Annotated in this window: 49 protein-coding genes and 2 tRNA genes (1 of these 51 running past the window's edge); 24 read left to right on the top strand and 27 right to left on the bottom strand. The window is 64.4% G+C overall.

Annotated features, from left to right (window positions below; translation table 11 throughout):
* Positions 1 to 85: 85 nt before the first annotated feature.
* From RBB18_RS05305 to RBB18_RS05315, 3 genes are all read right to left on the bottom strand, one after another.
* The gene (locus RBB18_RS05305; RefSeq protein WP_306110771.1) at positions 86 to 901 is read right to left on the bottom strand and encodes an IclR family transcriptional regulator; all 816 of its coding nucleotides are present in this window, start codon (positions 899 to 901) and stop codon (positions 86 to 88) included.
* Entirely contained in the window at positions 898 to 3,111 is a 2,214-nt protein-coding gene (locus RBB18_RS05310; RefSeq protein ID WP_306110772.1) for a TRAP transporter fused permease subunit, read from the bottom strand. The genes RBB18_RS05305 and RBB18_RS05310 overlap by 4 nt, the downstream gene beginning before the upstream one ends.
* A gap of 111 nt (positions 3,112 to 3,222) precedes the next feature.
* Positions 3,223 to 4,224 (bottom strand): TAXI family TRAP transporter solute-binding subunit, encoded by a 1,002-nt coding sequence (locus RBB18_RS05315; RefSeq protein WP_274594773.1) that lies wholly within the window; start codon positions 4,222 to 4,224, stop codon positions 3,223 to 3,225.
* Between the two features lie 716 nt (positions 4,225 to 4,940).
* Between RBB18_RS05315 and RBB18_RS05320 the strand changes: the two genes are divergently transcribed.
* Positions 4,941 to 6,677, top strand: coding sequence for an ATP-binding protein (locus tag RBB18_RS05320; RefSeq protein WP_306110773.1), 1,737 nt, complete (start codon positions 4,941 to 4,943; stop codon positions 6,675 to 6,677).
* Positions 6,652 to 7,071 (top strand): hypothetical protein, encoded by a 420-nt coding sequence (locus tag RBB18_RS05325; RefSeq protein WP_146050060.1) that lies wholly within the window; start codon positions 6,652 to 6,654, stop codon positions 7,069 to 7,071. Before RBB18_RS05320 ends, RBB18_RS05325 begins: the two co-directional genes overlap by 26 nt.
* 53 nt (positions 7,072 to 7,124) lie before the next feature.
* Here the strand turns inward: RBB18_RS05325 and RBB18_RS05330 are convergent.
* A tRNA-Leu gene (locus tag RBB18_RS05330) sits at positions 7,125 to 7,210 on the bottom strand.
* A 128-nt stretch (positions 7,211 to 7,338) separates the two neighbouring features.
* Between RBB18_RS05330 and RBB18_RS05335 the strand changes: the two genes are divergently transcribed.
* Positions 7,339 to 7,953: an exopolysaccharide biosynthesis protein gene (locus RBB18_RS05335; RefSeq protein WP_306110774.1), complete on the top strand. Its 615-nt coding sequence runs from the start codon at positions 7,339 to 7,341 to the stop codon at positions 7,951 to 7,953.
* Positions 7,954 to 8,027: 74 nt separating this feature from the next.
* Positions 8,028 to 8,504: a disulfide bond formation protein B gene (locus tag RBB18_RS05340; protein WP_306110775.1), complete on the top strand. Its 477-nt coding sequence runs from the start codon at positions 8,028 to 8,030 to the stop codon at positions 8,502 to 8,504.
* Here the strand turns inward: RBB18_RS05340 and RBB18_RS05345 are convergent.
* Positions 8,501 to 8,929: an Lrp/AsnC family transcriptional regulator gene (locus RBB18_RS05345; protein ID WP_103764261.1), complete on the bottom strand. Its 429-nt coding sequence runs from the start codon at positions 8,927 to 8,929 to the stop codon at positions 8,501 to 8,503. The two genes, RBB18_RS05340 and RBB18_RS05345, sit on opposite strands and share 4 nt — an antisense overlap.
* A gap of 115 nt (positions 8,930 to 9,044) precedes the next feature.
* Here RBB18_RS05345 and rocF point away from each other — a divergent pair, with 115 nt between their 5' ends.
* From rocF to RBB18_RS05360, 3 genes are all read left to right on the top strand, one after another.
* Positions 9,045 to 9,974, top strand: coding sequence for an arginase (gene rocF, locus RBB18_RS05350; RefSeq protein ID WP_306110776.1), 930 nt, complete (start codon positions 9,045 to 9,047; stop codon positions 9,972 to 9,974).
* A 17-nt stretch (positions 9,975 to 9,991) separates the two neighbouring features.
* A complete protein-coding gene (locus RBB18_RS05355) occupies positions 9,992 to 11,044 on the top strand; it encodes an ornithine cyclodeaminase (protein WP_245890527.1) in 1,053 nt (350 codons plus the stop codon).
* Positions 11,045 to 11,126: 82 nt separating this feature from the next.
* The gene (locus RBB18_RS05360) at positions 11,127 to 11,783 is read left to right on the top strand and encodes an FkbM family methyltransferase (protein WP_306110777.1); all 657 of its coding nucleotides are present in this window, start codon (positions 11,127 to 11,129) and stop codon (positions 11,781 to 11,783) included.
* Positions 11,784 to 12,056: 273 nt separating this feature from the next.
* Here the strand turns inward: RBB18_RS05360 and RBB18_RS05365 are convergent, their stop codons facing one another.
* From RBB18_RS05365 to pdxH, 6 genes are all read right to left on the bottom strand, one after another.
* Positions 12,057 to 12,590 carry an ImmA/IrrE family metallo-endopeptidase gene (locus tag RBB18_RS05365; protein ID WP_306110778.1) on the bottom strand — a complete coding sequence of 178 codons (534 nt, stop codon included), beginning with the start codon at positions 12,588 to 12,590 and terminating at the stop codon, positions 12,057 to 12,059.
* Positions 12,591 to 12,604: 14 nt separating this feature from the next.
* Entirely contained in the window at positions 12,605 to 16,273 is a 3,669-nt protein-coding gene (locus RBB18_RS05370) for a vitamin B12-dependent ribonucleotide reductase (RefSeq protein ID WP_306110779.1), read from the bottom strand.
* 588 nt (positions 16,274 to 16,861) lie between these two features.
* A tRNA-Pro gene (locus RBB18_RS05375) sits at positions 16,862 to 16,938 on the bottom strand.
* 98 nt (positions 16,939 to 17,036) lie between these two features.
* Positions 17,037 to 17,528 carry a DUF192 domain-containing protein gene (locus RBB18_RS05380; RefSeq protein ID WP_170067247.1) on the bottom strand — a complete coding sequence of 164 codons (492 nt, stop codon included), beginning with the start codon at positions 17,526 to 17,528 and terminating at the stop codon, positions 17,037 to 17,039.
* Positions 17,492 to 18,031 carry a cold-shock protein gene (locus RBB18_RS05385; RefSeq protein WP_103764290.1) on the bottom strand — a complete coding sequence of 180 codons (540 nt, stop codon included), beginning with the start codon at positions 18,029 to 18,031 and terminating at the stop codon, positions 17,492 to 17,494. The genes RBB18_RS05380 and RBB18_RS05385 overlap by 37 nt, the downstream gene beginning before the upstream one ends.
* A 119-nt stretch (positions 18,032 to 18,150) precedes the next feature.
* Positions 18,151 to 18,756 (bottom strand): pyridoxamine 5'-phosphate oxidase, encoded by a 606-nt coding sequence (gene pdxH, locus RBB18_RS05390; protein ID WP_103764258.1) that lies wholly within the window; start codon positions 18,754 to 18,756, stop codon positions 18,151 to 18,153.
* Between the two features lie 179 nt (positions 18,757 to 18,935).
* Between pdxH and fabI the strand changes: the two genes are divergently transcribed.
* Entirely contained in the window at positions 18,936 to 19,742 is an 807-nt protein-coding gene (gene fabI / locus RBB18_RS05395; protein WP_103764257.1) for an enoyl-ACP reductase FabI, read from the top strand.
* Positions 19,743 to 19,745: 3 nt separating this feature from the next.
* On the opposite strand, the gene RBB18_RS05400 is transcribed toward fabI, so the two are convergent.
* Positions 19,746 to 20,213, bottom strand: coding sequence for a hypothetical protein (locus RBB18_RS05400; protein ID WP_306110780.1), 468 nt, complete (start codon positions 20,211 to 20,213; stop codon positions 19,746 to 19,748).
* A gap of 113 nt (positions 20,214 to 20,326) precedes the next feature.
* On the opposite strand from RBB18_RS05400, the gene gpt reads away from it, so the two are divergent.
* Genes gpt through RBB18_RS05425 form a run of 5 tightly spaced genes read left to right on the top strand, consistent with a single transcriptional unit; the run spans position 20,327 to position 26,033 of the window.
* Positions 20,327 to 20,827, top strand: coding sequence for a xanthine phosphoribosyltransferase (gene gpt / locus RBB18_RS05405; protein ID WP_103764255.1), 501 nt, complete (start codon positions 20,327 to 20,329; stop codon positions 20,825 to 20,827).
* Between the two features lie 9 nt (positions 20,828 to 20,836).
* Entirely contained in the window at positions 20,837 to 22,024 is a 1,188-nt protein-coding gene (locus RBB18_RS05410; RefSeq protein ID WP_306110781.1) for an aminotransferase, read from the top strand.
* A gap of 50 nt (positions 22,025 to 22,074) precedes the next feature.
* Positions 22,075 to 23,916, top strand: a complete 1,842-nt coding sequence (locus tag RBB18_RS05415) for a peptidyl-prolyl cis-trans isomerase (RefSeq protein ID WP_306110782.1) — start codon at positions 22,075 to 22,077, stop codon at positions 23,914 to 23,916.
* An 11-nt stretch (positions 23,917 to 23,927) separates the two neighbouring features.
* Complete coding sequence (gene trpE, locus RBB18_RS05420) at positions 23,928 to 25,439, top strand: anthranilate synthase component I (RefSeq protein ID WP_306110783.1); 1,512 nt, start codon at positions 23,928 to 23,930, stop codon at positions 25,437 to 25,439.
* Between the two features lie 54 nt (positions 25,440 to 25,493).
* Positions 25,494 to 26,033 carry a pseudouridine synthase gene (locus tag RBB18_RS05425; RefSeq protein ID WP_103764251.1) on the top strand — a complete coding sequence of 180 codons (540 nt, stop codon included), beginning with the start codon at positions 25,494 to 25,496 and terminating at the stop codon, positions 26,031 to 26,033.
* Between the two features lie 56 nt (positions 26,034 to 26,089).
* On the opposite strand, the gene RBB18_RS05430 is transcribed toward RBB18_RS05425, so the two are convergent.
* Both RBB18_RS05430 and RBB18_RS05435 read right to left on the bottom strand, forming a co-directional pair.
* Positions 26,090 to 27,184: a histidine kinase dimerization/phosphoacceptor domain -containing protein gene (locus tag RBB18_RS05430; RefSeq protein WP_306110784.1), complete on the bottom strand. Its 1,095-nt coding sequence runs from the start codon at positions 27,182 to 27,184 to the stop codon at positions 26,090 to 26,092.
* A gap of 158 nt (positions 27,185 to 27,342) precedes the next feature.
* On the bottom strand, positions 27,343 to 28,887 hold the full coding sequence (locus RBB18_RS05435) for a divergent polysaccharide deacetylase family protein (protein ID WP_306110785.1): 1,545 nt from the start codon (positions 28,885 to 28,887) through the stop codon (positions 27,343 to 27,345).
* Between the two features lie 136 nt (positions 28,888 to 29,023).
* On the opposite strand from RBB18_RS05435, the gene RBB18_RS05440 reads away from it, so the two are divergent.
* The 6 genes from RBB18_RS05440 (at position 29,024) to lexA (ending at position 33,881) form a co-directional block, all read left to right on the top strand.
* Entirely contained in the window at positions 29,024 to 29,605 is a 582-nt protein-coding gene (locus RBB18_RS05440; protein ID WP_306110786.1) for an aminodeoxychorismate/anthranilate synthase component II, read from the top strand.
* Positions 29,602 to 30,624, top strand: a complete 1,023-nt coding sequence (trpD, locus tag RBB18_RS05445; RefSeq protein WP_103764248.1) for an anthranilate phosphoribosyltransferase — start codon at positions 29,602 to 29,604, stop codon at positions 30,622 to 30,624. The genes RBB18_RS05440 and trpD overlap by 4 nt, the downstream gene beginning before the upstream one ends.
* Entirely contained in the window at positions 30,621 to 31,436 is an 816-nt protein-coding gene (gene trpC, locus RBB18_RS05450) for an indole-3-glycerol phosphate synthase TrpC (RefSeq protein WP_103764247.1), read from the top strand. The genes trpD and trpC overlap by 4 nt, the downstream gene beginning before the upstream one ends.
* Complete coding sequence (moaC, locus tag RBB18_RS05455; RefSeq protein ID WP_274594315.1) at positions 31,436 to 31,912, top strand: cyclic pyranopterin monophosphate synthase MoaC; 477 nt, start codon at positions 31,436 to 31,438, stop codon at positions 31,910 to 31,912. The genes trpC and moaC overlap by 1 nt, the downstream gene beginning before the upstream one ends.
* Complete coding sequence (glp, locus tag RBB18_RS05460; protein ID WP_274594314.1) at positions 31,909 to 33,081, top strand: gephyrin-like molybdotransferase Glp; 1,173 nt, start codon at positions 31,909 to 31,911, stop codon at positions 33,079 to 33,081. Before moaC ends, glp begins: the two co-directional genes overlap by 4 nt.
* Positions 33,082 to 33,164: 83 nt before the next feature.
* Positions 33,165 to 33,881, top strand: coding sequence for a transcriptional repressor LexA (gene lexA / locus RBB18_RS05465; protein ID WP_103764244.1), 717 nt, complete (start codon positions 33,165 to 33,167; stop codon positions 33,879 to 33,881).
* A gap of 110 nt (positions 33,882 to 33,991) precedes the next feature.
* Here lexA and RBB18_RS05470 read toward each other — a convergent pair whose 3' ends face one another.
* Positions 33,992 to 36,022 (bottom strand): ComEC/Rec2 family competence protein, encoded by a 2,031-nt coding sequence (locus RBB18_RS05470; RefSeq protein WP_371931598.1) that lies wholly within the window; start codon positions 36,020 to 36,022, stop codon positions 33,992 to 33,994.
* 86 nt (positions 36,023 to 36,108) lie between these two features.
* Here RBB18_RS05470 and gltX point away from each other — a divergent pair, with 86 nt between their 5' ends.
* Positions 36,109 to 37,518: a glutamate--tRNA ligase gene (gene gltX / locus RBB18_RS05475; protein WP_274594312.1), complete on the top strand. Its 1,410-nt coding sequence runs from the start codon at positions 36,109 to 36,111 to the stop codon at positions 37,516 to 37,518.
* A gap of 72 nt (positions 37,519 to 37,590) precedes the next feature.
* Positions 37,591 to 38,886, top strand: coding sequence for a citrate synthase (gene gltA / locus RBB18_RS05480; protein ID WP_103764287.1), 1,296 nt, complete (start codon positions 37,591 to 37,593; stop codon positions 38,884 to 38,886).
* A gap of 483 nt (positions 38,887 to 39,369) precedes the next feature.
* Here the strand turns inward: gltA and RBB18_RS05485 are convergent, their stop codons facing one another.
* From RBB18_RS05485 to RBB18_RS05530, 10 genes are all read right to left on the bottom strand, one after another.
* Positions 39,370 to 40,149, bottom strand: coding sequence for an enoyl-CoA hydratase-related protein (locus tag RBB18_RS05485; protein ID WP_103764286.1), 780 nt, complete (start codon positions 40,147 to 40,149; stop codon positions 39,370 to 39,372).
* 73 nt (positions 40,150 to 40,222) lie between these two features.
* A complete protein-coding gene (locus RBB18_RS05490; RefSeq protein ID WP_103764242.1) occupies positions 40,223 to 40,675 on the bottom strand; it encodes a cytochrome c-type biogenesis protein in 453 nt (150 codons plus the stop codon).
* Positions 40,672 to 42,639, bottom strand: a complete 1,968-nt coding sequence (locus RBB18_RS05495; RefSeq protein WP_274594310.1) for a heme lyase CcmF/NrfE family subunit — start codon at positions 42,637 to 42,639, stop codon at positions 40,672 to 40,674. Before RBB18_RS05495 ends, RBB18_RS05490 begins: the two co-directional genes overlap by 4 nt.
* Before the next feature lie 256 nt (positions 42,640 to 42,895).
* Positions 42,896 to 43,483 carry a holin family protein gene (locus RBB18_RS05500; RefSeq protein ID WP_306110788.1) on the bottom strand — a complete coding sequence of 196 codons (588 nt, stop codon included), beginning with the start codon at positions 43,481 to 43,483 and terminating at the stop codon, positions 42,896 to 42,898.
* Positions 43,474 to 44,085, bottom strand: a complete 612-nt coding sequence (locus RBB18_RS05505) for a holin-associated N-acetylmuramidase (RefSeq protein ID WP_103764240.1) — start codon at positions 44,083 to 44,085, stop codon at positions 43,474 to 43,476. The genes RBB18_RS05500 and RBB18_RS05505 overlap by 10 nt, the downstream gene beginning before the upstream one ends.
* 67 nt (positions 44,086 to 44,152) lie before the next feature.
* Complete coding sequence (gene ccmE, locus RBB18_RS05510; protein ID WP_274594307.1) at positions 44,153 to 44,599, bottom strand: cytochrome c maturation protein CcmE; 447 nt, start codon at positions 44,597 to 44,599, stop codon at positions 44,153 to 44,155.
* Between the two features lie 27 nt (positions 44,600 to 44,626).
* Positions 44,627 to 45,655, bottom strand: coding sequence for an N-acetyl-gamma-glutamyl-phosphate reductase (gene argC / locus RBB18_RS05515; RefSeq protein WP_306110789.1), 1,029 nt, complete (start codon positions 45,653 to 45,655; stop codon positions 44,627 to 44,629).
* A gap of 71 nt (positions 45,656 to 45,726) precedes the next feature.
* A complete protein-coding gene (locus RBB18_RS05520; RefSeq protein WP_103764237.1) occupies positions 45,727 to 46,542 on the bottom strand; it encodes a glutamate racemase in 816 nt (271 codons plus the stop codon).
* Between the two features lie 22 nt (positions 46,543 to 46,564).
* Positions 46,565 to 47,428, bottom strand: coding sequence for a lysophospholipid acyltransferase family protein (locus tag RBB18_RS05525; RefSeq protein WP_306110790.1), 864 nt, complete (start codon positions 47,426 to 47,428; stop codon positions 46,565 to 46,567).
* Between the two features lie 91 nt (positions 47,429 to 47,519).
* Positions 47,520 to 50,939: an indolepyruvate ferredoxin oxidoreductase family protein gene (locus tag RBB18_RS05530; RefSeq protein WP_306110791.1), complete on the bottom strand. Its 3,420-nt coding sequence runs from the start codon at positions 50,937 to 50,939 to the stop codon at positions 47,520 to 47,522.
* 178 nt (positions 50,940 to 51,117) lie between these two features.
* Between RBB18_RS05530 and RBB18_RS05535 the strand changes: the two genes are divergently transcribed.
* Positions 51,118 to 52,011: a LysR family transcriptional regulator gene (locus RBB18_RS05535; RefSeq protein WP_306110792.1), complete on the top strand. Its 894-nt coding sequence runs from the start codon at positions 51,118 to 51,120 to the stop codon at positions 52,009 to 52,011.
* 494 nt (positions 52,012 to 52,505) lie between these two features.
* Here the strand turns inward: RBB18_RS05535 and RBB18_RS05540 are convergent, their stop codons facing one another.
* Together RBB18_RS05540 and RBB18_RS05545 are read right to left on the bottom strand one after the other, a co-directional pair.
* Entirely contained in the window at positions 52,506 to 53,636 is a 1,131-nt protein-coding gene (locus RBB18_RS05540) for a Xaa-Pro peptidase family protein (protein ID WP_306110793.1), read from the bottom strand.
* Entirely contained in the window at positions 53,633 to 54,664 is a 1,032-nt protein-coding gene (locus RBB18_RS05545; protein WP_306110794.1) for a pyridoxal-phosphate dependent enzyme, read from the bottom strand. Before RBB18_RS05545 ends, RBB18_RS05540 begins: the two co-directional genes overlap by 4 nt.
* A 146-nt stretch (positions 54,665 to 54,810) precedes the next feature.
* On the opposite strand from RBB18_RS05545, the gene purL reads away from it, so the two are divergent.
* Both purL and RBB18_RS05555 read left to right on the top strand, forming a co-directional pair.
* Positions 54,811 to 56,976, top strand: a complete 2,166-nt coding sequence (gene purL / locus RBB18_RS05550; protein ID WP_306110795.1) for a phosphoribosylformylglycinamidine synthase subunit PurL — start codon at positions 54,811 to 54,813, stop codon at positions 56,974 to 56,976.
* A 160-nt stretch (positions 56,977 to 57,136) separates the two neighbouring features.
* Positions 57,137 to 57,149 carry the start of a BolA/IbaG family iron-sulfur metabolism protein gene (locus RBB18_RS05555; RefSeq protein ID WP_057793905.1) on the top strand. 230 nt of this gene lie beyond the right edge of the window, so the window shows 13 of its 243 coding nt (coding positions 1–13); it begins with the start codon at positions 57,137 to 57,139; the stop codon falls past the right edge of the window.

Genomic DNA, 57,149 nt, shown 5'->3' on the forward strand with positions numbered 1-57,149 from the left:
TCCGCCAGAAGCATCCCGCAAAACGGCCCAGCCGCGATCTGGCAAATCTCGACCACGCGAACGCCGGCCAGCGGAAGTGTACTTGTCATGAATTGTCCTTTCGTCCTTGCAACGCAACCGAAGCGTCCTCGGCTGCTGCCATCACCAGCGGAGCGAGCTCCGCGATTCTGTCGTCGGGCATGCGTTCGGCCGGGCCGGCAATGGACAGCGCCATGCGCACACGTCCGTTCCAGCTGCGGATCGGCGCACCGATGGCACGAACGCCACCGCCCCACTCACCCCGATTGATCGAATGACCCCGGTCGCGGGTGGCCTTCATGTCGGCGACAAAGGCCTTGTGATCGGTGATCGTTTCCGCCCCGAACGCATCCAGTGTCAATGTGCTCCAGCGCTCTTCACCAGCGGGGTCAAAGGCGAGGACGGCCTTGCCGGTGGCCACGCAATGTGCCGGCGCCCTGTCCCCCACGCGCGTGAAGGTCCGCACCGCTTCCGGGCTGTCGAGCCGGTGCAGGTACAGGATCTCGTCCCCGTCGATCAGGCCAAGGATCACGGTTTCCCGGCTGAGATCGCGCAGCCGCTGCATCGCCGGCAGACAGGGCGAGACGCGGTCCGGTTGCTCGGACCGCACCATCGCCACCTCCCAGATCCGCATTGTCGCGGCGTAGCGCGATGTTTCCGCGTCCTGATCGACGTAACCTTCTTCCGACAATGTTTGCAGCAGCCGGTGGGCCGTGGCCTTGCCGATCCCTGTCTCGCGGGACAGATCACCAAGGCTCATTGCGCCCCGCATCGAAAGTGCTTCGACAAGGCGCAGTCCGTTGCGCAGCGTGGAATCACGTCGCGGCGCCGGATCGCTTGTCGTCGTCGCGGTCTGTTTCGACGAAGTCTTTTCTCCGGTCATGTCTCGATCCTCTGGCCTATTGGGTGTCGCGGACGCGTCCCCCAGGCAGTCACAAGGATCAGGACAGCACCGCCAAGGTTCGCCCAGATATGGCAAGGCATGAAGGCCCCTATCGCGCCAACCAACAGCCCGGCATAGGCCCACCAGGTCAGTGGCCCTTCCGCATGGCGCTGCAAGAGGGCGGTGACCGCGTAGATCCCGAAACTGGCAAAGACCGCGACCCGCAGGGCCTCTGCCCCGTCCCCCGATATCAGTGGGGTATAGGCAAAAAGCAGGGGCATGATGTAAAGCCCCTTGGCGATCTTCCAGGAGGTCAGCCCGGTTGCCATCGGCTTCGATCCCGCGATCCCGGCCGCGGTATAGGCGGCAAGGCAGACCGGCGGTGTCACGTTGCTATCCTGGCTCAGCCAGAAGATGATCAGGTGCGCGACAAGAAGGAAGGTCGACAACTGGCCCTGGTCCACAAGCGACGAGCGCAACACCGCGGACACTTCCATGGGCAGGCTGCTTACGACTTCGGCCGCGCGCTCTGCGCCGAGCCCGCTGGGCAAATCCGCCTGTAGCGACGGATCGAATAGGGCGAGCGTCCCACTCACGGCCGCATCATTGACGCCCGCCGCCAGCGCGTCGATGACGATCCGGTCGGCCAGCAGCCCCGACAGCGCCGGCGCGAGCAGGATTGCGAGGATCACGTAGGCGGCCGTCACCGGCAGCCCCATGCCAAGGATCAGCGAGGCAAGGGCCACCAACGCGATTGCGATGATCAGCGACCCCTGGGACCACTGGATGATCATGAGGCTGAAGGCCCCGCCGACGCCGGAGGTCGTGATCGCATTGTTCACCAGGCCAATGGCAGTCAACAGCACGGCCGTCATGACCGCGGTCCGCATCCCGAAGATCAGGGCCTGCGCGATACGCTTCGGGGTCATCTTGGTGGGTGTTGCCCAACTGACGACCACCAGCACCGCGATGGCGACCGAGGCCGCGTAGTTCGGCGTACGTCCGGTCATCAAAAGCCAGATCATGACCCCGAGTGGCAGCACGAAGTTCAACGCACCGGCCGCCAGTTTCTTGCGGTCCACGGGGCGCGGCGTTGCGGCCGGGATACCCGATCGCAGGACCTCGATCCGCACGAAACAGGCGACCGACAGAAAATAAAGGATGGCCGGCAGGACCGAAACCGCGACGATCGTGCTGTATGGCAGGCCGGTGTAACTCGCCATGACAAAGGCGCCGGCCCCCATGATCGGCGGCACCAGCTGACCGCCGGTCGACGAGGCTGCCTCGACCCCGGCGGCAAAGGTCGGCTTGAAACCGTTGGACGTCATCGTCGGGATCGTGATGACCCCGGTGGAGGCCGTATTGGCGACCGCGGAGCCGCTGATCGTGCCAGTCAGTGCCGAAGAGATCACGGCGACGTAGGCGCCACCGCCGCGCAGGCGCGCGGCGACGATCCGGCTCAACTCGATCACGAAATCCGACGCGCCGGAGTAGATCAGGAAACCGCCGAAGATCATGAACAAGGTGATATTGGCCGACGAGATCGTAGTGATGCCGCCGAACATGCCTTCGTCATTGTAGAGCGACCGGAACAGAACGTCCGACAGCGGCAGGGACGCGGACCGGAACACGCCCGGCAACCAGGCCCCGAGGAAAAGGATATAGGCCAAGGATATCAGGATCAGCGTAGGTATGATCCAGCCCGTAAGCCGCCGGGTCAGGTCCACGGCGGCAAAGATCACCAGCCCGCCGGCGATCCAGTCCATCGGACTGAAGATCCAGCCGGACCCACGCTGGGCCATGGAGTTCACGTACACGCCATCCTCGGCGTAGGCGACCCAGATGGCCGCCCCGAAAATGGCAAACCCGTAGATCACGTCGAGGACTAGTGCCCAGCGACTGTCGCGCAACCGCTGCATGGGGGCCGTCGACAGGGCCGCGATCAGCCCGAAACCGCCGAAGTGCAACGCGTTCTGCCAGATCCCGGCTTCGTTGATGAAAAGGTTCGTGGCGATGTGCCAGAGCGCAAAGGCAATAACCGCCCAACGCATGACATGCGCGGTCCAAGGCCCGTGCCCCAGGCTTTCCGGGTCAAGCCAGCGCCGACGTTTTTCAGACACCTCGCCAGCATCCGAGGGCATAGCGGTCGTCACGGTCGCTGATACCGGGTCGTCGGACGCGGCTTTGATCGGGTCTTTCGGGGCGGGCATGGGCTTCGCTCCTGTTTTGCGATGGCGCGGAGGCAAGGCGACCGGAAATCATCCCGGTCCGCTCTCGCAATGCGCCGGAGGCGGCCAACCGCCCTCGGTCGCGTCCTGCGATCAGTCCTGCATTTCCGGGGGGAGCAGCCGCTCGGGAATATCAAGACCAACCTCCCGGTAATAGCGCACAGCACCCGGGTGCAGCGGCGTCGGCAGGCCGGCAATCGCCACCTCCAGTGACATCGCCTTTGTTGCCGGGTGGATCGACTGCAAGAACGGCAGGTTTTCGTAAAGCGCCTTGGTCAGCTTGTAGACGTGGTCTTCCGACACGTCGTCATTCACCGCAAGAAAGTTCGGCTGGGCGATGGTCTGGATCGCCTCGTCCTGTCCGGGATAGCTGTTGGGCGGGATGGTATAGGCCGTCCAGAGTTCACGCCCGCCATCCATCGCTTCCGCCTCTTCCGGCGTTACGTTCAGGATCGTCACGTCATCGCCGTTGGTGGCAAGTATCTGGGTGATCGCGCCTGCAGGCACGCCGGCCGGGATCGACGCAAAATCGATCTGTCCGTTGGCCATGGCATCAAGTGTCGGGCCATAACCGGAATAGATCATCTGAAAGTCTTCTTCCGCATTCAGCCCCAGACCTTCCATCAAGAGCGTCCCGGAGCCCAGGCTGCCCGAGTTGCGCGCGCCCATGCCTGCGCCGGCGCCCTTGGCGGCGACGATATCCGCGGCCGTGCCGGTATCGACCAGGTCGTTGCGCAGGATGAAGTGCTCGACATTCTGCCACAGCATGGAAACCGAACGGATATCCTCCATCGGTGTGCTCAAAGGCCCGGTGCCGCGCGCCGCGTAATAGCCGAAAAGCCCCTGCAGGATCGAAAAGTCGGCCGTTCCGGACGCCATGGCCTGCAGGTTCGCGCCCGACCCCGCCGAGTTCACCGCCGTCAGCGAGAAATTCTCCGAAGGCAGCAGCTTGACCTTGCTCAAAGTAGAGATGGCGACCCCCACGGGGTGAAACGTGCCACCCGTCGACGCGGTCTGCATGACATAGTCTTCGGCCTTCGCCGCACCGGTCATCATCACCCCTGCCATCATCAGGGTACAAATTGTTTTTCTCATCAGGACCTCCCTTGTTTCCAATGATGAACGACCTCCTATCGTTCAGCATATGTAAATCTTGTTCATATTATTTAAACCTGACATTGTTGTAAACAAGGTTTCATTCGAAGACGCGCAAATCAGCGCAAGTCGCCGGGCGCGTTCACTTTAATATTGTCGGATAGCTTGCGGGGCCGAAGGAACCGAGCGCACCCCCAAATGCGAGTTCTACGTCTTCTTTAAGCATCCACGCGAGATGCCGTGCACGACAACGAAAATCGTTACACTCTTCATGGTCTCCGCACACGCACATGTGTCGAACATGCCGAAGCCAACTGCTCCGACGCGGAAATCAAAGCTGCAACAGGTCAGAGCGTCGGATGGGCAGCATACGACCGGACACAGGCGAACCAGAGAGCATTGTCGCGTACCGCACGAAAGCGGCGAAAATAGCAATTGCATGTAGGTTAGCCGTCACTAAAACCGCGCCTTGCGAGCAAAGGCGAGCAACAGCTCCACAAATCTTTGGATTCCACCTTGCGGAGAAGGAGCTCGGCGTGCTTTCCTCTTCTGGATGTATGATATCTCTGTTTGCTTGGCGCAGCAATGTGTTCGCCATAGCCCATAAATATAAGTGGTGAATGCCGTGAACGATCACAGAGTTTAACGATGATCGGTGCGGCACGGGGTGAGGTTTAGCAGCATGCCGTGTGCGTGATCGAAGCGGGAGAAAAGATTTGTCGAAGTCAGCGAGCAGGCGCAAACTTTCGTTCCAGATTGTCAGTTCCCTGTTTATCGTGTTCGGCTTAGGCCTACTGGCACTCATTCTCGCTGGACACAACGCGATCAGGATCGTTGACCAATCTGCTTTGGCCAGGCAACAACGTATGGCTTCCCGCAGCCTCGCTGAGACTGTTGCCAGCATTCCCGAGCAACAGAGAAGCGCCACAGTTTGGGATGACGCTATCCGGAATATCATTGCCCGTGATGAGAAATGGCTCGACTTGAATCTCGGTTCCTGGATGCAGGAATACTTCGGACACCACGAGAGCTACATTCTTGACGAAGAAAACCAGCCCCTCTTCGTTTCTATTTTGGGAGAGATCCGCTCGCCTGAAACCTTTGAAACGCGAGCCGATGCCATTGCTCCGCTTGTGGCACAACTACGCGGTACTATGGCGGAGGCGAGCGCAGGGCAGGATGATGCCTACGAGCAATTGGCAGAAGTTGCGGTCGTGCGTCCTATCCGGCTCTCCGGAGAAGTGGCTTTCGTTAGCGTCGTGCCCATCATCTCTGACACGGGAGAGATCCCACAGTTGCCCGGCACGGAGTCGCTGCATGTTGCCGTGCGCTACATCGATGAAGTACTCGCTCAGGAAGTCGGCCAGGCAATCGAGCTTGATAGAACCGCGTTTCAATCCGCTCCACCCGACGAGGACATGGCGGGATTTGCGGTAACTGACCCCGCCAAAAACATTCTTTCTTGGCTCGTGTGGAAGCCCCACCAGCCAGGCATGGACCTGTTCCTTAAGATGTTCCCTGCGCTCCTGATGTTTGGATTGGCGAGCGGGGTGGTGCTGATTTGGCTTGTCCTGCGTTTGCTCCGAGTTTCAGGGCAATTAGAGGCCAGAGAGGCGCAAGCTCAGTTGGACATCATAGCCCTGAACGAAGCTAGAGAAAAAGCTGAAGCTGCGGACCGTGCCAAGCTGAACTTCCTGAGTGTCTTGAGCCATGAACTCCGAACGCCTTTGACTGTTATTCTGGGTTTCTCAAGGCTCGGAAAAAACCTGCGCCAGTTGCCCTCTGCAAAGCAACTGGATGAGCGGTTGAAACTGCGTCCGACTGATGTCAGCGACATGCAAGCCAGCTTCGATGAAGTGGTGGGATTTACAACTACCGCGATGGAAAAGATCGACAAATCAGGCGAGCACCTTCTGTTCCTGGTAAACCAGTTGCTCGATTACGCCAAGTTAGAGGCTGGGAGCATGAAGGCCGATCCAAAGGTCTGTGATGTGGAACAGGTTGTTCAGCCCGTGGTGGCACAGATGAGTATTCTGGCCGAACAGAAAGGTCTGAGGCTCGAGACTAGCTTGAGGTCCAGTCTCATCTGGGCGGATGTGACGCGCACACGACAGATTCTCATCAATTTACTGGGGAATTCCATCAAGTTCACGGATTCCGGGAAAGTATCGGTCAGCGTCACTGAAACAGAAAGCCAGGTTCACATCGACGTCTCCGACACCGGCGCCGGGATAGAGCCCGAGGAAATCGATAGGATATTCGAACCGTTTCACCAGATTGATTCATCGTCGACGCGAAGTGTCGAAGGAACCGGGCTGGGCCTGGCTGTCGTGAAAGAACTCGCCGAACTGGAAGGCGGCACCATCAAAGTGCATAGCGAGGTCGGTGTCGGGAGTACGTTTACCCTATCGTTGCCAAGAGAGACGATTGCCAGTTTGGATATGGCGGTTTGACATCAAATCCCTTCGCTTAGCTCGGAATAAATACAAGCTGGCGTTCATTCAACCCGCGGAAGCCGGCGCGTCAGGCGCCGAGATCCAGGCGGTGACCGGAAAGAGCGCGCGGATGGTGGCGTACTACCGGAAGCGGGCGAACAAGCGCGCGCTGTCGAAGGCGGCGCAGGAGCGAAAGAGCTCCAAAGCCAACTTCCGGCCCAAAGCGGCCCTGCGTCAAAACCGCAGAAAATGCGCTTTGCGGTCGTTCGTACATAGAACAGCGAAGGTCGGCTCTCCGCCCATTCTCGCCAAAATGACTGAAGCCAGCGCTCACGATGGACAAGGTCGTTTACTGCAATGCGCAGCGAAATCCAGCGCAAGAACAGAACAAAAACGAAACGTGACTCTGTGAACGCACAGTGTGAACGCGCCAATACCGACCCAGCCAGAAATTCGCTAAGTCATTGGTACCCAAGGCCGGACTCGAACCGGCACGGTATCACTACCGGGGGATTTTGAATCCCCTGCGTCTACCATTCCGCCACTTGGGCACGGACCCAACCTGTACCCAACTCGTCGGGCAAGGACAATAGGCGAACTGGCGCTGGCGTCCGGACGTGCGATTTGCTACCCGAGACCTGCCGATCTTTTGCGATCCGTTGACCAAGGGCCCACAGGAATGACCGCGAAACCGCCGGGAGATATCGCGATATCGGACCGGCTTGACCAGTTGACAGCTCTTGCGGCGGGCGATCGTGTGTCGCTCGGCTGGATTCTGGAACAGCTTCACGAACGCGCTTTCGGACTGTTCCTGCTGATACTCGCCCTGCCCTGTTGCATCCCGTTTCTCTACGGCGTGCCGCAGGTTGTGGCTCTGCCGCTGATGTTCGTCGCCATCCAGATCGCCATTGGGCGGCGGGTGCCGTGGCTGCCGGGCAATCTGGCCGCCCGACAGGTCACCAGCGACAGTCTGCACAGGCTATCCGGCCGCGCGGGCCCATGGCTGCGCCGAATCGAGGCGGTCAGCAAACCGCGCCTTGCGTTCCTGACCCGCAAGCCGCTGGATCAGGTCGTCGGCCTGGCGCTGGTCCTGTTCAGCGCGTCGATCCTTGTCCCTCTGCCCGCCACCAACACCGTGCCGGGCTTTGCCGTGGTGGTGGTGGCGATGGGCCTGTTGCAGCGTGACGGCATCCTGGTGCTGATCGGCGCCGTGCTGGGCACCGCGTGGATCGCCACGCTGATTTTCGCCGGGGCGACGCTTGTCAGCCTGATCAAGGGATGGCTTGGCCTGTGACGCGGCAAGATGAACGCTTGCACCGCCACACCAACCCGATCTAATTCACCCGTCACTTATCGTTCGAGGCCAATGTGACCCGTAATTCTCATGTGATCCTTGCCGCTGGCGGCTCGCTGACCCTTCTGCTGGGGGCGCTGGCGTTCCAACATGTGGGGGGCCTTGCGCCCTGCAAGCTGTGTATCTGGCAGCGCTGGCCTCACGGCGCGGCGATCGCGATCGGGGCGCTGGTGCTGCTGGTCCCGCTGGGCATCGGGGCGATGCGGCTGCTGCTCGGCGCGGGACTGCTCGCGGCGCTGACCACCGCCGGGATCGGCGGCTATCACACCGGCGTAGAACGCGGCTGGTGGGAAGGCCCTTCCTCGTGCACCGCGGGCAGCACCAGCGGCATGAGCACCGACGAGTTGATGGACCAGATCATGTCCGCGCCGCTGGTGCGCTGCGACGAGGTCCCGTGGGAGATGCTGGGCCTGTCGATGGCCAGCTGGAACATGCTGGCGTCATTGCTCTTCGCGGTTTTCTGGACGATGGCGCTGCGCCGCACAGCCTAACCGGCCTGTTTCTTCGTACTCAGCAGCAGGCTGGTCTCGGAGGTCGCGACGCCCTCGAAGCGCCGGATCTCGGCCAGCACGGTATCGAGTTCCTCTAGCGTTTCGGCCCCGATCTCGACAATCAGGTCCCAGCGGCCATTGGTGCTGTGCAAGGCCCGCACGGCGGAGAGCCCGCGCAGGCGCCGTTCCACCCGTTCGGTGCCGCGCCCTTCGATCCCCAGCATCATAAGCCCCCGCACCGGGTCACGGACCGTGTCCTGCTTGACCACCACGGTAAAGCCCACGATCTCGCCCGAGGCCTTGAGCCGGTCGATCCGCGACCGCACCGTGGTGCGTGACACGCCCAGCGTCATCGCCAGTTCCGACAGCGACGCGCGCGCGTCATGGCGCAGCGCCGACAGCAGTTTCTGATCCACCGCATCCATTTCGCAGAACAAAGCCTCCGTTTTGCCTATTTTACTTTCGTTATGGACAAAATACCTGCTTCAATCCGATCTTTTTAGCAACAACATTCTGGCCAACACCAAAAGGAGCCACGCCATGACCCCGTCGCATTGCATTCTCATCGGTGCCCCCGTGGACAGCGGCAAGGCAAGGCGCGGATGCCTGATGGGCTCCGACGCGCTGCGAGTGGCGGGGATCGAGAAATCCCTCGCCTCGCTTGGTCATACGGTAGAGGACTGGGGCAACCTGGCCCCTGCCCCGGCCACCGCACCCGCCTCGCTGCCGGGCCACCTCGTCCAGCCTGCGGAAACCATCGGCTGGACCGAGAGCATCGCCGCCTCCGCCAGGAAAGCGATGGAGACCGGCCTGCCCATATTCCTGGGGGGCGACCATGCGCTGTCATTGGGCAGCGTGATCGGCGTGGCCGACCACGCGGCAAGCGTGGATCGGCCCCAGTTCGTACTGTGGCTCGATGCCCATACCGATTTTCACACGCCCCAAAGCACCGAATCCGGTAATCTGCACGGCACGCCGCTGGGCTATGCCACGGGCCGCGAAGGATTTGACGGGTTTCCGCAGGTCGCCAACCCGGTGCCGTATGAGAACATCTGCTTCCTCGGCCTGCGTTCCGTCGACCCCGATGAGCGCGAATTCCTGCAATCCACGCCCGCCCACCGCCACGACATGCGCAGCATCGACGAACAGGGCATCGCGCGGCCCCTCGCCGCCTTCCTCGACACCGTCGCGGCGGCGAACGGGATGCTGCACGTATCCTTCGACGTCGATTTCCTTGACCCCGGCATCGCGCCTGCCGTGGGCACCACCGTGCCGGGCGGCGCCACGATCCGCGAGGCGCATCTGGTGATGGAGATGATCTGCGACAGTGGTCTGATGACCTCGCTCGATCTCGTCGAACTCAACCCTTTCCTGGACGAGCGGGGCCGCACCGCGCAGGTGATGGTGGATCTGACCGCCTCGGCCCTCGGCCGCCGCATCTTCGACCGCCCGACCCGCGCCTTCGCCTGATTTCAAAGGAGCCTGACATGCCCATCCTCGCCCCCTCGGACAAAGCCTTCGTTCCGTTCGTCTCTGTCGAGAACATGATGCGCCTCGTGCACCAGATCGGCATCGAGAAGATGCTGGAAGGCCTTGCCGAATACATCGCCGCCGATTTCGCCCGGTGGGAGCTCTTCGACAAGACGCCCCGCGTGGCCAGCCACTCGGACGTGGGCGTGATCGAGCTGATGCCAACCTCGGACGGCGAGGCCTATGGCTTCAAATACGTGAACGGCCACCCCAAGAACACTAAGGACGGCTTGCAGACCGTGACCGCCTTTGGCCTTCTGGCGGATGTCGACACAGGCTATCCCGTCCTGCTGACCGAGATGACGGTGCTGACCGCCCTGCGCACGGCGGCCACCTCTGCGCTGGTGGCCAAGCACCTTGCGCCCAAGGGCGCGGACACCATGGCGATGATCGGCAACGGCGCGCAGTCGGAATTCCAAAGCCTTGCGATGAAGGCCGTCCTTGGCCTCAAGACCGTGCGTCTGTGGGACATCGACAAGGCCGCCACGCGCAAGGCCGCGCGCAACCTCAAGGGGCTGGGCCTGAACGTGGTGGAATGCGACAGCGCCGAGGAAAGCATGGAAGGCGCGCAGATCATCACCACCTGCACGGCGGACAAGCAATATGCCACCATCCTGACCGACAACATGATCGGCGAAGGGGTGCATATCAACGCCATCGGCGGCGACTGTCCCGGCAAGACGGAACTTGCACCGGCGATCCTGACCCGCTCGGACATCTTCGTGGAATACCCCGAGCAGACCCGGATCGAGGGCGAGATCCAGCAAATGGACCCGGACCACCCGGTCACTGAGTTCTGGCAGGTCCTGTCGGGGGCCGCGCCAGGGCGGACCAGCGACCGGCAAATCACGCTTTTCGACAGCGTCGGCTTCGCCATCGAGGATTTCAGTGCGCTGCGCTACATCCGCGACCACATCCCCGGCACGGATTGCTTTCTGGATCTCGACCTGCTGGCCGACCCGGACGACCCGCGCGATCTTTTCGGCATGGTGCAGCGCGCGACGCCCTGACGCCGAGGGCCGATCCGCTCTCGTCTTGGACGGTGAACTTGGCTATCACGTCGCGCGAACACCACAAGGAAAGAGCGTGCCGATGGCCCCACTCACCCGATGGCTCGACCGTCGCCGCAACCCGTGGAAGGCCGCCTTCTACGATGCCTGCCGCATGTGGCGGCGGCAGAACGGCGCGGCGCGGCTTTACCAGTATGGCAATCTTGTTCCGGGCGACGTGGTGTTCAACCTGGGCGCCTCTCGCGGCGAATGGACCGATGCCGTGCTGGACCAGCAGCCCGCCGCGCAGATGCACCTCTTCGAGCCGCATCCCGGCTTTGCCGAGGCGCTGGAGACAAAATTCGCGGGCCGCGACCACGTGCATGTGCACCAGCTGGCCATCGGCTCGACCACCGGCACGATGGAGCTTTCGGATGCGGGCGATGCGTCGTCTTCGGTGGCCGATCATGGCCGCGCCTTCGAGGTCAAGACCATGTCGGTGTCGGATTTCTTTGCCCATACGCCGGTGGACCGGATCGCACTGATGAAAGTGAATATCGAGGGCAGCGAATACGACCTGCTGTCCGCACTGATCGAGACCGGCGACATCACCAGGATCGACCGGCTGCAAGTGCAGTTTCACCTGTTCGAACCCGACATGAAGGCGCTGCGCGACGATATCCGCGCCCGGCTGGACAAGACCCATCATTGCGTCTGGTCTTACCCCTTCGTCTGGGAAGAATGGCAGCTACGCCCCTGAGAAACAAAGAAAAACGGGGGGCCGAAGCCCCCCGGGTCTAGTTTCGCCGCTCAGGCTCACTCTTTATGTACCGCCCGGTTTCTGCCTGCGGCCTGAGCTGCGTCAGGGGCGAGCGCACCCGCCCCGGATCAGGATGGGTCAGAGCGATAGTCTGCCCCCACCCTAGTCTTCAGACCCCGCGCGATGTCTCGCGCCGCTGGCCTGTCTCGTCGGGGCGGCCGGCCTAACGCCAAACCGGGACCGCCCCTGCACATCCCCCAGGGATGTGTGTCTCTAGTTCACCCCAAACTTTTTCATTGCAACGCTGATCATATTTCGCGTTACGCCAAAGTGTTTCGACAGAGCGTCAAGATCGCCTCGGTGAAGCGACGCTGCTGCTTCAATCGCTCCGTCGCCAAAGAGGAGCACATCGGCCACGGCATTCGCCTCGCGCTCTTGGCCTTGGTTAAAATAGAACTCGTCATCGCCACGGCTTAGGAGCATAGCATCGGCAAGCGGATCCATACGGTCGGCGTGAAGCAAGAAGTGGCCAATCTCGTGAAGTACGGTGAAACGCCTACTGAGAACACTGTGCCTCTTGTTTACCTCGATAGCGAATCCACTGTCAGAGAATGGATCAGATACGAGCCGCCCCGCCATACCGTTAGGCAGGTCCACTTGATGCACATCCAAGCCCAATCTTTCTGCAAGTTCCCGTACCGAAGCCGCTTTTCCAAGCTTAGCAGGAGCTAGATTGAATTGGCGCAGTGCATTTAGCACGTTCCCGTCAGCGGGAAGCTTAGCGAACAAGTCTCTTAATGACTTCATTGTATCACGCCTCCTCAAGAGCACCCGCTCGTCGCGCCGCAGGTGTTGCACTTCATGCAGGTGCCGTTGCGCACCAGCGTGTAGTTGCCGCATTCGCCGCAGGCCTCGCCCTCGTAGCCCTGCATCCGCGCCTTGGTCGCGGCGTTCATGCCCAACGTGCCAGTTGAGACCGCCGTCGTGCTGGTCGTCGCGCTGACAGTCTTGGTCTCGGGCACCAGCGTTTGCAGCGCCGTCTCGGGGTCACCGCTGTCCAGCGCCGTGGCCAGCGCGGCCCCGCCGTTCAGCACCACCAGTTCCTGGGGCAGACGCTTGCGCAGGTAGCCGGTCGAGCTGATCTGCTTGAGCACTTCGAGGGATTTCGAGGCAGCTTCGCCCGACATCTCCTTGATATTGCTCACGCCTTCCTCTTCGCCGCGACCGAGGTCGTCGAAAGACGCGCCTTCGGGTTTGACATGTGCGAGGTCCGTGCGGTCGAGATAGCTGACCGCCAGTTCGCGGAAGATATAGTCCAGGATCGACGTCGCGTTCTTAATGCTGTCGTTGCCCTGCACCATGCCCGCCGGCTCGAACTTGGTGAACGTGAAGGCATCCACGAACTCCTCCAGCGGCACGCCGTATTGCAAACCGACCGAAACCGCGATGGCGAAGTTGTTCATCATCGCCCGGAAACCCGCGCCTTCCTTGTGCATGTCGATGAAGATCTCGCCAAGCGACCCGTCCTGGTATTCGCCCGTGCGCAGGTACACCTTGTGCCCGCCGACGACCGCCTTCTGGGTATAGCCCTTGCGACGCTCCGGCATCTTCTCGCGGTGCGATTTGACCACTTCCTTGACTATCACCTTCTCGACGATCTTCTCGGCCAGAACGGCGGCCTTTTCCTGTGCCGACCCGCTCTCCAGCACCTCGGCGGCCTCGTCGTCATCCTCGACCAGCGCGGCGGCCAGAGGCTGGCTGAGTTTCGAGCCGTCGCGATAGAGCGCATTGGCCTTCACCCCCATCTGCCAGCTGCGTTCATACGCGGCCTGGCAATCCTCGATGGTGGCGTCGTTGGGCATGTTGATCGTCTTGGAGATCGCGCCCGAGATAAACGACTGCGCCGCCGCCATCATGTCGATGTGGGAGTTCACCGACAGGAAGCGCTTGCCCTTCTTGCCGCACGGGTTGGCGCAGTCGAAGACCACGTAATGTTCTTCCTTGAGGTGCGGTGCGCCTTCCAGCGTCATCGTCCCGCAAACGTGGTCGTTGGCCGCCTCGATGTCCTGCTTGGAATAGCCCAGCGAGGCCAGCAGGTCGAAGGTCGGGTCGTTCAGCTTTTCCGCCGGGATGCCCAGCACGTTGCTGCAGAACTCCTCGCCCAACGTCCACTGGTTGAAGACGAAGCGGATATCGAAGGCACTGCCCAGAGCGGAGTCGACCTTGGCCAGCTCGTTGGCGCCAAAGCCGTGACCGGCCAGCGTGGTGTGGTTGACGCCCGGCGCGTTGCCGATGGTGCCGTGACCCACGGCGTAGGCGACGATCTCTTCGACCTCGGCGCTGCCATAGCCCAGCTTTTCAAGCGCGGCGGGCACCGACTGGTTGATGATCTTGAAGTAGCCGCCACCGGCCAGCTTCTTGAACTTGACCAGCGCGAAGTCGGGCTCGATTCCGGTGGTGTCGCAATCCATCACCAGGCCGATGGTGCCGGTGGGCGCGATCACGGTCGACTGCGCGTTGCGGTAGCCGTGCTTTTCGCCCAGCGTCAGCGCCTCGTCCCAGCTTGCCATCGCCAAATCGGCCAGGCGGCTGTCGGGCACGTTGGCCAGGTCCAGCGGCACGGGTTTCACGGCCAGCTTCTCATAGCCCTCGGTCGCGCCATAGGCCGCGTTGCGGTGGTTGCGCATGACCCGCAGCATATGCGCCTTGTTGCGCTTGTAGCCGGCGAACGGTCCCAGTTCCTTGGCCATCTCGGCCGAGGTGGCATAGGCCACGCCGGTCATGATCGCGGTCAGCGCACCGCAGAGCGCGCGGCCCTCGTCACTGTCATAGCCGTAGCCCATGTTCATCAGCAGGCCGCCGATATTGGCGTAACCCAGGCCCAGCGTGCGGAACTCGTAGCTCAGCTGCGCGATTTCCTGGCTGGGGAACTGCGCCATGGTGACCGAGATCTCCAGCGTCACGGTCCAAAGGCGCGTGGCGTGAACATAGGCTTCCGAATCGAAGGTATTGCCGTCGAAGAATTGCAGCAGGTTCATCGAGGCCAGGTTGCAGGCCGTGTCGTCGAGGAACATGTATTCCGAGCACGGGTTCGAGCCGCGGATCGCGCCGTCTTCCGGGCAGGTATGCCAGGCGTTGACGGTGTCGTGGTACTGGATGCCCGGATCGGCGCAGGCCCATGCGGCATGGCCCACCTTCTCCCACAGTTCACGCGCCGGGATTTCCTTGACCACGCTGCCGTCGGTCCGGTTGGTCAGCGGCCACATCGCGTCGTCCTTGACCGCCTGCAGGAAGGCATCGGTCACGCGGATCGAGTTGTTGGAGTTCTGGCCCGAGACGCTGGCGTAGGCTTCCGAGTCCCAGTCGGTGTCGTAGGTCGGGAACTCGATGCTCTCGTAGCCCTGCTTGGCGTAGTCCAGCACCCGCTTGACGTAAGTTTCCGGGATCGCCGACTTTTTCGCGCCGCGAATGGCCGCTTTCAGCTGCTCGTTCTTGCTGGGGTCGACTGCATCCTCGGTGCTGCCGTCCCAGGCGCGGATCGCGCCGAAGATATCATTCAGCTTGGCCTCGTGCATCTTGGAGCCGGCGACGATGGACGCCACCTTCTGTTCCTCGATGACCTTCCAGTTGATGAAATCTTCGATATCGGGGTGGTCGACGTCGCAGATCACCATCTTCGCGGCGCGGCGCGTGGTGCCGCCCGACTTGATCGCGCCCGCCGCGCGGTCGCCGATCTTCAGGAAACCCATCAGGCCGCTGGACTTGCCGCCGCCCGACAGCGGCTCGTTGGCCGCCCGCAGCGACGAGAAGTTCGTGCCGGTTCCCGATCCGTACTTGAACAGGCGGGCCTCGCGCACCCACAGGTCCATGATGCCACCGTCGCCGACAAGGTCGTCCTTGACCGACTGGATGAAGCACGCATGGGGCTGCGGGTGCTCATAGGCGCTGCTCGATTTGGTCAGTTCGCCCGTCTTGAAATCCACGTAGTAGTGGCCCTGGCCGGGGCCGTCGATGCCATAGGCCCAGTGCAGGCCGGTGTTGAACCATTGCGGGCTGTTGGGCGCCGCCATCTGACGCGCCAGCATGAAGCGCATCTCGTCGAAATAGGCGCGGGCGTCTTCCTCGGTGGTGAAATAGCCGCCCTTCCAGCCCCAGTAGGCCCAGGCGCCGGCCAGCCGGTCGAACACCTGCTTGGCGCTGGTTTCGCCGGTTTTCGGCGTGTCGTCGCTGGCGGGAACCGAGCGCCACAGGAACTCGGGCACGTCCTTTTCCTCGACCTTCTTCAACGCGGTCGGAACGCCGGCCTTGCGGAAATATTTCTGGGCAATCACGTCGCTGGCGACCTGGCTCCACTTGGCGGGGACTTCGACCTCGTCCAGCTTGAAGACGGTGGTGCCGTCAGGGTTGCGGATTTCCGAACTCGTGGTGACGAAGTCCAGCTCCGCATAAGCGTCCTGACCTGCCTTGGTAAACTTTCTTTCGATCTTCATTTTGGCTGCCCCATGATCCAGCGTTATTATGACCAGCACGACCTTTCTGGCCGCAAACCCTCGCGTCTCAGTGGACCGGGAGGCAAAACCCATACCTGCCGATGCGCCGCATCCGGTCGCACCTGGCTTTGTCCGGCCCTGCCGGTGGAAGTCTTGGGTTTCTGTCCCTACCCAGATCCGCGCCACTATATCTTGTGGCTTGCTGATCCGCCTGCACAACCTGACGTATGTAGCCACAAACGGTCAACGGATTTTTTACCAAGATGACCTAAAAAATTCAGTTGACCGGCTTATCCACAGCGGCGGTTTTGCGCTCGCCCCGATTCATTTCCGAGCGCGTGTCGACGCCCGCCCAAAAAAGGGGCGAAAAAAGCGCTTTTATCCGTGTGGCTTAGCCGGTTCTGAACAAACGAGTTCGGTATGGGCATGGGCAAGGGACCGACAATCCACCAGATGTGGTGTTCCGGGCGCGCAAGAACCCATACATAGTGCGGGCGCGTGTCCCGGCAACACGCTCAACTGTGTTATCCACACAATCGACCCAAAGGCGAGTGCCCCGCGTGTCATCATCGTCATGTCGGAAAAAAATGGTCGGGGCGGCAGGATTCGAACCTACGACCCCCTGTACCCAAAACAGGTGCGCTACCAGACTGCGCCACGCCCCGGACCGTGCCGCCCGTTTAGAGGGCTTTGCATCGAATGGAAAGCCCCTTTGCGACGCGCCCGAAAACTAGGCGACATGTCATCCCGGGCGCACGTAGACCTATTCGGCGTCGCAGGGCCAGGCCGCATTGTCTCCGATCACCGGATGACGCAATTCGCTGCCCTCGGAAATGCCCATCTGCCGGGCCAGCCCGCCATTGATCTCCAGCACGTACTGGATGGCATCGCCGCCATAGATCAGCGACTCGTCCAGCGGCTGGGCTTCGTGATGCACCTTTTGCACCGTGCCGGCCTGATCGAGAAAGATCATGTCGAGCGGAATAAGCGTGTTGCGCATCCAGAACCGCACCGGGCGCGGGGCCGGATAAGCGAAAAGCATCCCCGCCGAGCGCGCCATGCTTTCGCGGTTCATCAGGCCCTGCGCCCGTTCGGCATTGTCGTCGGCCAGTTCCACGGTAAAGCTGGCCGAGCCCCAGTCGCCGCGCAGGTCGACCTTGTCTTCGCGGCAGGCACCCATCGCCGCGCCCGCCATCAATACCAGCGCCGCCGCGCCTGTCAGGAGTCTTTGGATTCCTTGACCGCCATTTCCCATCCACACACCTCCGTGGCCATCCGGCCGCGTTTCCCTTCAATCACACGAATGGCAAGCGCCTCGCCCGGCTGCAAGTCCGCAAGGCCCGACCGGCGCAACACTTCTATGTGAACGAAGACATCCTCGTCGCGTCCGAAGGTGTTGGCAAATCCGAACCCCTTGCCCTTGTCGAACCACTTCACCCGCGCCGGTTCCAGCGGGGCGGATCGGATCACCTCGGGGTCGACGCCTTCCAGGTCGGCAAGCCCGGTGGAGTCGGCATCCTCGGGCGGCTCGATCTGCAGCACCTCGACGGCCTGAACGCCACGCTCGGTTTCCTGGACGGTCAGCAGGATACCCGCCCGGTCGGCGACCGAGCTTTGGCCGAAGTTCCGCAGCACATTGGCATGCAACAGGATATCCGGACCGCCTTCGTCTGCCACGACGAAGCCGAACCCCTTGACGGGATCGAACCATTTCACATGGCCATGCAATTGCCTGGTGCCGTCTGCCGAATTTTCCACGTTCACTGTCCGGTTGCGCCTTCTTTTCAGGCTGTTCACGAATATTGCGCCGAAGTGCGCGGCGTATTCAAGAGAATCACATAGCGATCAAAGGTTTGCATGCTTGCGCTTTGTTCACCCTACGGGCTGAGTCGTGTAATTTCCCAAGCGTTTTCAAGTGCTTCGCGGCGCCAGACGAACCGATCATGCAAACGGAACGCGCCATCCGCCCAAAATTCGATTTCAACCGGAGCGATACGGAACCCGCCCCAAAACTCGGGACGCGGTGGATTCGGCCCCTTGGCGGCGGTCACGCGAGCGACCTCGGCCATCAAATCCGTACGAGATTCCAAGGGCTGCGATTGTCTCGATGCCCAGGCCCCCAGCCGGCTTTTCAGCGAGCGCGACGCGAAATAGGCGTCGGCCTCGGGCCCGTCCTCTCGGGTCACCGTGCCACGCACCCGGATCTGGCGGCGGAGCGATTTCCAGTGCAGCACCAGCGCGACTTTGCCGCTGGCCGCGATCTCGGACCCCTTGGCGCTTTCGTAATTGGTGTAGAAGACGAAACTGTCCGCACCGATGCTTTTCAGCAAGACCATGCGTACGTTGGGCAGGCCGTCGGGGTCCACCGTCGCCAGTGCCATGGCATTGGGATCGTTGATTTCCGCGGCTTCCGCCTCGGCCAGCCACGCGCGGGCGATCTCGAACGGATCGTCGCCCGCGAATTTTCCGGTTCTGTCAGCCATTCAGTCCTACCCGTCTTGTCCCAGCCCGCGCTAGACCGCGCCGCACGATTGCGCAAGTGCAACCTGACCCGCCCGCCACGCTCTGGCGCCCGCATGCCGTCGCATCCGGTCTTTGGCTTGATGCACCTTTGGCAATCGCCTAAAGCAGTCAGACAAGCGAAGTGGGCCGAGGGCACTGAATGTCAAATCAACTGATGGCGGGCAAGCGTGGGCTGATCATGGGATTGGCCAATGACAAATCCATTGCATGGGGAATCGCCAAGGCCTGCGCCGACGCCGGTGCCGAACTGGCCTTCTCCTACCAGGGCGAGGCGCTGTTGAAACGCGTGGCGCCGCTGGCCGAAGAGCTGGGCAGCGACACCGTCCTGCCCTGCGACGTCGCCGACATGGCCTCGATCGGGGCGCTGTTCGACGAGTTGGAAAAGAAATGGGGCAAGATCGACTTCCTTGTCCACGCCATCGGCTTTTCCGACAAGAACGAGCTGCGCGGCCGTTACGTGGACACCAGCCGCGAGAATTTCATCAAGACGATGGACATCTCGGTCTATTCCTTCACCGCCGTGGCCCACCGCGCCGAGAAACTCATGACCGACGGCGGCTCGATGCTGACGCTGACCTATTACGGTGCCGAGCAGGTGATGCCCCATTACAACGTCATGGGCGTCGCAAAGGCCGCGCTGGAGGCGTCGGTGAAATACCTGGCCGAGGATCTGGGCCGCGACGGTATCCGCGTGAACGCCATCTCCGCCGGTCCGATCCGCACGCTGGCCGCCAGCGGCATCGGCGATTTCCGCTATATCCTGAAGTGGAACGAACTGAACTCGCCCCTGCGCCGCAACGTGACGATCGAGGACGTGGGCAAATCGGCGCTCTATCTTCTCAGCGATCTGGGCAGCGGCACCACGGGCGAGAACCTGCACGTTGACGCGGGCTATCACATCGTGGGCATGAAGGCTGTCGACGCGCCGGATATCGACAAGAGCTGAGCCTTACCCGTTGCGCCGCCGCACCAGCTCGTGGCGCAACCCCTCTTCGCCACGGGCCATGGCCCATCTGTGGTTGGCGATGAAAACCGGCCAGAGGATCGGTGCCATGATCCGCATCCAGGGCCGCTCCACATCCACTGTCCAGACATAGCGGGCCACGGCGACGTCACCCTCCTGCGCGAAGGTCCAGACGCCCTGCCCTTCAAGGTCGCCGCGGGCGCGGATCGTCCAGCCGGCATCCTGCACCGAGATCACCTCGCCGCGCCAGCGCAGCGTGTAGGGCAGCTTGCCCCGGCTGTGAAACGCCACCACGCGCCCCACCCCCTTTTCGTCGCCGTCTTTCAGGGTCTCCACGCTCAGGTAGACGTCGCCCCACCAGTCGGTCAGCGCCTCGGCGTCGCCCAGCACATCGACCACCTCCTCGACCGTGCCGGGCAGGCGCCATTCGGAGACAAGCGTGCGCGAGGCCATTCGCAGCATTCCTTTCGCGGCGCAGGGTACACCGCCCCGGCCCGCGCGCAAAACCCGGCTTTCGCTTTGTGCGGTGTTGCGCTAGACGAATGAGGCAAAGGAGACCGCTTGAGATGACCGACCGCCTGCCCCACGAAAAAGGCTTCCACGTCAGCTGGGATCAGCTGCACCGCGACGCACGAGCGCTGGCCTGGCGGTTGCAGGACGAGGCGCCTGCCGATGCCGACTGGAAGGCCGTGGTGGCCATCACCCGCGGCGGCATGGCGCCCGCGATGATCGTGGCGCGGGAACTGGACATTCGCGCGGTCGATACGATCAGCGTGAAATCCTACAGCCACCAGACGCAAGGCAAGCCGCAGATCCTGAAATCCCCCGACCCGGACCTCGTGGGCGATGGGACCGGCGTGCTGATCGTCGATGACCTCGTGGACACCGGCAAGACGCTGGAAGTGGTCCGCGCCGCCCTGCCAAAGGCGCATGTGGCCACCGTCTATGCCAAACCGCAGGGGCGCGAGCTGGTCCATACCTTCGTCACCGAGGTCAGCCAGGACACCTGGATCTTCTTCCCCTGGGACATGGCCCTGCAATATGTCGAACCCTATCGCGGGGCCTGAGGACACATCATGACAAGCCGCACCGAGACGACCTTTTCGCCCCCGGTGATGGAGGCGCGGCGCTGGCTGGAGGGCGTCACCTTCCCGCCCGAACGCCCGCTGATCAACGTCAGCCAGGCCGCCCCGGTGGACCCGCCGCCCGACCAGCTGCGCCAGGTCATTGCCGAGGCCGCGCTGAACGAGCCGCAGGCGCATCTTTACGGCCCTGTTCTGGGCCGTCCGGATCTGCGCGAGGAAGTGGCCCGGCAGTGGTGCGGCGCCTATGGCGGCGCTATCGCGGCAGACCAGGTCGCCATCACCTCGGGCTGCAACCAGGCCTTTGCCGCCACGATTGCCGGGCTGTGCACCGAGGGCGACGAGGTCATCCTGCCCACCCCGTGGTACTTCAATCACAAGATGTGGCTCGACATGCAGGGCGTCACCTCCGTGCCCCTGCCCACCGACGACGCACTGCTGCCTGACCCCGAGCGGGCCGAGGCCCTGATCACGCCGCGCACGCGGGCCATCTCGCTGGTCACACCGAACAACCCCGGCGGCGTGGAATATCCCGCCGAACTGGTGCGGGCGTTTTTTGACCTGGCCCGCCGTCACGGCATCGCGCTCATCGTGGATGAGACCTACCGCGATTTCGACGCCCGCAGCGGCGCGCCGCATGACCTCTTCACCGATCCCTCATGGGACGACACGCTCATTCAGCTTTACTCCTTCTCCAAGGGCTACCGCCTGACCGGTCACCGCGTGGGTGCCATGGTCGCCAGCCGCACGCGCCTGGCCGAGGCCGAGAAGTTCCTCGACACCGTCACCATCTGCCCCAACCAGCTGGGCCAGATCGCCGCCCTGTGGGGGATGCAGAACCTCAGCCAATGGCTGGCCGGTGAACGCGACGAGATCCTCGACCGCCGCGCCGCCATTTCGGACAACATGGCCAAGATCGACGGCGCGGGCTGGAAACTGATGGGCTGTGGGGCGTATTTCGCCTATCTCCGCCATCCCTTCGCCATGCCGTCCGATGAACTGGCGCAGAAACTGGTGGCCGAGGCCGGCATCCTGCTCTTGCCCGGCACCATGTTCCAACCCGCCGGTGACGCGCAGGGCAAGCGCGAACTGCGCGTGGCCTTCGCCAACGTGAACCGCGCCGAGATCGGCACGCTCTTCGACCGGCTGGCCGGTCTCGACTGGCCCCTTGCTCCTCGCTGAAACCGGCCTTAGACAGGCCTGAACGCAAGAGCAGCCCCGGGGGAGGCCAAATGGCAGCCAAAAGCATCACGAAACCGCTTGTCTGGATCTTGATGGGTCTCCTGATCCTCGGTCTCGGCGGCTTCGGCGTCACCAGCCTGTCGGGCACCCTGCGCACGGTCGGCACCGTGGGCGAGGCCGAGATCTCGGTCCAGGACTATTTCCAGGGCCTTCAGAACGAGATCCGCGCCGCCGAGGCCGACAGCGGTGAAAGCATCAGCTTTGCCCAGGCCCAGCAGAGGAACATCCCCGAGCGGGTCATGGGCCAGCTGACCGTGCAGGGCGCGCTGGACCATGAAACCATCGTCAACAACATCTCGGTTGGTGACGCCAATCTGGCCGATCAGATCACCTCGATGCAGCAGTTCACCGGCCCCGGCGGCGAATTCGACCGCGAGGCTTACCGCTTTGCCCTCGACCGGCTGGGCATGAACGAATCCGAGTTCGAGGACGACATCCGCCGCGAGATCGCCCGCAGCTTCGTGCAGGCCGCCGTGCTGTCGGGCGTCACAATGCCCGAAATCTATACCGACACCATGCTGCAATATCTGGGCGAACAGCGCGGCATCGAATGGGCCATCCTCGGGCGCGAGGATCTGGAGGTCGGCCTGCCCGAGCCGGACGACGCGGATCTTGCCGCCTTCCATTCCGAGAACGAAGCGATGTTCACCCGCCCCGAGGTCAAGCGCATCACCTATGCGTGGCTGACGCCCGAAATGATCCTCGACACGGTCGAAGTCGACGAGCAGGCCCTGCGCGACGCCTACGAGGCACGGAGCGACGAGTTCGTCCAGCCCGAACGCCGGCTGGTCGAACGGCTGGTCTTTTCCGACACCGAAGCCGCCGAGGCCGCGATGGCCCGGCTGGACGAAGGCGAGGTCAGCTTCGAGGACCTGGTGGCCGAACGCGGGCTGGAGCTGGCCGATACCGACATGGGCACCGTCGAGGCCGCCGACCTGGGCGAGGCCGCCGAAACCGTTTTCGAGGCCGCCCCGTCCGAAGTGGTCGGCCCCCTTCCCAGCAGCATCGGCCCCGCGCTGTTTCGCGTGAACGCGGTGCTGCAGGCACAGGAAACCACCTTCGAAGAGGCCGAGCCGGAACTGCGCGACATCATCGCCGCCGACCGCGCCCGCCGCGTGGTCGAGGGCCGCGTCGACGCCGTTGATGACCTTCTGGCGGGCGGCGCCACCATCGAGGATCTGGGCGCCGAGACCGCCATGCGCGTGGCCAGCATCGACTGGCATCCCGGCATGTCCGAGGATATCGCCGCCTACGAGGGTTTTCGCGCCGCTGCGGCCAACCTGAGCGAGGACGATTATCCGGAGGTGATCGAACTGGAGGATGGCGGCATCTTCGCCATGCGTCTTGACGAGGTCGTTCCCCCCACCCTGCAACCGCTCGAGGAGGTCCGCGACGCCGTCAACGCCGCGTGGACCGAGACCAAGATCAACGAGCTTCTGCGCGAACAGGTGGCCGGCAAAGTCGGTCGACTCGCCGCCGGCGAAAGCTTCGAGGAGGTCGAACTGACCGTTGACGGCAGCGAGGAAGTCACCCGCCGCGGCTTCATCGAGGAAGCGCCTCAGGAATTCATCGAGACCGTCTTCGGCATGGACGTGGGCGATGTCGAGGTGATCAACGGCAATGGTCGCATCTTCGTACTGAAGCTGAACACGGTTCAGGACCCCGATCCCGAGGATGGCGACCTGCAACAGATCGACCAGTTCCTCCGCAACGAAACCGCGGGCGGCCTGTCACAGGACCTGTTCCAGGTGCTGGCCAATGACATCCGCACCCGTGCGGGCGTCAATTTCGATCAGGGTGCGCTGAACGCCGTGCACAACAACTTCCAGTAAGGGCGCCTGCGTTGGACCTCACCCCGACATTCGAGGATTTTGCCAAGGGCTACGAGGCCGGGCAGAACCAGGTCGTCTATGCCCGGTTGGCCGCCGACCTCGACACGCCCGTGTCCCTGATGCTGAAGCTGACGGGCGCGGCCCGCGATGCGTTCTTGCTGGAATCCGTCACGGGCGGCGAGGTGCGCGGTCGCTACTCCATGATCGGGATGAAGCCCGACCTGATCTGGCAATGCCACGGGCAGACCAGCCGCGTCAACCGGCAGGCCCGCTTCGACGGCGACGCGTTCGAGGCGCTGGACGACTCGCCGCTCGACACGCTGCGCGCGCTGATCTCCGAGAGCCGGATCGACCTGCCGGGCGACCTGCCCGCCGCCAGCGCGGGCCTTTTCGGCTACCTTGGCTACGACATGATCCGGCTGGTGGAACACCTGCCCGACGTGAACCCCGACCCGCTGGGCCTGCCCGACGCGGTGATGATCCGCCCCTCGGTCGTGGCCGTGCTGGACGGGGTGAAGGGCGAGGTGATCGTCGTGGCCCCCGCCTGGGTCAGCGACGGTCAAAGCCCCCGTGCGGCCTATGCCCAGGCCGCCGAACGGGTGATGGACGCGGTGCGCGACCTCGAACGCGCCTTGCCCCAGCAGGCCCGCGACCTGGGCGATGCGCACGAGGTGGGCGAGCCGGTCAGCAACTTCACCCGCGACGGCTACAAGGCCGCGGTGGAACAGGCCAAGGAATACATCCGCGCGGGCGATATCTTTCAGGTCGTGCCCAGCCAGCGCTGGACGCAGGACTTTCCGCAGCCGCCCTTCGCGCTATACCGCAGCCTGCGGCGCACCAACCCGTCGCCTTTCATGTTCTATTTCAACTTCGGCGGTTTCCAGGTGGTGGGCGCCAGCCCCGAAATCCTCGTGCGGGTCATGGACGGCGAGGTCACGATCCGCCCCATCGCGGGCACCCGCCCCCGCGGTGCCACCCCCGAAGAGGACCGCGCCAACGAGGCCGACCTGCTGGGCGATCAAAAAGAGCTTGCCGAGCACCTGATGCTGCTGGACTTGGGCCGCAACGACGTGGGCCGCGTGGCGAAAATCGGCACGGTGCGCCCCACCGAGGAATTCATCATCGAGCGCTACAGCCACGTGATGCACATCGTGTCGAACGTGGTGGGTGAGCTTTCCGACGAACACGACGCCCTCTCGGCCCTTCTGGCCGGCTTGCCCGCCGGCACGGTCAGTGGCGCACCCAAGGTCCGCGCGATGGAAATCATCGACGAACTGGAGCCCGAAAAGCGCGGCGTCTATGGCGGCGGCGTCGGCTATTTCAGCTGCACCGGCGACATGGATGTCTGCATCGCCCTGCGCACGGCTGTGGTGAAGGACGGCAAACTTTACATCCAGGCGGGCGGCGGCGTGGTCTATGACAGCGACGCCGAGGCCGAGTACATGGAAACCGTCCACAAATCCAACGCCATCCGCCGCGCCGCCGCCGATGCCACGCGCTTCACCGGCGACGGCAACACGTAGGGTGGGGTTCCACCCCACCATCGCGGCGCCTTGCGCACACCTCCACCGCCACGCATGCTGATCCTCTTCAACAAACCCCACGGCGTCCTGTCGCAATTCACCGACAAGGGCACCGAGGGCAGTCCCCGCCCGACGCTCTCGGCCTATATCGACATCCCCGGCATCTATCCCGCCGGGCGTCTGGACCGCGACAGCGAGGGGCTCTTGCTGCTGACGGATGACGGCAAGCTGCAGGCGCGCCTGTCGAACCCGAAGTTCAAGACCGAGAAAACCTATCTAGTGCAGGTCGAGGGCGACCCCGATGCCGCCGCGCTCGACGCGCTGACACGCGGCGTCACCTTGAAGGACGGCCCGACACGTCCCGCAAAAGTCCGCCGCATCGCCCCGCCCGACATCTGGGAGCGTGACCCGCCGGTGCGGTTCCGCAAATCGGTGCCGGATTGCTGGCTGGAGATCACCATCTCGGAAGGCCGCAACCGGCAGGTCCGTCGCATGACGGCCCATGTTGGCCACCCCACCCTGCGGCTGGTGCGCTGGCGGGTGGGCGACTTCACGCTGGACGGGATAGAGCCCGGCACGTGGCGCCACGCCTGAGCCGGGCGGCAGGGTGCGCGTCGGTCATCCGTCGCGTCGGGGGGACGCGAACCGCCCTATGCCGTCTCTGGGCTGAATGTCAGTGTCGCAACGACACCATGCGTGCCGTTTCGCAGGTCCAGGTCCGTACCAAGCTCCATGCAGACGACTTCGGCGATCTTCATCCCCAGGCCGCTCGTCTTTGCGCCGTGGTCGGGCGGAAGACCGACACCGCTATCCGAACAGGTCAGCCGGACACGCCCGTCCGGTTCGAGACCGAGATCGACCCTGACCGCACCGCCCTGCCCGTCGGGAAATCCGTGCTTGAAGGAATTCGCGACAAATTCGTTCACGAAGGTGCCCACGGCGACGGCCTGCTGTGCCACGACAGACACTGATACCGCCGCGACCTCGACCGTGACTTCAGCCGGCGCCAGCCCTTCGAGCTGGGCGCAGACCTGGGTGAGGTACTGACCCAATTCGACCACGCTGAGTTCATCGGATTGGTACAGCATGTCGTGCAGCTGTGTCAGCGCGTCGACCCGAGTCTTGACCATCGACAGGGCCAGTTTCGCCTCGTCCGCGGCAAAGGCCCTGGTTTGCAGATTTGTAAAGGACGACAGCGATTGCAGCGAATTCTTGACCCTGTGATCGACCTCGCGGCGCAGGATGTCGGCCGACCGCAACGCCTTGCGCATCTCCAGCAGGGCCATGACCTGCCGCGCCAGAACGCGCAGGGTGTCGCGCTGCAACGCGGTCAGTTCACGGGGCTCGTAATCCAGAACGCACAGCGTGCCCAGCGGCAGCCCCTCCTGGGTGGTCAGCAACGCCCCGGCATAAAAGCGCAGGCCCGGCTCGCCACAGCACAGCGGGTTGTCCTGCATCCGGGGGTCTTCCAGCGTGTCCCGGATTTCGGCAAACTCCTCTTCCAGGATCACATGGGCGCAGATCGAGGTTGCCAGCGGCGTCTCGCGCACGCCAAGTCCGGTTTCCGCCTTGAACCATTGCCGTTCCGCGTCAATGAAATTGACCACCGAGATCGCCGTGCCACAGGCCGCCACGGCCAGCTTCACGATCTCGTCGAACTCCTGCTCGGGGTCCGTGTCGAGGATCTCGAAGTCGTGCAGCGCGGCAAGCCTGTGCTGTTGCAGCGGGTGATGGACGGCTTCCATTGAAATTACTGTCCCGAACTGTGGTCAATTGGTCGATGTCACCGTCAGGTCCACGACGTCGCCTGTGGCAAATGACCTGTTTCCTTACGACCTCTACGATATCCCGCACATGTGGCGCAACAGGCGTCGCGCGCACCGTCACGTCACGCAGAACTGGCCTACTCGGCCGTCAGCACCGCCGAGACCGGCGCCAGCGCCACGCTGGCCGCCCGGTCCTGAAGCCCCCAGAGCAAGAGCGCGCTGATCGTGTCCGGGCGCAACCGGCCCACCATGATCACCCCGCCCTCTTCCTGGCCCGCGCGGAACGCGGCCTGATCGAGGAACCGGCGCACGGCAGCGGCGTTCTGACCGTTGGAATCGAAATCGCGGAACACCGTGGCCGACGGCACGCCCTCGCGCGCGATCAGCTTCTGCGCCGTGTTCAGCCCGTTGGGAAACATTACCAGACCATGGCCGCTGTCCTTCAGGATCGGCGCCAGCTGTTCGGCGGCCTCGCGGCTGGATTGGAGCCCGGTGCCTGTCCCCTCGAAAACCGCCACCGCCTCGGGAACGGCCTCCAGCAGAACACTCATCGACGTTTCCGCGTCGCTCGCGGCGGCATTCTGCGGCAGGTTGACCATGGCCAGAACCTCCATCCCCGCCGCACGGTACTCCGCGGCGGTGTCAGCGGCATTGGCATACGAAGCATCCACGGCAAAGCTCAGCGGATAAGGAAAATCGGCCAGCGCGGCGGGGCCGATCGGGCTGGTGCCATCGTCGATCAGGATGATCGACATCAGCGGCTTGTCCTCGGGGTTGTCGAACTCGGCGGCGAAGCGTTCGACCGGCGGCAGGGTGTCTGCTTCCGTCTCTTCGGTTGCATCTTCGGCTGACACGTCTGCGGTCCCGGCTTCGGCTTCAGGCGCGGGGTCGATGGCGGTGGGCAACCTGTTGGTGGTCACGCCTTCTGCAATATCACCGATCGTGCCGGTTTCTTCCGTGTCGCTCGTTGCCTCCGCAGCCTCTTCGTCCGCTTCTGCCGAAGGCGAGGCCGACTCTTCCGCCTCCTGCGGTGCGTCGACGACCGGGTCGTCCTGTGGCTCCGGCGCGGCCACGTCGCTGTCAGAGGTCTCGGGCGTGGATTCCGGGATCGTCTGAGAGCCAGAGCCGCTCTCGGCCTCGGCTTGCGGTTCGCTGTCCGCCTCGGGGGCATCCGCGCCTTCAGGCTCGGGGAATGCGGTGCTCTCCTCGCCGGGGTCCGGCAGCGCCGGCTGCGCCGGTTCGGTGGAAATCGACAGGTCGTCCTCGCCCGACGGCGCCTCGGGCGCCTGGGCCTGCGGGTTGGGCAGCACCGGCTCCTCGTTGCCCACGCTCAGGCCGCTGTCACCCTCGGGCGTCTCCGGCGTGCTCAGCCCCGTTTCGGGCTGGCCGGTTTCGGGCTGCCCCGACGACGTGGTGTCGGCGCCGTCCATCGAGCTAAGATCGTCAGGTTCGGGCGCGGTTACCTGCGGCACGGAGTCAGGCGTGGGCGTTTCCTGCAACTGCGGCAACGAGGCCGCGTCATCGTCGCGCGACTGGTCGAACTCCGACCCGGCCGGCACTTCGACCGGCGTCGCCTCCGGCGGGGTATTCCCCGGCATTCCGCTCAGCACCGAGGCCCCGGCCAGAAGTATTCCCGACAAGGCCGTTCCCGACACCACTCCGGCAAGAAATCCGCGTAACACTGCTTTTGCCCTCTTATTTCTTTCTTAACAGTTTTGCGCCTCTTGACCCTGCCGCGCAACCCTGAGCATCTATACCCCGATTGAAAGGCCGGGTCATAGGCCCGAAATGACACGGCGCGGACGGGAAATTGGCGACATGCTGCTGCTCATCGATAACTACGACAGTTTCACCTACAACCTCGTGCAATATGTGGGCGAGCTGGGCGCGGACGTGCAGGTGCATCGCAACGACGCGCTGAACGTGCAGGAGGCAATGGCGATGAAACCCGCGGGGATTCTCCTGTCGCCCGGCCCCGGCACGCCGTTGCAGGCGGGCATCTGCAAGGCGCTGATCGAAGCGGCGGCGGACACGCGCACGCCGCTCTTGGGCGTCTGCCTCGGCCATCAGGCCATCGGCGAGGTCTTCGGCGGCACGGTCACACGGCATTCCGATATCGTGCATGGCAAGATGGGCACGATGCACCACACTGCCTCTGGCGTCTTTGCCGGGCTGCCCACCCCGTTCGAGGCGACGCGCTATCACTCCCTTGTCGTGGCGCGCGACACCTGCCCGGATGTGCTTGATATCACGGCAGAACTTGACGATGGTACGATCATGGGCCTGCAACACCGGACGCTTCCCATCCACGGTGTCCAGTTCCACCCCGAATCGATACGCTCGGAACATGGCCACGCTCTTTTGCAGAATTTTCTCGACGTCATGAAGGTGCCCGCGTGAGTGACAGCCTGAAGCCCCTGATCGGCGCCGCCGCCGACCGTCCCCTAACCCGGGAAGAGGCCGAAACGGCCTTTACCACCCTCTTCGAGGGCGAGGCGACGCCCGCCCAGATGGGCGGCTTCCTGATGGCCCTGCGCACGCGCGGCGAGACGGTGGACGAATACGCCGCAGCCGCCGCCGTGATGCGCGCCAAGTGCAACAAGGTCCGCGCGCCCGCCGGCGCGATGGACATCGTCGGCACCGGGGGCGACGGCAAGGGCACGCTGAACATCTCGACCGCCACTGCCTTCGTCGTGGCCGGCGCGGGCGTGCCCGTGGCCAAGCACGGCAACCGCAACCTCAGTTCAAAGTCCGGCGCGGCCGATGCTCTCACGCAGATGGGAATCAACGTGATGGTCGGCCCTGATGTGGTTGAAAAGGCTTTGGAAAGCGCGGGCATCGCCTTCATGATGGCGCCCATGCATCACCCGGCCATGGCCCATGTCGGCCCGGTCCGGGCGGAGCTTGGCACGCGCACGATCTTCAACATCCTTGGGCCCCTGACCAACCCCGCCGGCGTCAAACGCCAGCTGACGGGTGCGTTCAGCGCCGACCTCATCCGTCCCATGGCCGAAACCCTCGGCAAGCTCGGGTCCGAGCGGGCCTGGCTGGTGCATGGCGGCGACGGCACAGACGAGTTGAGCATCTCCTTCCCCAGCCAACTGGCGGCGCTGGAGGAAGACGGCACAATCCGCGAGGCGGAAATCCACCCCGAGGACGCGGGTCTGCCCGTCCACCCCTTCGAGGACATCCTGGGCGGCACGCCCGAGGAAAACGGCCGCGCGTTCCGCGCCCTGCTGGACGGGGCGCCGGGTGCCTACCGCGACGCCGTACTGCTCAATGCCGCCGCAGCCCTTGTGGTGGCGGGCCACGCGGACGACCTCAGGCAAGGCGTCGAGCAGGCCCGCGACAGCATCGACAGCGGTGCCGCCCGCGCCCGGATCGAAACACTTGCCAAAATCACATCGGAGGCCGCATGAGCACGCCGTCCATCCTTGAGAAAATCAAGGCCTACAAACTCGAGGAAGTCGCCGCAGCCAAGGCCGACAAGCCTCTGGAAACGCTTGAATCCGAGGCCGCGAATGCCCCGACCGTGCGCCCATTCGGCGACGCGCTCTTGCAGGCCAGCAAGACCGGTTTCGGCCTGATCGCCGAGATCAAGAAGGCCAGCCCCTCCAAGGGTCTGATCCGCGAGGATTTCGACCCCGCCGCGCTCGCCGCGGCCTATGCCGAGGGCGGCGCCACCTGCCTGTCGGTGCTGACCGACACGCCCAGCTTCCAGGGTGCGCCCGAGTACTTGGCGCAGGCCCGCGAGGCGTGCGATCTGCCGGTGCTGCGCAAGGATTTCCTCTATGACCCCTACCAGGTGGTCGAGGCCCGCGCCTGGGGCGCCGACTGCATCCTGATCATCATGGCCTCGGTCAGCGACGCGCAGGCGATCGAACTGGAAGAGGCCGCAATCGCGCAAGGCATGGACGCGCTGATCGAGGTGCACAATGAGGCGGAACTGGAGCGCACCGGCGTGCTCAAATCCAACCTTCTGGGCATCAACAACCGCGATTTGAACACGTTCGAGACCTCGCTCGACGTCACCAAGCGGCTGGCACGGCTGGCCCCGATCGATCACCTGCTGATCTCGGAAAGCGGGCTTTACACCAGTGACGACCTGGCCGAGATGGCCCGCTACGGCACGCGCTGTTTCCTCATCGGTGAAAGCCTGATGCGGCAGGAAGACGTCACCGCCGCCACCCGCGATATCCTGTCGGGTACCACCCCGGCGGCGCACGTCTGATGGCCGGGCTCACCCATTTCGACGGCAAGGGCGATGCCCACATGGTCGACGTCTCTGAAAAGGACGTGACGGACCGTGTGGCCGTGGCCGAATGTCACGTGAAGATGGCGCCTGAAACCTTTGATATCATTATCGAAGGCCGCGCCAAGAAGGGTGATGTCCTGTCCGTTGCGCGCCTTGCCGGGATCATGGGCGCCAAGCGCACATCCGAACTGATCCCGCTCTGCCACCCGCTGCCCATCGCCAAGGTAGCGGTGGAGCTTACGCCCGACCCCGACCTGCCCGGCATCCGGATCGAGGCGACGGTCAAGACCACCGGCCAGACCGGGGTGGAGATGGAGGCGCTGACCGCCGCCAGCACCGCGGCGTTGACGGTCTATGACATGGCCAAGGCCGTCGACCGCGCGATGGAAATAGGCGGCTTGCGCGTGGTGCTGAAAGACGGCGGAAAATCAGGCCGTTACGAGGCAAAATGATCACCGTCGACCAGGCTCTTAACCACCTCTTCTCGCTCGTCTCCCAGTTGGAGCCGGAAACCGTCCCTCTGCGCGAGGCACATGGCCGCGTTCTGGCCCAGCCTGCCGAGGCGCGACGCGATCAGCCGCCGTTTGACGCCTCCTCCATGGACGGCTACGCGCTGAACGAGGCCGAGGCCACACCGGGCGCCAGTTTCGACGTGATCGGCGAAGCCGCCGCCGGACACGGCTTTGACGGCACGGTCCGCTCCGGTCAGGCCGTGCGCATCTTCACCGGCGCGCCGGTGCCCGAGGGCGCAGACAAGGTGGTCATACAAGAGGACGTCAGCCGCGACGGCGACCGTATCACGCTAGGCGACAGGCTTGACGACAAGCCGAACATCCGCCCCCGAGGTGGCGACTTCAAGGTTGGCGACCGGATCGAGTCCCCGCGCCTGCTCTCCCCCGAGGATGTCGCACTGCTTGCCTCGATGAACGTGGCCGACGTCACCGTCACCCGCAAACCCAAGGTCGCGCTCATCGCCACGGGCGACGAGCTGGTGATGCCGGGCGAAGATCCCGGCCCCGACCAGATCATCGCGTCCAATTCCTTTGGCCTCTGCGCCCTGCTTGACACCCTGGGCGCCGAGCCCCGGATGCTGCCCATCGCCGGCGACACGCGCGAGTCGTTGGAGACCGCCTTCGACCTGGCCAAAGGCGCCGATCTCGTCATCACGATCGGCGGCGCGTCGGTGGGCGATCATGACCTCGTGGGCAAGGTCGCGGGCGATCTCGGCATGGAACGCGCGTTCTACAAGGTCAGAATGCGCCCCGGCAAACCCCTGATGGCGGGCCGGATGGGGGACGCGGCCATGCTCGGGCTGCCCGGCAACCCGGTTTCGGCCATGGTCTGCGGGCATGTCTTCATGGCGCCGATGATCCGCGCGATGCAGGGCTTGGGTGCACACCCCGCCCCGCGTCTCTCTGCCAGGCTTGCCGCCGACATAGGTCCCGGCGGCCCGCGCGAACATTACATGCGCGCCCAGGTCGAGGACGGCACCATCCTGCCCGAACGCAGCCAGGACAGCGGGATGCTGTCGGTGCTGGCCCGCGCCAATGCCCTGCTGATCCGGCCCGCCGACGACGCCCCCCGGGCGCAGGGCGACTGGATCGAATACGTTCCGATCTGACCGCTTATCCACAGACCCGTTGACACAAAACGAGAACATGCGTAGAACAAATGTAAACGCATGGATCGTGGAGACGTGGAAAAATGCTGACGAAAAAGCAGCTCGACCTGTTGGAATTCATTCACAAGCGGGTGCAACGCGATGGCGTGCCGCCCAGCTTTGACGAGATGAAGGATGCGCTGGACCTGCGTTCGAAATCCGGCATCCACCGCCTGATCACGGCCCTGGAAGAACGCGGCTTCATCCGCCGCCTCGCCCACCGGGCCCGGGCGCTGGAAATCATCAAGCTGCCCGAAAGCATGGGCGGCGAAGCGATCGGCGGCGGCGAAAGCGGCGGCTTTACCCCCCGCGTGATCGAGGGCGACCGCCCCGAGGCCGCACAGCCCGCCAACGCCCAGCCGGTCGAGCCGGTGCACGCGCTGGAACTGCCTGTCATGGGCCGCATCGCCGCCGGTGTCCCGATCGAGGCGATTGCCCATGCCAGCCACAATGTCGCCGTTCCCGGCGGCATGATCGCCGGTCCCGGCCAGCATTACGCGCTGGAGGTCAAGGGCGACTCGATGATCGAGGCGGGCATCAACGACGGCGACGTGGTGGTGATCCGCGAGACATCGACGGCGGACAACGGCGATATCGTCGTGGCGCTGGTGGACGACCAGGAAGCAACGCTGAAGAAATTCTACCGCCGTGGTAACGCCATCGCACTCGAGGCCGCGAACCCGGCCTACGAGACCCGTGTGCTGCCCGAGGATCAGGTCAAGGTACAGGGCCGCCTCGTCGGCCTCATCCGCACCTACTAAAGCGTTTCGCGATAAACCTGGATCACAGCTTATCGCGAAACGCAGCACTACGGCCAATCGTTGCACGCGTTTCGCCTTCAGCTGATGCCTCTGGTGAATGGCGAAACGCTTTAACGCCAGTCGGACCGCCGCCGGCGGTCCGTGTTCCAAAGCCGCGCGCCCGTCATGTCGCGGGCGGTCACGGCCCGAAGGCCATCGTTCTCTCGCCAGATCGCCAGCGCGCCCGTCTCTTTCAACGTACCGGGATGGATCGCGCGGCATGGCAATTCCACCTTCGGCACGTTGTTGAACACCACCCACTCCTTCGCGGCGCAATCGGTAAATTCTTCCGCCGCGCGCTTGCCCCGCACGGCGGTGATCGGCCAGCCCTCGCCGCCCGCCACCTTGGTCCAGCGGGCGAACGCCCCCTCCTGATCCACCGGATCGCCGTCATTCTCCAGCCAGTTCATCGCGACAAAGCCGGAGGCACGACCCGTGGACGGCGCCCGCCCCTCGGGCGTCATCACCCCCACCAGGCTGCCATTGTCGGAGACAAGGATATCGGGCCGCTCCGCCTGCGCCCACAGAACGAAGGCCAGCGCCACCGGCACCACGCCCGCGAACCGCGCCCGCCCCTGCCACAGCACGACCAAGAGCAGGCCCAGCGACAAGAGCGGCAGCACACACGAACCGGGGCGAACCACGGTACCGCGCGCGCCCTCCAGCCCCGAGACCCAATGCGCCACGCCCAGGATCCACTCCAGCGCGGGCTGCATCACCGCCAGCGCCAGTCCTTCCAGTCCCAGCGGCATCAAGAGTCCCGCGAGCACCGCCATGGGCATGACCAGCACGCCCATCAACGGCACGCTCATCAGGTTCGCCACCAGCCCGAAATGCGCGATCTGGTTGAAATGCGCGGCGGCAATCGGCGCCGTCGCCAGCCCGGCCACGAAGGACGACATGACGACCGCCCAGACCGGCCGCATCCATTTGGGCCCCAAGCGCCAGTCAAGGTCGCGCAAGGCGCCGAAGACCGCCACCAGCGCCGTCGTTGCCGCAAAAGACATCTGAAACCCCGGCCCCATCAACGCTTCGGGCCGCAACATCAGGATGATGCAGGCCGCCAGCGCCACGGCCCTCAAGGACAAGGCCCGCCGGTCCGCCAGCACCGCCAGCAGCATCACCGCCACCATGACAAAGGCGCGTTCCGTGGCGACGTTGCCGCCCGACAACGCCAGGTACCCCGCCGCCGCCGCCAGCGCGCCCACCGCCGCGATCTTTTTCGTCGGCAGGCGCAGCCCCCAGCCCGGCACAGCCGCCATCCCCAGCCGCAAGGCGGCAAAGACGAACCCCGCCAGCAGGCCCATGTGCAGGCCCGAAATGGCCAGCAGGTGCGCCAGGTTCGACACGCGCAGCGCGGTCAGCGTCTCCTGCCCCATGCCCGAGCGGTCCCCGGTCATGATCGCGGCGGCAAAGGCGCCGGCTTCACCCGGCATCTGCGCCTGGATGCGGCCCGACAGAGCCATGCGCGTCTTGAACAGCACCTGTCCGCCCGACGCCGGTTCCAGCAGCAGGACAGGCGTGCGTGTATACCCCACCGCGCCCAGCCCCATGAACCAAGCGTGCCGCTGGAAATCGAAGCCGCCCGGCTCCACCGGGCCTGCGGGCGGCGACAGGTGCGCGGTCAGGATCAGCGTCTCGCCCGGTTGCGGATCGGCCCCCTCCGCCGCGCCGTGAAACGACACCCGCACGCGCCCGGGCGTGATATCGGGGCCCATGTTGCGCAGCACCACCCGGTCCAGCGTCACCCGCAGCGCGTCCGAGCTGGAGCGGTCGATATCCACCACCCGCCCCTCGACCGGGCCGTAATAACGCCAGCCCAGCTTGGCATCCGCCACGCCATGCGCCCGAAACGCCGCGATGCAGAGCCCGAGTGCGACCAGCGCCACGGCCCAGATCACCGGCGCCAGTCCCGCGTCCACCAGGCGCAGCACCACAAGTGCCCCGCCAATGCCCCCGGCCAACGCCACGTAAACCAAGACCGGCGGTTCGGACTTCAGCCCGAAATAGAGCCCGATGCCGCACGCCAGCATCACCGGCACCCATGCAAACAGGTGCCCGCGCTGATCCAGCCACGCGGCGACGGCACGCTGCCAAAGCACCAAGGCTTGTCTCCCTTTTCATGGGCCGATAGACAGGCACCGTTATTGATACGTCTCCCATGCTTACCGAAAGGTTAACCGGCCCCATGTCGCAGCCAGTTGTCACCCGTTTTGCCCCTTCGCCGACCGGATACCTGCATATCGGTGGGGCGCGCACGGCGCTCTTCAACTGGCTTTTCGCACGGCGTCACGGCGGGTCTTTCCTGCTCAGGATCGAAGATACCGACCGCGCGCGATCGACCCCCGAGGCGACGCAGGCCATCCTCGACGGGCTGGCATGGCTGGGCCTGGACCATGACGGCGACGTGGTCAGCCAAGCCGCCCGCGCCGACCGGCACGCCGAGGTGGCGAACGAATTGCTGGCCAAGGGTCAGGCGTACAAGTGCTTCGCCACGCAGGAAGAAATCCAGGCCTTCCGCGATGAGGCCAAGGCCCAGGGCCGCTCCACCCTCTACCGCAGCCCGTGGCGCGATGCCGACCCCGCGACGCACCCCGATGCGCCCTACGTCATCCGCATCAAGGCCCCGCTCGACGGCACGACCACCATCGCCGACAAGGTGCAGGGCGACGTCACCATCCGCAATGATCAGCTGGACGACATGGTCCTGCTGCGCTCGGACGGCACGCCCGTCTACATGCTCGCCGTCGCGGTGGACGATCACGACATGGGCGTCACGCATGTCATCCGCGGCGACGACCACCTCAACAACGCCGCCCGCCAGATGCTGATCTACACCGCGATGGACTGGCCCCTGCCGGTCTATGCCCATATCCCGCTGATCCACGGCCCCGACGGCAAGAAGATGAGCAAGCGGCACGGCGCCCTCGGCGTCGACGAGTACCACAAGCAGGGCTACCCGGCCGCGGGGATGCGCAACTATCTCGCCCGCCTCGGGTGGAGCCACGGCGACGACGAGTTCTTCACGGATGACCAGGCGCAGCAATGGTTCGACCTCGACGGCATCGGCAAGTCCCCGGCCCGGTTCGACTTCAAGAAGCTGGAAAATCTCTGCGGCCAGCACATCGCCGCAAGCGACGATGCTGCGCTGCTGCATGAATTGAATGAATTCCTTGACGTGACGGAATCCGCGCCCTTGCCCGAGCCGACACGGGCCCTCATGCTGGACGGCATGTATTGCCTCAAAGAACGCGCAAAGACCTTCCCGGAACTGCTTGATAAGGCGCAGTTTATCCTGGCGAACCGCCCGATACGCCCGGACGAGAAGGCCGCCGCGCAGCTCGACGCGGTATCCCGTGGTATACTGAACGAATTGACGCCGCACTTGCAAAATGCTAACTGGTCGCGCAACGATCTGGAAGAAGCCGCAAATGCGTTCGCGGCATCCAAGGATATCAAGTTCGGCAAGCTGGCCGGCCCGATGCGGGCCGCGCTGGCCGGTCGGGCGGCAACACCTAGCGTGTTTGACATGATGCTGGTCCTGGGCCGGGAGGAATCCCTCGCCCGACTGAATGATGCTGCCTCGCAGAACGGTTAACCCGTTCGTAAGGCGTGCTGGAATATGCAGCCAAGGCGCGCCACGCGCCGCGGCGTGACGAGGGAGACCCTGATGGCAGACAGTACCAAATCCGCGAAACTGACGATCGAAGGCAACGACTACGAGCTTCCGATCTATTCGCCCACCGCCGGACCGGACGTGATCGACATCCGCAAGCTCTATGCGCAGGCGGGCGTGTTCACCTATGACCCCGGCTTCACCTCGACCGCCAGCTGCGACAGCACGATCACCTATATCGACGGCGGCAAGGGCGAGCTTCTGCACCGCGGCTACCCGATCGACCAGCTGGCCGAGAAATCGCACTATCTCGAGGTGTGCTACCTGCTGCTATACGGCGAGCTGCCCTCCGCCGCCCAGTTGGAAGATTTCGAGACCCGCGTGACCAACCACACCATGCTGCACGAACAGATGCAGTTCCTGTTCCGCGGCTATCGCCGCGACGCGCATCCGATGGCCATCATGGTCGGCGTCGTGGGCGCGCTTTCGGCGTTCTACCACGACAGCACCGACATTTCGGACCCGTGGCAGCGCGAGGTCGCGACGATCCGCCTGATCGCCAAGATGCCGACGATCGCCTCGATGGCCTACAAGTACACGCTGGGCCAGCCCTTCGTGTATCCGCGCAACGAGCTCGACTATGCCTCGAACTTCCTGCGCATGTGCTTTGCCGTCCCGGCCGAGGATTACGAGGTTAACCCGATCCTTTCGCGCGCCATGGACCGCATCTTCACGCTCCATGCCGACCACGAGCAGAACGCCTCGACCTCCACGGTGCGGCTCGCGTCTTCGTCGGGCGCCAACCCGTTTGCGTGCGTTGCGGCGGGCATCGCCTGCCTCTGGGGCCCGGCCCATGGCGGCGCCAACCAGGCCTGCCTGGAAATGCTCCAGGAAATCGGCACGCCCGACCGTATTCCGGAATTCATCGCGCGCGCCAAGGACAAGGACGATCCGTTCCGCCTGATGGGCTTCGGTCACCGCGTCTACAAGAATTTCGACCCCCGCGCCAAGGTGATGAAACAATCCGCCGACGAGGTGCTTGACCTTCTGGGCGTGGAAAACAACCCCACGCTTCAGGTCGCCAAGGAGCTTGAGGCCGCGGCGCTCGACGATCCCTATTTCACCGAGAAGAAGCTGTTCCCGAACGTGGATTTCTACTCGGGCATCATCCTCGAGGCGATGGGCTTCCCGACGTCAATGTTCACGCCCATCTTCGCGCTCAGCCGCACGGTCGGCTGGATTTCCCAGTGGAAGGAAATGATCGGCGATCCGCAACTGAAAATCGGCCGCCCGCGTCAGCTCTACATGGGCGAGACGCTGCGCGACTACGTGGACATGGAAAACCGGTAAGCGCCGCACCCGCTCTTCTGCAAAACGCCCCGCCGGTGCGGGGCGTTTTTCGTTGCGCCGTCCGGTTATTAAAATTGTAGCCAACCGACGGGGCGGACCCGATCGTACATTTACTTACGATTCAGTCGGCTGCGCCATGATTGCTGCAACTGGTCGGTTACGAGCACATCATGGTGATACTCGCCATCTTGGGACATCATGATCTTGGGCCAGGACGACACGGTGACCGGCGGCGACAGCTTTGACCTTTTCATCGGCAGCAGCCCCACTTTTTGCCGGCAGCCCGGCCAACATCATGGATTTCGAGGTGAACGAGGAGTTGCTGGTGCTGACATAGGAGGGCAGCGACCTGCCGGACCTCAGCCTGAAGGATGTCGTCGGCGACGCGCTACTGAGCCTCGACGGCGCCCCGCCGCAATCCTGGCCGGGCTTGGCGGCTCGTTCGTGCTCAGCGACGTGGAACTGGTCGAACGCGTCGCCTGATCAGCGCCCCTCGTATTCCGGTTTGCGCTTGTCCAGGAAGGCGGTCACACCTTCCTGGAAATCCCGTGTCCGGCCGCATTCGCCCTGCAACTGCGCCTCCAGGTCCAACTGCTTGTCGAACCCGTTTTCCCAACTGCCGCGCACCGCGCGCTTGATCCCGCCATAGGCCGCCGTCGGTCCCTTGGCCAGATGCGCCGCCCGCGCCTGCCAGTGCATCTCGAACGCGTTATCCTCGACCGCCTCCCAGATCAGGCCCCAGGCATCCGCCTGCCGCGCCGAAATCGGCTCGGCAAAGAGCGCCGCGCCCATCGCCTTGGCCGCGCCGACCTGCCGCGGCATCCAGTAGGTGCCGCCCGCATCCGGGATCAGGCCGATCCGCGCAAAAGCCTGCAGGAAATAGGCGCTCTCGGTCGCGATCACAACGTCGAAGGCCAGCGCCAGGTTGGCCCCCGCCCCTGCCGCCGGGCCGTTCACCGCCGCGATGGTCGGCACCGGGCAGTCCGAGATCATCCGCAGCATCGGCTCGTACTCGTCGCGCAGCACGCGCTCCACGTCCAGCGCCGCCGCCGTGCCGTTGTCCGACAGGTCCTGCCCCGAACAGAACGCCTTGCCATTGCCGGTCAGCACCGCCACCCGCGCCTCGCGCCCGGCGCGCTGCATCGCATCGGTAATCTCGGCCCGCATCTGGGTATTGAGCGCGTTCATCTTGTCAGCGCGGTTCATCCGCAGCACGGCGATGTCGTCGGTCAGGTCATAGGTCAGGGTCTGATAGGTGGTCATCGGGCGGGCCTCCATCTGGCGTTTGACGCCAATCAACCCCGCCCGGGCGTGAAATGCAACGCGCGACGGCGCGTCAGTCCTTCATGATTTCCTTCAACCGCGCCTCTTCGGCCCAGCTCAGCCCGGCCTCATCCTCCGGTTTCGCCCGCGCGCGGCCGCGGATATAGACCACCGCCAGCAACCCGCCCAACAGCAGCATCACCGGCCCCGCCAGCCACAACACTAGGTTGCTGCCGCTCGCCACCGGGTTCAGCAGCACGTATTCGCCGTAACGGTCCACGACGAAATCGATGACCTCCTCGTCGCTGTCCCCCGCCACAAGCCGCTCGCGCACCAGAAGGCGCAGGTCCCGGGCCAGGTCCGCATTGGAATCGTCGATGCTCTCGTTGCGGCAGACAAGGCAGCGCAGGCCCGAGGAGATCTCCCGCGCGCGCTCTTCCAGCGCCGGATCGTCAAGAATCTCGTCCGGCTGCACCGCCCAAAGCGGCGAGGCCAGAAGGCACAGGATCAGCACAAGCCGTTTCATTCCGCCGGCACCCCCACGGCGCGGGTCTTGCGCGCACCCGCCGCCACGCGATAGCGCCGGTCGGACAGCGACAGCGCGCCCCCGATCGCCATCAGGATCGCACCGCCCCAGATCCAGTTCGCCAGCGGCTTGTAGTAGGTCCGCACAGCCCAGCCGCCCGCCGCCTGCTCGTCGCCGATCACCACGTAAACGTCACGCAGGATGCCATTGTCGATCGCGGCCTCTGTCGTGGGCATCCCCGCCACCGGGTAAACCCGCTTTTCGGGGTTCAATTGGCTGATCTCGGACCCGTTTTTGGACAGGGTCACATCTGCCATCGTGGACAGGTAATTCGGCCCCTCCACCTCGCGCACGTCGTTGAGCGTGATGGTCAGTCCCGCCACGTCGAAACTTTCGCCCACCTGCGCCACGCGGATATCCTCGGCCTCCCAGGCCAGCATCCCGGCGATACCCGCGATGGTGATGCCAAAGCCCGCATGCGCCACGGCCTTGCCCCAGTCCGCCCGCGGCAGGCGTTTCAGCCGCGACAGGCGGCCCCCGCCCCGGCCCGTGCGGCTCCACAAATCGACCACCGCGCCCGACACCAGCCAGGCGGCCAGGAACAGGCCCACCGGCCCAAGCGCGCTGCGCTCTGTCTGCATGGCATAGGCCAGCGCACCCACCGCCACGGCCAGCGCAAAGGCCCCCGCCAGCGGCCTCACGACCCGGCCCAGGTTGCCCCGCTTCCACGGCAGCATCGCGCCCACCGGCAGGATCAGCCCCAACAGCACCATGAACGGCGTGAAGGCCATGTTGAAGAACGGCTCGCCCACGCTCAGCTTGCGGTCGAACATTAGCTCCGACACCAGCGGCCAGATCGTACCCACGAAAATGACGAAGGCCGACACGCCCAGAAGAACATTGTTGGCGACCAGCATCGTCTCGCGGCTCACAAGGCCAAAGACCCCCTTGGCCTGCATCGCCCCGGCCCGCGCGGTAAAGAGCGACAGGCCAAGCATCATGAAGAACCCTGTGATCATCAGCAGGAACACGCCGCGCTCCGGGTCCGTCGCAAAGGCATGGACCGAGGTCAGCACGCCCGAGCGCGTGATGAACGCGCCGATCATCGAAAAGCCAAAGGCGATGATGGCGAGCAATATGGTCCAGCTTTTCAGCGACTCGCGCTTTTCAACCACGATGGCCGAATGCAGCAACGCGGCGGCGATGAGCCACGGCATGAAGCTGGCGTTCTCGACCGGATCCCAGAACCAGAAGCCGCCCCAGCCCAGCTCGTAATAGGCCCACCAGGACCCCAACGCGATGCCGATGGTCAGAAAGATCCACGCCGCCAACGTATAGGGCCGCACCCACCGGCCCCAGGCCGCATCGACGCGGCCTTCGATCAGGGCGGCCAGCGCGAAGGAATAGGTCATCGAAAGGCCCACGTAGCCGAGGTAGAGGAACGGCGGATGGAACGCGAGGCCCGGGTCCTGCAATAGCGGGTTCAGGTCACGCCCATCGAAAGGCGGCACTTCCATGCGCAGAAACGGGTTCGAGGTGAACAGGATAAAGGCAAAGAACGCCACACCGATCAGACCCTGTATCGACAGCACCCGCGCCTTCAGCGTCGGCGGCAGGTTGCCCCCGAACCATGCGGCAAAGGCCCCGAACAGCGTCACGATCAGCACCCACAGCAGCATCGAGCCTTCGTGGTTCCCCCAGACGCCGGTGATCTTGTAAAGCATCGGTTTCGCGGAATGGCTGTTGGCCACCACCAGTTCCAGCGAGAAATCCGAGGTCACGAAGGCCCAGGTCAGCGCCGCAAAGGCCCCCAGCGTCAGCACGAATTGCAGCGTAGCGGCGGGCTCGGCCACGGCCATCCACCCCGCCCATCGCTTGTGTGCGCCGATCAGCGGCACGACGGATTGAAAGCACGCCACGAAGAAGGCGAGGATGAGGGCGAAATGTCCAAGCTCGGTGATCATGGCCCGGTTATAATCGCCCCGGGCCTCGCCTCCAACGCATTTCGGGTGCGACGGGTGATCACATTGTCGCGGGGCGCGGCCGTGCCGTCGCTGCCCCCCGGGGTGGCGCGCCGACGGCAGAGCAGCAGACCTTAACCCCAGCCAAATCCGAAAAACGTCCAAGCAGAGCGCTTGCGTCTGCCAAATCGCCGCCTCCTGGGTGGGCGGCAGCGATGGCGCGGCGGCGCGTACCGCGCCTTGATTCCGCGCCGTCAGTTTACCGCCCGTGGCTCGCCTCCTGCCACTCGCGCAAGGCCGCGTTCGGCTCGCTTTCCACCTCCTGCACCTGCAACGCCAGCCCCGCATCATGCCCGGTATCCGCCACGCCCGCGCTGCCCGCGTCCAGCGCGCGCAAGGATCTCAGGTTGCCCACCACCTGTGGGGTGCGGGCCATCGTGGCGGCGATGGAGCACTGAAACTCCTGCCCCTTGGCCTGATGCCGCGCGCCGAAATAGAAACTGACGATTGCCCCCAGCAGCCACCACAACGGCTCGGGCACCAGTGCGATCCCCTGCATCCGCTCGGAAAACCAGATCGGATCGACCATCGCCGCGACGAACAACCCCAGCGTCCCAAGCGCCATGGCCGGGCGCGGCACCCGGTTCAGCCCGTCGATTAACCGGTCGTACCAGCCCTTGCGCTCGGCCCTGAACTCGGCCGCAAGCTGCGCCAGCGCCGCGCCCTGCAATTCGGCGGCGCGTTCATCCGATTTCTCGGCATTCACCCGGAACACTTGGGCCGTTTCCGCCACCGCATTGCGCCCCCCGCCGAAGACCAGGCTCAGGACCGTCTCGATCAGTCCCATTTCGCCACCCGATCCCGAAACTCCGCCGGCGTCATGTGATAGCGCGACGAGATGAACGCCTCGGCGCGCCGGATCCAGCCGCCCTTGCCACCCGACCGGGTGCGCGCAAACTTGCGCGACGCGGGGCGCTGATCGGCCAGCCGGAAATAGTAATTCCGCCGCGCGATCCCGTAGGCATCGGCAATATGCAGCGGCGCCACGCCATGCGCCAGCTCCGCCGCATCGATGGTCTGTGGGCCGATGATTCCGTCCACGGCCACCTCGTGGCCCATCTGCCGCAACAGCCGTTGCAGGATCTTCACCGCGTTGGACCCCGCATTCACGTACATGTCGAACACGCTGGCCTGCAAAACCTGCGGCAGCCGTGCGATCCCGGGCCGGTGGTAATAATGGTCGATGAAGATGTCCTGCGCCTGCGCCCGGCTGAGACGACGCACATCGGCCACGTCCACATCCCCGTCCCGGTCAAGGTCCAACCCCAGCCGCCGCATCGTGTGGATGGTCACGCCATGGTTGGTGGCCCCGCCCGGGTCGTCGGGGTCATTCACGAACCCGCCTTCCCGCGCCAGGATATCCTCTGCGATCTCCGAGACAGTCTGCATTCCGCGCCCCCTTGGCCAGCGATTTGAACTCGCCGGCAAGGATTGTCAGGAATGGTTAATGCGTGGCTTAGCTACCGTCCGGTTCCTGGTAAACGCCCTGTTCCTTCAGCGCATCGACGACTTCCTTGGGCATGTATTCCTCGTCATGCTTCGCCAGGATCTCGGTCGCGGTGAACACGCCGTCCTCGTAGCGGCCCAGGCCCACCATGCCCTCGTTCTCGCCAAACAGATCCGGCAGAACGCCGGTATAGCGCACCGGCACCGACGCCCCGCCATCAGTCACGCTGAAACTCACGGTCTCGCCCTCGCCACGCACCAGAGTGCCTTCCTCGACCAGCCCGCCAATACGGAACGTCTCCGAAGGTGCGGGCGGTTCGGCCATAACTTGACTGGGCGAGCGGAAGAAGTTGATGCCGTCGCGCATGGCATAGCCGATCAGGCCCGTGGCCAGGATAAGCGCAATCGCCGTCACGGCAATGACCTGCACGCGCCTCTGTTTCTTCAGTGATTTCATCGCGCTACCCCGTCCTCCTCAGGGAAACTAGGGAAACACCGGCGCCAGCATCAGCCCCGTCGTCTCGTCCAGATTTAACATCAGGTTGGCGTTCTGCAAGGCTTGCCCGCTCGACCCCTTGCACAGGTTATCGAGCGCGGCGACCACGATGGCCCGCCCCTCGATGCGGTCCGCGACGACGCCGATATGGCAGAAGTTGCTCCCCCGCACATGCCGGGTGCTGGACCCCTCGCCAAAGGGCAACACCTCGATGAACGGCTCATCCGCGTAAGCGTTGTAAAGCGTCTCGTAAACCGCCTTCGCCTCGCCCTTCACATACCCCGTCGCCAGAATCCCCCGGTTCGCCGGCACCAGGTGCGGCGTGAACTGGATGTGCACGTCGCGCCCCGCGATGGCCGCGAACTCCTGGTCAAACTCGCCCAGATGCCGGTGCGTCCCCCCCAGAGCATAGGCGTGATACCCCTCCGACAACTCCGCATGCAGCAGGTTTTCCTTCAGGCTCCGCCCGGCCCCCGACACCCCGCATTTCAGGTCCAGGATGATGTCGTCGAGGTCGATCACCCCGGCCTCGATCAGCGGGCGCAGTACGTATTGCCCGGTCGCGGCGTTGCACCCTGTTCCGGCCACCAGCCGCGCCTCGCGGATGGCATCGCGGTAGAACTCGGTCAGGCCATAGACGGCCTCTTCCTGCATCTCCACCGCCGCATGGGGGGTGCCGTACCATTTCTCATAGGCGGCCGGATCGCGCAGCCGGAAATCCGCGCTCAGATCCACGATCTTCAGATCCTTGGGCAGCGCCGAGATGACCTCCTGGCTGGTCTTGTGCGGCAGGGCGCAGAAACACAGGTCGATCCCGGAAAAGTCGATCTCGTCGATCGTCACCAGCGTGGGCAGGTCGAGGTGCCGCAGGTGCGGAAACGCCTGCGCCATGGTCTGCCCGGCCTTGGAATTGGCCGACAGCGCGGCAATCTCCAGCCCGGGATGCGTCGCAATCAGCCGGACAAGTTCGGCGCCGGTATAGCCCGAGGCGCCCAGAATGGCGATTTTATGGGTCATGTCAGACCTCTTTCGTCAGTTAACAGTCATGTAAGGAAGAATGCGCGGCCCCGCAATGCGACGCGCTGGCCTCAGGCGGCCTGGAACGTGATCCCTCGTCGCAGGAACTGCGTCGCCCGGTCCGAGGTGCGCTTGGGGTCGCCCGTGGTCAGGAACCGCACGCCGGTCCCGCCATCCGCCATGTCCGGATGCCGCGACAGGTAATCGGCCAGGCTCGCCGCCACCAGGTTGGGCTGCGAGAACACCTGCACCTCCGGCCCCAAGGCCGCCTGGAACACGTCCTCGACCAGCGGGTAATGCGTGCACCCCAAAACGGCGGCCTGCGGATTGGGCATCTTGCGCTTGAGCGCGTCCACATGGCTGCGCACCAGCGCTTCGGCCAATATCATGTCGCCATCCTCGATGGCGTCCACCACGCCGCCGCAGGCCTGCGCCTCCACGTCCACGCCGATGGCGCGAAAGGCCAGTTCCCGCTGAAACGCCCGGCTGCTGACAGTCGTGGGCGTTGCAAAAAGCGCGGCATGCTTCACCGCCACCTCGCGCGGGGCGGAATTGTCGCCCCACTGCCGCTCGGTCAGCGCCTCGATCAGCGGCACGAAGACGCCCAGCACCCGCTTGCCCGGCGGCACGCCTTCCTCCTGCATCCGGCGCAGGGCGGCGGCGGACGCCGTGTTGCACGCAAGGATCACCAGGTTGCACCCCTCGTCATGCCACAGCCGATGCACATGCGCCTTGGTGCGGGCAAAGATATCCTCGGGATCGCGCACACCGTAAGGCGCGTTGGCATTGTCGCCCAGATACACCAGTGCCACCTCCGGCAACCGTGCCTCCACGGCGCTCAGAACCGTCAGGCCACCAAGCCCGCTGTCGAAAATTCCAACTGCCATATGTCCCGCGCTGCCCGCGCCCCTAGTCGTATTCGAAGCCAATCTCGTCCGGGTTCACCGAACGCGTGCTAAGCTCATACGTCTTGTGCCGCAGAAACGCCATCATGGATTTTGTGTCCTTGGCCCGTGCGCGCAATTCGTCCTGCGGGATCGGCTGGCCCACCACGACCTGCACGCGTGTGTCCACCCGCTTGCAGAATTCCTTGATCAGCAGCCCCATGCGCAGCGTGTAATGCAAGTGACTGGCCAGCTGGAACAACCGGCTGGTGTGCCCCTCGAAGAAGATCGGCACCACGGTCGCATCCGATTTCGCCACCATCCGCGCCGTGAAGCCCCGCCAGCCGGGGTCGAGCGGCTGGGCAAAGGGTTTCGCCGCCGTGCTGACCGTTCCGCCGGGGAAAATGCCGATGGCCCCGCCGTCACGCAGATAATTCAGCGCGGTCTTGCGGGTCTCGATATTCAGCGCCACCGCCTCTTTCGTCTCGTCAAAGCTGATCGGCAGGATGATCCGGTTCAGGTCTTCGGCCTTGCGGAACACCTTGTGCGCGAGGATACGGAAATCGCCCCGCGTCTGGCTCAGGATATGCCCCATCATCATCCCATCCAGAATGCCGTAGGGATGGTTCGCAATCAGGATCAGCGGCCCGGTGCGCGGAATGTTGTCCAGGCGCCCGCCCACAACGTCCAGCGTCAGGCCATACCGCTCCACCATCACCTGCCAGAAATCGCGGCCCGCTGCGACTTCCTGCTCATAGCCCGCCGCCCGCTTGATCAGCCGAATGCGGCCCGTCAGGTTTTCCATCGCGCGGATCATGGCGCGGCCCCCGCGGGTTTGCGCCGAATAGGCATAGCTGATGTCACGGGCCACGTGGCGTTCCTGGCGCATCTCACCTTCCGTCTCGATTCGCGTGCATCCAACTACATCGCCCCGCCACGTAACAGGGCGATGAATTTTAGGTAACAAACACGGGAGTGCCCTACTGTGCCGCCCGCGCCACGTCCTGCACCCCGTCGCGGATCACCTGCAAAAGATGCTCGCGCTGCTTGGCCGCCTTTTGCGCGTTCGCCATCTTCACCGGGCCGAAGCCGCGGATCTGCAATGGCAATTCCGCCAGCGCCACGATGGCGTCCTGGGTCTTGCCCTCCAGCTTGGGCAGCACCTCGGCCATGTCGGCCTCGTACTCGCGGATCAGCGCGCGTTCCATGCGCCTCTCCTCGCTATAGCCGAAGATGTCCAGCGGCGTGCCGCGCAAGCCCTTGAACTTCGCCATCAAGCGCATCGGCTTTTCCATCCACGCCCCGAACTGCCGCTTCTTCGGCCGCCCGTCCGGGCCGGTCTTGCTCAGGATCGGCGGGGCCAGGTGAAAGGTCATGTCGAAATCGCCCGCGAACTCTTCCTCGGCCTTTTTCCGGCTCTGGATCAGCAGCCGCGCGACCTCGTATTCGTCCTTGTAACTCAATAGCTTGTGATAGCCCAAGGCCACCGCCTCGCGCACGGTCCCGTTCTCTATTCCGTCGACCAGCTTGCGATACCGTTTCGCCAGCCGCTTGCCCTGGTAGCCGACAAGGTGATCGGCGCGGAACGCGATCTTCTCCTCCAGCGACTTCGGCTTTTCCACAACGGTCGGCGTCACCATCCGGTCCGCCTCTTGCGGGTGCTCCGCGGCCCACCGCCCGATATCGAAGGCCCGCAGGTTGCGCTCCACCGCCGCGCCGTTCAGTTCAATGGCGGCGTCGATGGACGCCTTGCTGAGTGGCACAAGCCCCCGCTGCCACGCCGCGCCAAAGATGATCATGTTGGAAAAAATCGCGTCGCCCATCGCCACCCGAGCAAGCTCGCTCGCATCGAACAGCACCACGTCATCCTGCATCCGCGCCTTCAGCGACAGCGCCAGTTGGTCGGTCGGCAGCGTGAACTCGGTGTCGCGGGTGAAATCGCCGGTCATGATCTCGTGGCTGTTGACCACGCCGCCCGTGCGCCCCTTCCGCGTCAGTCCCAGCGTCTTAGCTCCGGCGCTGACAACCAGGTCGCCGCCGATCAGCGCATCCGCCTCGCCCGTGGCAACCCGGATGGCACTGATATCGCTTGGCTTCTCGGCAATCCGGCAGTGGATATGAACTGCGCCACCCTTCTGCGCCAGCCCGGCCATCTCCATCATGCCCGCGCCCTTGCCGTCGATCTGCGCCGCCTGCGCCATCACCGCGCCGATGGTCACCACGCCCGTGCCGCCCACGCCGGTGATCACCACGTTATAGGTGCCGTCGATCCTGGGCAGCGCGGGCTCCGGCAGATCCGGCAGGTCCAGATCGGCCGACGCCTCCTTGCGGATCTTCGCCCCTTCCAGCGTCACGAAGGACGGGCAGAACCCCTTGAGGCACGAAAAATCCTTGTTACAGCTCGACTGGTCGATGGCCCGCTTCCGGCCAAGTTCGGTTTCCTTGGGCACGATGGCGACACAGTTCGACTGCACCCCGCAATCCCCGCAGCCCTCGCAGATATCGGTGTTGATGAAGACCCGCTTGTCGGGGTCCGGAAAGGTGCCGCGCTTGCGGCGGCGGCGCTTCTCGGCAGCGCAGGTCTGCACGTAAATAATGGCCGATACGCCTTTGATTTCCTGAAACTTCTGCTGCACCTGCATCATCTCGGCCCGCTCGTGCCAGCCGATGCCCGAGGGGAAATGCGCCTTCTCCGGCTCTTCCTTCTCGTCATAGACCACCGCGATGTGCTCCACGCCCATCGCCTGCAACTCTCGCGCAATCCGGTCCGGCCCCAGACCGCCCTCGTTGGTCTGCCCGCCGGTCATGGCGACCGCGTCGTTGTAAAGGATCTTGTACGTGATGTCCACACCCGCAGCCAACGCCGCGCGAATGGCCAGAACGCCCGAGTGGTTATACGTTCCGTCGCCAAGGTTCTGGAACACATGCTCGCGGTTGGAAAACGGCGCCTCGCCGATCCAGTTCGCGCCTTCCGCGCCCATATGCGTGAACCCGCTGGTCTCGCGGTCCATCCACAGCGCCATGATGTGACATCCGATCCCGGCATAGGCACGCCCGCCCTCCGGCACCTTGGTCGAGGTGTTGTGCGGACACCCCGCGCAGAAATACGGCAACCGCGCCGCCAGCTCTTCGGCGTTGTCCGATTTCTTCGCTTCGTCAATTAGTTGCAACCCGGCCTTCACGCGGTCCGTGCCGCGGCCTTCCTCCACCAGGATGGTGCCGATCTTCTCGGCCACCATCACCGGGTCCAGCGCCATGCGCGTCGGGAACAGTTCCTCGGAATGCAGGCCGCCCGCGCCGCCCTTGTACCAGCCATAGACGCGCCGCCCCTGCCGGTCGTCGAAAATCGCCTCCTTGATCTGGATCTCGATCAGCTTGCGTTTTTCCTCGACCACCACGATCAGGTCCAACTCCTCGGCCCAGTCGTGAAAGCCCTTCATGTCCATCGGAAAGGTCTGGCCCACCTTGTAGGTCGTCAGCCCCAGACGCTCGGCCTCGGCGGCGTCGATCCCCAGCATGTCCAGCGCATGCGTCAGGTCCAGCCAGTTCTTGCCCGCCGCGACGAACCCGATCTTTGCGCCGGGTTTACCCCACACCCGCTTGTCGATTTTGTTCGCGTGGGCAAAGGCTTCGGCGGCGTACCTCTTGTGGTCGATCATCCGCGCTTCCTGCGCGATCCAGTGATCCCCAAGCCGGATGCTCAGGCCCCCATCCGGCATGTCGAACTCCGGCAGGACGAAGTTCATCCGGTCCAGACTGCCATCGACGACGCTGGTCACTTCCACCGTGTCCTTCATCGTCTTCAGACCCGCCCAGACGCCCGCGAAGCGCGACAGCGCAAAGCCGTAAAGCCCGAAGTCCAGGATCTCCTGTACCCCGGCAGGTGACAGCACCGGCATATAGGCATCCACCAGCGCCCAATCCGACTGGTGACAAACCGTGGAGCTCTCCCCGGTATGGTCATCCCCCATCGCCATCAGCACGCCGCCCAGCGGCGCGGTCCCGGCCATGTTGGCATGGCGCATCACGTCGCCCGAGCGGTCCACCCCCGGCCCCTTGCCGTACCACAGGCCGAAGACGCCGTCGTGCTTGCCCTCGCCGCGCAGCTGCGCCTGTTGCGTGCCCCACAGGGCCGTGGCCGCCAGGTCCTCGTTCAGCCCCGGCTGAAAGGTCACGTTCGACTCGGCCAGCACCTTTTCGGCACGCGCCATCTGCATGTCCACCGCGCCCAGGGGCGAGCCGCGATAGCCCGTCACGTAGCCCGCGGTATTGTGCCCCTCGGCCCGGTCCCGTGCGGCCTGCATCAGCATCAGCCGTACTAGCGCCTGCGTGCCGTTCAGCAGAATCTGCGATTTGGTCAAATCCAGCCGGTCGTTCAGGGAAATCTTCTGATCGCTCATGTCGTCCTCCCGAGGCGCTTGCGCGATCCCGCGCAATTGCTAGGTATATAGGCGTATTTTAGGTCATAATATGTGACCTAACACAAAGTTTCACGTTTTTTCCACGCTATCGGCTGTGAACCGCAGATGTTTTTCTGCTATTGCGCCTGCGGGATTGGATTGCATTGAAAGTTGCGAAATGGATTGGGACAAACTGAGAATATTTCACGCTGTGGCCGATGCCGGCAGCCTCACACATGCCGGCGACCAGCTTCACCTGTCGCAATCGGCCGTCTCGAGGCAGATTCGCGCACTCGAAGAATCACTCAACGCCACACTTTTCCATCGCCACGCCCGCGGCCTGATCCTGACCGAGCAGGGCGAGCTTCTGTTCGATGCCACCCGCGCCATGGTCAAGCGCCTGGACGCCGCCACCGCCCGCATCCGCGACAGCGAGGAGGAGGTGTTCGGCGAGTTGCGCGTGACCACCACCATCGGCTTCGGCACGCTCTGGCTGGCCCCGCGCCTGCCCAAGCTCTTCGCCACCTACCCCGACCTCAACATCGACCTGATGCTCGAGGAACGCGTGCTCGACCTGCCCATGCGCGAGGCTGACGTGGCGATCCGCATGAAGGAACCTAGCCAGGCCGACCTCATTCGCAAGCGCCTGATGATGATCAACATGTGCCTGTTCGCGACCCAGAAGTACCTCGACGAGCGCGGCACGCCGGAACGGATGGAAGACCTCAGCCAGCACCGCATCATCTGCCAGAACCCCCGCTCGGCCCAGGTCGGCGCTGGCGCGACGCTGGTCAGCGAGCTGATGACCTACGACATCCCCTCGCTGCTGACGGTGAACAACTATTACGGCGTGTTGCAGGGCGTGCTCAACAATTTGGGAATCGGCGTGCTGCCCGACTACCTCGGCCAGGATTTCGACCAGATCGTGCGCGTCCTGCCGGAGGTCCAGTCATCGGACGTGCCGGTCTTCCTCGCCTACCCCGAGGAATTGCGCCAGTCGCAACGCATCAAGGCATTCCGCGACTTCGTCCAGGAAGAGATCGTGGTCTATCGCAAAAACGTCGCAAAATAAGGCATTACGCCCATTTCTCGGACAACCGCCGATGCAGCTATGCGGCAACAGCATAGCAGGTTTTCGCCTCCTGCGACCTGATTACCCTTGAACGCTCGGAAAACGGGTACTAATTCGCGGTCATGACGGTGATCAACCCGATCACTTCATACCTCCCTGTTGGACTTTGGCCGAGCTTATTGCTCGGCCTTTTTTTTGGCCTGTCGGGATGGCTGACGCATGATGAAATCAGGTTGCAGCAGCTGCTGACCCTTCGCTCCCTGGCGCGGGATCAAGACGCAGCCAGCTGCTCCGCCGCGCCATCGACGGGCCGCCCCCACGGCACATCGAGTCGTTGAAGTGAGTGCACCGCTCGTTCCTTTTGCGGCAACTTGGGAATAAAGCGCACCTGCTCCGGCCTTGGATCGACGCAGCACGGCCCGTCGATGGCGCGGCTCGGCACCCGGTTGTGGAGCGTCTACGACGGATCCCCACGATCCCGGTCCCTTCCTCCCCTAAATCACCGCAATATCACCCCCTGCCAGCGGCGACAGCGCCTTCGGCCCGCCTTCGGTGATGACGATCACCTCCTCATGCACCATGCACAGCCCGCCGGGCCGGTCGATCCCGGGCTCCAGCGTGATCACCATGCCGGGTTCCAGCACGGTTTGGTCCTGCGCCGTCAGCGACAGCCCCTCGGTCAGCTGCATCCCCAGGCCGTGCCCCAGCCGTCCCGCCGTCTCGCCCGCCCCGACGATACCCGACATGACCCGCCACAGGTCGCTGGCGCGCGCGCCGGGCCGGGCGATCTCCATCGCCGCTGCCGTGGCCGCGACAAGCCGTTCATGCGCCTCTGCCACGCCTTCACCCACATGTCCCACGGCGAAATTGCGGTCGAAATCGCAGAAATACCCGTCCCATACCGCGCCCGTGTCCAGCATCAGCACGTCGCCTGCACAGAGCGGCGTCTCGGGCGCGGGCGAGATCACGTCCGCGTACCCGCCCTGCGCGGCGCCCCCGGCAAGGTAAGGCACCCAGTCCGCGCCTTCCTCCAACAAGAGGCGCTGAAAATCGCGAAAGACCTGCGCCAGCGGGCGGCCTTCCCCCGCGATCACGGGTACCCGGGCAAAGGTCCGACCGGCAATGGAACAGGCGGTTTCAATCTTGGCGATCTCGGAGGGGGATTTCACAGCCCGCAGTCGCGCCACGAGTCCCGCATCTTTGGTGAACGCCAGACCGGCCAAGTCTTTCACCCGCTCGAAGTCGTGCAAAGGCATCCTCAAATGCGTCTCGTACCCCATTGGCACGCCCACCGGGCCGCCCACCTCGCGCAGCGTTGCGGCCAGCAGGCTCACACCGTCATCGTCGGGGTTGGGGGCCGACCACGTTCGGATATCCTCGACCCACGTGCGCCCCATCAGCGCCGCCCCGATCGACGGGATCACCGCCACCGGCGGACCTTCGCGCGGCACCACCAGGAACCACGGGCGGCTCGGGCTTTCCCAGAACCGCGTCAGAAAGCCGGTGAAATAACGCACATCCGCCTCGGTCGTCAGCAAGAGCGCGCCCAGCCCCGCACGGTCCATCAGCACCTGCGCCCGCGCGGTCCGGGTCTCGTACTCCGCCCGCTCGAACCCCCGGATCATCCGACGGCTTGCTCACTCAGGATGCACAGCACCCGCGCGTCGGGTCCAAGGCCCATCAACCGCGCGGCGGCCAGCCCCGCCGCCCCCGATTCCGTGCTCTCCAGCCCCATAAGCTTCAATTCCGGCAGCACCTCCGCCGCCTCGTCCTCACTGAGGGTCACGAAGGCATCGGCATCCCGCGACAAACCACGCAGCGCGATCAGCGATGGCTCCTTGCAATCCAGACGCCCCATGGCCGAGACCGGACCTTCGGTCGCCACCGGACGACCCGCTTCGATACTCGCCTGCAACGCCGGGGCGGCCTCGGGTTCCACCACCACGATGCGCGGCTCCGCACCCCAATGCGCCCGGAAAAGCGCTGCGCAGGCCCCCGCCAGCCCGCCGACGCCCGCTTGCAGGAAAATATACGTGGGCACCTCCGGCATCTGCCGCACCGCCTCCTCGGCCATCACCAGGTAACCTTCCATCAGCCGCCAGGGCAGGTCCACGTACCCGGGCCAGGAGCTATCGGACAACAGCGTCCAGCCGTTGTCCGTTGCTGCTTGCTCGGCGGCCTTCATGCTGGATTCGTAGTCTGCCCCGGCCCGCACCACCTCGGCGCCCCTGTCGCGCAGGCGTCCGGCAAAGCTTTCAGGCACCGTCTCGGCGATATAGACCACGGCCTTCGCGCCAAAGACCTTCGCCCCCGCCGCCACCGACATCCCGTGATTGCCCGCGCTCGCGGTGACATAGGTCCGCTCCGCCAGCGCCCTCGCCATGTCCTCCGCCCCCGTCGCGGCGGCCTCATGCGCAATCACATAAGCCGCCCCAAGTGCCTTGAAGCTGCCCAGCCCCATGCGCCCGCGCTCGTCCTTGACGAAAAGCGTCGTACCCCACGCCTCGCGCCGCTCCAGCGGCGTCTCGCCATGCGCCGGGCACTCGGACAACAGCCGCAAGGGCGCGGCGGCGTCCACGCTGGGGCCGGAGTTCTCGGCCAGGACCCCGTCCACCAGCCCCTGCCCGCGCCACGGGTTCTCGATCGTCTTCATGGCAACTCCTTTTCGCACAACCCGACGGCATCGCGCGGCATCCGTCAAGGCCCATGGCACGCACCGCGCCGCACCCCCTTCCCCCCGCTGCGTTCATGTCCTAATAGGGGCGCCATCTGCACCGCACCTTGGGGGACATGTTTCACATGCAGGAACCGGCCATCACGTCCGAACTGATCGCGGCCCACGGGCTCAAGCCCGACGAGTACGCCCGCATCCTCGAAATCATCGGCCGCGAACCGAGCTTCACCGAACTCGGCATCTTCTCGGCCATGTGGAACGAGCATTGCTCCTACAAGTCCTCCAAGAAATGGCTGCGCACCCTGCCCACCGACGGCCCGCAAGTGATCTGCGGCCCGGGCGAGAATGCGGGCGTGGTGGATATCGGCGACGGCCAGGCCGTGGTCTTCAAGATGGAGAGCCACAACCACCCCTCCTATATCGAGCCCTACCAGGGCGCGGCCACCGGCGTGGGCGGCATCCTGCGCGACGTCTTCACCATGGGCGCGCGTCCCATCGCCTCGATGAACTCGCTTTCCTTCGGCGAGGTCGCCCACCCCAAGACCCGCCAGCTGGTGCATGGCGTGGTCGAGGGCATCGGCGGCTACGGCAACTGCTTCGGCGTGCCCTGCGCGGGCGGCGAGGTGCGGTTCGATCCGGCCTATAACGGCAACTGCCTCGTCAACGCCTTCGCGGCGGGCCTCGCGGATGCCGACAAGATTTTCTACTCGGCCGCCTCCGGCATCGGCATGCCCGTCGTGTACCTCGGCGCCAAGACCGGCCGCGACGGCGTCGGCGGCGCCACCATGGCCTCCGCCGAATTCGACGAGACCATCGAGGAAAAGCGCCCCACCGTTCAGGTCGGCGACCCCTTCACCGAGAAACGCCTGATGGAGGCCACGCTGGAACTGATGGCCACCGGCGCCGTCATCTCGATCCAGGACATGGGCGCGGCCGGCCTCACCTGTTCCGCCGTGGAAATGGGTGACAAGGGCGGCCTCGGCGTCAAACTCAACCTCGACGCCGTGCCACAGCGCGAGGCGAACATGACCGCCTACGAGATGATGCTGTCCGAATCCCAGGAACGCATGCTCATGGTCCTGCGCCCCGAGAAAGAGGCGGAAGCCCGCGCCGTGTTCGAGAAATGGGACCTCGACTTCGCCATCGTCGGCGAGACCATTGCCGAGGACCGCTTCCTCATTATGCACAAGGGCGAGGTCATGGCCGACCTGCCGCTCGCCACCCTGTCGGGCAGCGCGCCGGAATACGACCGCCCATGGGAAGAGCCTGAAACGCCCGAGGCGCTCGACGATGCGAACGTGCCCAATGTCGATCCCATCGACGGGCTGAAGGCCCTCATCGGTTCGGTCAACTACTGCGGTCGGCAGTGGGTGTACGAGCAATACGACACAATGGTCATGGCCGACAGCGCCCGCACACCCGGTCAGGGGGCGGGTCTCATCCGCGTGCACGGCACCGACAAGCACCTCGCCTTCACCTCCGACGTCACCCCCCGCTACGTCAAGGCGAACCCCTTCGAGGGCGGCAAACAGGCGGTGGCCGAGGCCTATCGCAACCTAACCGCCCTTGGCGCCGTGCCGCTTGCCACGACCGACAACCTCAACTTCGGCAACCCGGAAAAGCCCGCGATCATGGGCCAGTTCGTCATGGCCATCAAGGGCATCGGCGCGGCCGTCGCGGCGCTCGACATGCCGATCGTGTCGGGCAACGTCTCGCTCTACAACGAGACCGATGGCAGCGCCATCCTGCCCACTCCCACCATCGGCGCCGTGGGCCTGATCAAGGACCCCGAAACCGCCATCACCGGGCATGCCCGCGACGGCCACGTGGCCCTTCTGGTGGGCGAAACCACCGGCCACCTGGGCCAGTCGGCGCTTCTGGCCGAGGTCTATAACCGCGTTGAAGGCGATGCACCGCCCGTCGATCTCGATGCCGAGAAGCGCAACGGCGACTTCATCCGCGCCAATGCCGAATACATCAAGGCCTGCACCGACCTTTCCGATGGCGGCCTCGCGCTCGCCGCCTTCGAGATGGCCGAGGCCGCCGGCGTCGGAATCTGCCTCGACAGCGACGAGACCGCGACGCTCTTCGGCGAAGACCAGGCCCGCTACCTCGTGGCCTGCAACTTCGACCAGGCCGAGGCGCTGATGATTGCCGCAGGCCAGGCCGGCGTGCCGATACAGTCCGTAGGCCGCTTCACCGGCAGCGACGTGCAAATGGGCCGCTCCAGCGCCCCGCTGGACGAGCTGGCCACGATCTATCGTGGCGCCTTCGGCGACACCTTCGCCTGACACCCCGCAGGGCGGGGTTTCACCCCGCCTTGCCGCGCCAATGCCGGGGCGAAATCCCGGCCTGCCCCGCCACGGACGACATCGCCCGAAACCTCGCCTGTCGCTTGCACTCGGCCCCCACCGTCTCTACATCAGGGACAGACACCAAGGAGACGCGCACATGCCCATGCAAG

Origin of the sequence: Roseovarius sp. MMSF_3298 (assembly GCF_030733705.1) — a bacterium.
Lineage (GTDB): Bacteria > Pseudomonadota > Alphaproteobacteria > Rhodobacterales > Rhodobacteraceae > Roseovarius > Roseovarius confluentis.

What these genes read in the sequence shown, in the direction of transcription:
- RBB18_RS05305 (WP_306110771.1), bottom strand. Translation starts at nt 901, where the DNA reads ATGACCGGAGAAAAGACTTCGTCGAAACAGACCGCGACGACGACAAGC.
- RBB18_RS05310 (WP_306110772.1), bottom strand. Translation starts at nt 3,111, where the DNA reads ATGCCCGCCCCGAAAGACCCGATCAAAGCCGCGTCCGACGACCCGGTA.
- RBB18_RS05315 (WP_274594773.1), bottom strand. Translation starts at nt 4,224, where the DNA reads ATGAGAAAAACAATTTGTACCCTGATGATGGCAGGGGTGATGATGACC.
- RBB18_RS05335 (WP_306110774.1), top strand. Translation starts at nt 7,339, where the DNA reads ATGACCGCGAAACCGCCGGGAGATATCGCGATATCGGACCGGCTTGAC.
- RBB18_RS05345 (WP_103764261.1), bottom strand. Translation starts at nt 8,929, where the DNA reads ATGGATGCGGTGGATCAGAAACTGCTGTCGGCGCTGCGCCATGACGCG.
- rocF (WP_306110776.1), top strand. Translation starts at nt 9,045, where the DNA reads ATGACCCCGTCGCATTGCATTCTCATCGGTGCCCCCGTGGACAGCGGC.
- RBB18_RS05355 (WP_245890527.1), top strand. Translation starts at nt 9,992, where the DNA reads ATGCCCATCCTCGCCCCCTCGGACAAAGCCTTCGTTCCGTTCGTCTCT.
- RBB18_RS05360 (WP_306110777.1), top strand. Translation starts at nt 11,127, where the DNA reads ATGGCCCCACTCACCCGATGGCTCGACCGTCGCCGCAACCCGTGGAAG.
- RBB18_RS05365 (WP_306110778.1), bottom strand. Translation starts at nt 12,590, where the DNA reads ATGAAGTCATTAAGAGACTTGTTCGCTAAGCTTCCCGCTGACGGGAAC.
- RBB18_RS05370 (WP_306110779.1), bottom strand. Translation starts at nt 16,273, where the DNA reads ATGAAGATCGAAAGAAAGTTTACCAAGGCAGGTCAGGACGCTTATGCG.
- RBB18_RS05380 (WP_170067247.1), bottom strand. Translation starts at nt 17,528, where the DNA reads ATGGGAAATGGCGGTCAAGGAATCCAAAGACTCCTGACAGGCGCGGCG.
- pdxH (WP_103764258.1), bottom strand. Translation starts at nt 18,756, where the DNA reads ATGGCTGACAGAACCGGAAAATTCGCGGGCGACGATCCGTTCGAGATC.
- fabI (WP_103764257.1), top strand. Translation starts at nt 18,936, where the DNA reads ATGTCAAATCAACTGATGGCGGGCAAGCGTGGGCTGATCATGGGATTG.
- RBB18_RS05400 (WP_306110780.1), bottom strand. Translation starts at nt 20,213, where the DNA reads ATGGCCTCGCGCACGCTTGTCTCCGAATGGCGCCTGCCCGGCACGGTC.
- gpt (WP_103764255.1), top strand. Translation starts at nt 20,327, where the DNA reads ATGACCGACCGCCTGCCCCACGAAAAAGGCTTCCACGTCAGCTGGGAT.
- RBB18_RS05410 (WP_306110781.1), top strand. Translation starts at nt 20,837, where the DNA reads ATGACAAGCCGCACCGAGACGACCTTTTCGCCCCCGGTGATGGAGGCG.
- RBB18_RS05415 (WP_306110782.1), top strand. Translation starts at nt 22,075, where the DNA reads ATGGCAGCCAAAAGCATCACGAAACCGCTTGTCTGGATCTTGATGGGT.
- RBB18_RS05425 (WP_103764251.1), top strand. Translation starts at nt 25,494, where the DNA reads ATGCTGATCCTCTTCAACAAACCCCACGGCGTCCTGTCGCAATTCACC.
- RBB18_RS05430 (WP_306110784.1), bottom strand. Translation starts at nt 27,184, where the DNA reads ATGGAAGCCGTCCATCACCCGCTGCAACAGCACAGGCTTGCCGCGCTG.
- RBB18_RS05440 (WP_306110786.1), top strand. Translation starts at nt 29,024, where the DNA reads ATGCTGCTGCTCATCGATAACTACGACAGTTTCACCTACAACCTCGTG.
- trpC (WP_103764247.1), top strand. Translation starts at nt 30,621, where the DNA reads ATGAGCACGCCGTCCATCCTTGAGAAAATCAAGGCCTACAAACTCGAG.
- moaC (WP_274594315.1), top strand. Translation starts at nt 31,436, where the DNA reads ATGGCCGGGCTCACCCATTTCGACGGCAAGGGCGATGCCCACATGGTC.
- glp (WP_274594314.1), top strand. Translation starts at nt 31,909, where the DNA reads ATGATCACCGTCGACCAGGCTCTTAACCACCTCTTCTCGCTCGTCTCC.
- lexA (WP_103764244.1), top strand. Translation starts at nt 33,165, where the DNA reads ATGCTGACGAAAAAGCAGCTCGACCTGTTGGAATTCATTCACAAGCGG.
- gltX (WP_274594312.1), top strand. Translation starts at nt 36,109, where the DNA reads ATGTCGCAGCCAGTTGTCACCCGTTTTGCCCCTTCGCCGACCGGATAC.
- gltA (WP_103764287.1), top strand. Translation starts at nt 37,591, where the DNA reads ATGGCAGACAGTACCAAATCCGCGAAACTGACGATCGAAGGCAACGAC.
- RBB18_RS05485 (WP_103764286.1), bottom strand. Translation starts at nt 40,149, where the DNA reads ATGACCACCTATCAGACCCTGACCTATGACCTGACCGACGACATCGCC.
- RBB18_RS05490 (WP_103764242.1), bottom strand. Translation starts at nt 40,675, where the DNA reads ATGAAACGGCTTGTGCTGATCCTGTGCCTTCTGGCCTCGCCGCTTTGG.
- RBB18_RS05495 (WP_274594310.1), bottom strand. Translation starts at nt 42,639, where the DNA reads ATGATCACCGAGCTTGGACATTTCGCCCTCATCCTCGCCTTCTTCGTG.
- RBB18_RS05500 (WP_306110788.1), bottom strand. Translation starts at nt 43,483, where the DNA reads ATGGGACTGATCGAGACGGTCCTGAGCCTGGTCTTCGGCGGGGGGCGC.
- RBB18_RS05505 (WP_103764240.1), bottom strand. Translation starts at nt 44,085, where the DNA reads ATGCAGACTGTCTCGGAGATCGCAGAGGATATCCTGGCGCGGGAAGGC.
- ccmE (WP_274594307.1), bottom strand. Translation starts at nt 44,599, where the DNA reads ATGAAATCACTGAAGAAACAGAGGCGCGTGCAGGTCATTGCCGTGACG.
- argC (WP_306110789.1), bottom strand. Translation starts at nt 45,655, where the DNA reads ATGACCCATAAAATCGCCATTCTGGGCGCCTCGGGCTATACCGGCGCC.
- RBB18_RS05520 (WP_103764237.1), bottom strand. Translation starts at nt 46,542, where the DNA reads ATGGCAGTTGGAATTTTCGACAGCGGGCTTGGTGGCCTGACGGTTCTG.
- RBB18_RS05525 (WP_306110790.1), bottom strand. Translation starts at nt 47,428, where the DNA reads ATGCGCCAGGAACGCCACGTGGCCCGTGACATCAGCTATGCCTATTCG.
- RBB18_RS05530 (WP_306110791.1), bottom strand. Translation starts at nt 50,939, where the DNA reads ATGAGCGATCAGAAGATTTCCCTGAACGACCGGCTGGATTTGACCAAA.
- RBB18_RS05535 (WP_306110792.1), top strand. Translation starts at nt 51,118, where the DNA reads ATGGATTGGGACAAACTGAGAATATTTCACGCTGTGGCCGATGCCGGC.
- RBB18_RS05540 (WP_306110793.1), bottom strand. Translation starts at nt 53,636, where the DNA reads ATGATCCGGGGGTTCGAGCGGGCGGAGTACGAGACCCGGACCGCGCGG.
- RBB18_RS05545 (WP_306110794.1), bottom strand. Translation starts at nt 54,664, where the DNA reads ATGAAGACGATCGAGAACCCGTGGCGCGGGCAGGGGCTGGTGGACGGG.
- purL (WP_306110795.1), top strand. Translation starts at nt 54,811, where the DNA reads ATGCAGGAACCGGCCATCACGTCCGAACTGATCGCGGCCCACGGGCTC.